Annotated in this window: 54 protein-coding genes (2 of these 54 running past the window's edge); 15 read left to right on the forward strand and 39 right to left on the reverse strand. The window is 69.9% G+C overall.

The annotated features are described in order from the left end of the window. Positions 1 to 2,692 carry the 3' portion of a HEAT repeat domain-containing protein gene (locus WME97_RS09765; protein WP_437551407.1) on the forward strand. 668 nt of this gene lie to the left of the window's left edge, so the window shows 2,692 of its 3,360 coding nt (coding positions 669–3,360); its start codon lies off the left edge, out of view; the stop codon is at positions 2,690 to 2,692. Between the two features lie 21 nt (positions 2,693 to 2,713). On the opposite strand, the gene WME97_RS09770 is transcribed toward WME97_RS09765, so the two are convergent. The 3 genes from WME97_RS09770 to WME97_RS09780 form a co-directional block, all read right to left on the reverse strand. Continuing rightward, entirely contained in the window at positions 2,714 to 3,331 is a 618-nt protein-coding gene (locus WME97_RS09770) for a hypothetical protein (protein WP_437551409.1), read from the reverse strand. 20 nt (positions 3,332 to 3,351) lie between these two features. Further along, the gene (locus tag WME97_RS09775) at positions 3,352 to 3,816 is read right to left on the reverse strand and encodes a hypothetical protein (RefSeq protein WP_437551411.1); all 465 of its coding nucleotides are present in this window, start codon (positions 3,814 to 3,816) and stop codon (positions 3,352 to 3,354) included. A gap of 61 nt (positions 3,817 to 3,877) precedes the next feature. Then, the gene (locus WME97_RS09780; RefSeq protein WP_437551412.1) at positions 3,878 to 4,600 is read right to left on the reverse strand and encodes a hypothetical protein; all 723 of its coding nucleotides are present in this window, start codon (positions 4,598 to 4,600) and stop codon (positions 3,878 to 3,880) included. Between the two features lie 27 nt (positions 4,601 to 4,627). Between WME97_RS09780 and WME97_RS09785 the strand changes: the two genes are divergently transcribed. Then, a complete protein-coding gene (locus WME97_RS09785) occupies positions 4,628 to 4,897 on the forward strand; it encodes a hypothetical protein (protein WP_437551414.1) in 270 nt (89 codons plus the stop codon). Positions 4,898 to 4,956: 59 nt separating this feature from the next. On the opposite strand, the gene WME97_RS09790 is transcribed toward WME97_RS09785, so the two are convergent. The 14 genes from WME97_RS09790 to WME97_RS09855 all read right to left on the reverse strand — a co-directional run bounded on the left by WME97_RS09790 (position 4,957) and on the right by WME97_RS09855 (position 21,888). Next, the gene (locus WME97_RS09790; RefSeq protein ID WP_437551415.1) at positions 4,957 to 5,877 is read right to left on the reverse strand and encodes a sterol desaturase family protein; all 921 of its coding nucleotides are present in this window, start codon (positions 5,875 to 5,877) and stop codon (positions 4,957 to 4,959) included. Positions 5,878 to 5,914: 37 nt separating this feature from the next. After that, positions 5,915 to 7,015: a 2Fe-2S iron-sulfur cluster-binding protein gene (locus tag WME97_RS09795; RefSeq protein WP_437551417.1), complete on the reverse strand. Its 1,101-nt coding sequence runs from the start codon at positions 7,013 to 7,015 to the stop codon at positions 5,915 to 5,917. Between the two features lie 154 nt (positions 7,016 to 7,169). After that, positions 7,170 to 8,090: a LysR family transcriptional regulator gene (locus WME97_RS09800; protein WP_437551419.1), complete on the reverse strand. Its 921-nt coding sequence runs from the start codon at positions 8,088 to 8,090 to the stop codon at positions 7,170 to 7,172. Positions 8,091 to 8,183: 93 nt separating this feature from the next. After that, the gene (locus WME97_RS09805) at positions 8,184 to 11,201 is read right to left on the reverse strand and encodes a carboxypeptidase regulatory-like domain-containing protein (protein ID WP_437551421.1); all 3,018 of its coding nucleotides are present in this window, start codon (positions 11,199 to 11,201) and stop codon (positions 8,184 to 8,186) included. A gap of 464 nt (positions 11,202 to 11,665) precedes the next feature. Then, positions 11,666 to 12,814 carry a hypothetical protein gene (locus WME97_RS09810; protein ID WP_437551423.1) on the reverse strand — a complete coding sequence of 383 codons (1,149 nt, stop codon included), beginning with the start codon at positions 12,812 to 12,814 and terminating at the stop codon, positions 11,666 to 11,668. Beyond that, a complete protein-coding gene (locus WME97_RS09815; protein ID WP_437551424.1) occupies positions 12,814 to 13,812 on the reverse strand; it encodes a hypothetical protein in 999 nt (332 codons plus the stop codon). Before WME97_RS09815 ends, WME97_RS09810 begins: the two co-directional genes overlap by 1 nt. A 139-nt stretch (positions 13,813 to 13,951) precedes the next feature. Further along, positions 13,952 to 15,706 carry a protein kinase domain-containing protein gene (locus WME97_RS09820; protein ID WP_437551426.1) on the reverse strand — a complete coding sequence of 585 codons (1,755 nt, stop codon included), beginning with the start codon at positions 15,704 to 15,706 and terminating at the stop codon, positions 13,952 to 13,954. Positions 15,707 to 15,865: 159 nt separating this feature from the next. Continuing rightward, the gene (locus WME97_RS09825; RefSeq protein ID WP_437551427.1) at positions 15,866 to 16,405 is read right to left on the reverse strand and encodes a 2'-5' RNA ligase family protein; all 540 of its coding nucleotides are present in this window, start codon (positions 16,403 to 16,405) and stop codon (positions 15,866 to 15,868) included. A 2-nt stretch (positions 16,406 to 16,407) separates the two neighbouring features. Next, positions 16,408 to 17,313, reverse strand: coding sequence for an ATP-grasp domain-containing protein (locus WME97_RS09830; protein ID WP_437551429.1), 906 nt, complete (start codon positions 17,311 to 17,313; stop codon positions 16,408 to 16,410). Between the two features lie 259 nt (positions 17,314 to 17,572). Continuing rightward, positions 17,573 to 18,583 (reverse strand): hypothetical protein, encoded by a 1,011-nt coding sequence (locus WME97_RS09835; protein ID WP_437551431.1) that lies wholly within the window; start codon positions 18,581 to 18,583, stop codon positions 17,573 to 17,575. A 123-nt stretch (positions 18,584 to 18,706) separates the two neighbouring features. Then, positions 18,707 to 19,096, reverse strand: coding sequence for a VOC family protein (locus WME97_RS09840; protein ID WP_437551433.1), 390 nt, complete (start codon positions 19,094 to 19,096; stop codon positions 18,707 to 18,709). A gap of 83 nt (positions 19,097 to 19,179) precedes the next feature. After that, positions 19,180 to 20,232 carry an NAD(P)H-dependent flavin oxidoreductase gene (locus WME97_RS09845; RefSeq protein ID WP_437551434.1) on the reverse strand — a complete coding sequence of 351 codons (1,053 nt, stop codon included), beginning with the start codon at positions 20,230 to 20,232 and terminating at the stop codon, positions 19,180 to 19,182. 151 nt (positions 20,233 to 20,383) lie between these two features. Then, positions 20,384 to 21,028 carry a hypothetical protein gene (locus WME97_RS09850; protein WP_437551436.1) on the reverse strand — a complete coding sequence of 215 codons (645 nt, stop codon included), beginning with the start codon at positions 21,026 to 21,028 and terminating at the stop codon, positions 20,384 to 20,386. Between the two features lie 578 nt (positions 21,029 to 21,606). Continuing rightward, positions 21,607 to 21,888 carry a hypothetical protein gene (locus tag WME97_RS09855; RefSeq protein ID WP_437551438.1) on the reverse strand — a complete coding sequence of 94 codons (282 nt, stop codon included), beginning with the start codon at positions 21,886 to 21,888 and terminating at the stop codon, positions 21,607 to 21,609. 498 nt (positions 21,889 to 22,386) lie between these two features. Between WME97_RS09855 and WME97_RS09860 the strand changes: the two genes are divergently transcribed. Continuing rightward, complete coding sequence (locus WME97_RS09860; RefSeq protein WP_437551440.1) at positions 22,387 to 23,064, forward strand: hypothetical protein; 678 nt, start codon at positions 22,387 to 22,389, stop codon at positions 23,062 to 23,064. Between the two features lie 85 nt (positions 23,065 to 23,149). Here WME97_RS09860 and WME97_RS09865 read toward each other — a convergent pair whose 3' ends face one another. From WME97_RS09865 to WME97_RS09885, 5 genes are all read right to left on the reverse strand, one after another. Beyond that, positions 23,150 to 23,812, reverse strand: coding sequence for a hypothetical protein (locus tag WME97_RS09865; protein ID WP_437551442.1), 663 nt, complete (start codon positions 23,810 to 23,812; stop codon positions 23,150 to 23,152). A gap of 535 nt (positions 23,813 to 24,347) precedes the next feature. Next, on the reverse strand, positions 24,348 to 24,602 hold the full coding sequence (locus WME97_RS09870) for a hypothetical protein (RefSeq protein WP_437551444.1): 255 nt from the start codon (positions 24,600 to 24,602) through the stop codon (positions 24,348 to 24,350). A 107-nt stretch (positions 24,603 to 24,709) separates the two neighbouring features. Beyond that, positions 24,710 to 26,221 carry a cytochrome P450 gene (locus WME97_RS09875; RefSeq protein WP_437551446.1) on the reverse strand — a complete coding sequence of 504 codons (1,512 nt, stop codon included), beginning with the start codon at positions 26,219 to 26,221 and terminating at the stop codon, positions 24,710 to 24,712. Positions 26,222 to 26,354: 133 nt separating this feature from the next. Then, positions 26,355 to 27,635, reverse strand: coding sequence for a glycosyltransferase (locus WME97_RS09880; RefSeq protein ID WP_437551448.1), 1,281 nt, complete (start codon positions 27,633 to 27,635; stop codon positions 26,355 to 26,357). A 14-nt stretch (positions 27,636 to 27,649) separates the two neighbouring features. Then, positions 27,650 to 28,444: an OmpA family protein gene (locus WME97_RS09885; RefSeq protein WP_437551450.1), complete on the reverse strand. Its 795-nt coding sequence runs from the start codon at positions 28,442 to 28,444 to the stop codon at positions 27,650 to 27,652. 215 nt (positions 28,445 to 28,659) lie between these two features. On the opposite strand from WME97_RS09885, the gene WME97_RS09890 reads away from it, so the two are divergent. Further along, the gene (locus WME97_RS09890; RefSeq protein ID WP_437551452.1) at positions 28,660 to 30,072 is read left to right on the forward strand and encodes an L-serine ammonia-lyase; all 1,413 of its coding nucleotides are present in this window, start codon (positions 28,660 to 28,662) and stop codon (positions 30,070 to 30,072) included. On the opposite strand, the gene WME97_RS09895 is transcribed toward WME97_RS09890, so the two are convergent. Then, entirely contained in the window at positions 30,053 to 36,019 is a 5,967-nt protein-coding gene (locus WME97_RS09895) for an AAA family ATPase (RefSeq protein WP_437551453.1), read from the reverse strand. The two genes, WME97_RS09890 and WME97_RS09895, sit on opposite strands and share 20 nt — an antisense overlap. Before the next feature lie 389 nt (positions 36,020 to 36,408). Here WME97_RS09895 and WME97_RS09900 point away from each other — a divergent pair, with 389 nt between their 5' ends. Further along, on the forward strand, positions 36,409 to 37,389 hold the full coding sequence (locus WME97_RS09900; RefSeq protein ID WP_437551454.1) for a response regulator: 981 nt from the start codon (positions 36,409 to 36,411) through the stop codon (positions 37,387 to 37,389). Positions 37,390 to 37,485: 96 nt separating this feature from the next. Here WME97_RS09900 and chrA (WME97_RS09905) read toward each other — a convergent pair whose 3' ends face one another. The 5 genes from chrA (WME97_RS09905) to WME97_RS09925 form a co-directional block, all read right to left on the reverse strand. Beyond that, the gene (chrA, locus tag WME97_RS09905) at positions 37,486 to 38,700 is read right to left on the reverse strand and encodes a chromate efflux transporter (protein WP_437551456.1); all 1,215 of its coding nucleotides are present in this window, start codon (positions 38,698 to 38,700) and stop codon (positions 37,486 to 37,488) included. Continuing rightward, on the reverse strand, positions 38,697 to 39,182 hold the full coding sequence (locus WME97_RS09910) for a DoxX family protein (RefSeq protein WP_437551457.1): 486 nt from the start codon (positions 39,180 to 39,182) through the stop codon (positions 38,697 to 38,699). Before WME97_RS09910 ends, chrA (WME97_RS09905) begins: the two co-directional genes overlap by 4 nt. Then, a complete protein-coding gene (locus WME97_RS09915; protein ID WP_437551459.1) occupies positions 39,179 to 39,583 on the reverse strand; it encodes a PadR family transcriptional regulator in 405 nt (134 codons plus the stop codon). The genes WME97_RS09910 and WME97_RS09915 overlap by 4 nt, the downstream gene beginning before the upstream one ends. Positions 39,584 to 40,037: 454 nt before the next feature. Continuing rightward, the gene (locus WME97_RS09920) at positions 40,038 to 40,874 is read right to left on the reverse strand and encodes a class I SAM-dependent methyltransferase (protein WP_437551461.1); all 837 of its coding nucleotides are present in this window, start codon (positions 40,872 to 40,874) and stop codon (positions 40,038 to 40,040) included. Continuing rightward, complete coding sequence (locus WME97_RS09925) at positions 40,871 to 41,566, reverse strand: TetR/AcrR family transcriptional regulator (protein WP_437551463.1); 696 nt, start codon at positions 41,564 to 41,566, stop codon at positions 40,871 to 40,873. The genes WME97_RS09920 and WME97_RS09925 overlap by 4 nt, the downstream gene beginning before the upstream one ends. Before the next feature lie 85 nt (positions 41,567 to 41,651). Here WME97_RS09925 and WME97_RS09930 point away from each other — a divergent pair, with 85 nt between their 5' ends. Genes WME97_RS09930 through WME97_RS09945 form a run of 4 tightly spaced genes read left to right on the forward strand, consistent with a single transcriptional unit; the run spans position 41,652 to position 44,903 of the window. Continuing rightward, on the forward strand, positions 41,652 to 42,344 hold the full coding sequence (locus tag WME97_RS09930; protein ID WP_437551465.1) for an ArsR/SmtB family transcription factor: 693 nt from the start codon (positions 41,652 to 41,654) through the stop codon (positions 42,342 to 42,344). Positions 42,345 to 42,361: 17 nt separating this feature from the next. Next, entirely contained in the window at positions 42,362 to 43,102 is a 741-nt protein-coding gene (locus tag WME97_RS09935) for an MBL fold metallo-hydrolase (RefSeq protein WP_437551467.1), read from the forward strand. Continuing rightward, positions 43,099 to 44,442, forward strand: coding sequence for an MFS transporter (locus WME97_RS09940; protein ID WP_437551469.1), 1,344 nt, complete (start codon positions 43,099 to 43,101; stop codon positions 44,440 to 44,442). Before WME97_RS09935 ends, WME97_RS09940 begins: the two co-directional genes overlap by 4 nt. Beyond that, on the forward strand, positions 44,439 to 44,903 hold the full coding sequence (locus WME97_RS09945; protein WP_437551470.1) for an ester cyclase: 465 nt from the start codon (positions 44,439 to 44,441) through the stop codon (positions 44,901 to 44,903). Before WME97_RS09940 ends, WME97_RS09945 begins: the two co-directional genes overlap by 4 nt. Positions 44,904 to 45,003: 100 nt before the next feature. Here the strand turns inward: WME97_RS09945 and WME97_RS09950 are convergent, their stop codons facing one another. The 6 genes from WME97_RS09950 to WME97_RS09975 are packed head-to-tail and all read right to left on the reverse strand — an operon-like array spanning position 45,004 to position 48,968. Next, on the reverse strand, positions 45,004 to 45,447 hold the full coding sequence (locus tag WME97_RS09950; RefSeq protein ID WP_437551472.1) for a VOC family protein: 444 nt from the start codon (positions 45,445 to 45,447) through the stop codon (positions 45,004 to 45,006). Next, entirely contained in the window at positions 45,444 to 46,247 is an 804-nt protein-coding gene (locus tag WME97_RS09955; protein WP_437551474.1) for a TSUP family transporter, read from the reverse strand. Before WME97_RS09955 ends, WME97_RS09950 begins: the two co-directional genes overlap by 4 nt. A gap of 15 nt (positions 46,248 to 46,262) precedes the next feature. Beyond that, positions 46,263 to 46,799, reverse strand: coding sequence for a hypothetical protein (locus WME97_RS09960; protein WP_437551476.1), 537 nt, complete (start codon positions 46,797 to 46,799; stop codon positions 46,263 to 46,265). 47 nt (positions 46,800 to 46,846) lie between these two features. Further along, positions 46,847 to 48,061, reverse strand: a complete 1,215-nt coding sequence (gene chrA / locus WME97_RS09965; RefSeq protein ID WP_437551478.1) for a chromate efflux transporter — start codon at positions 48,059 to 48,061, stop codon at positions 46,847 to 46,849. Then, on the reverse strand, positions 48,058 to 48,543 hold the full coding sequence (locus WME97_RS09970; RefSeq protein WP_437551480.1) for a DoxX family protein: 486 nt from the start codon (positions 48,541 to 48,543) through the stop codon (positions 48,058 to 48,060). The genes chrA (WME97_RS09965) and WME97_RS09970 overlap by 4 nt, the downstream gene beginning before the upstream one ends. Beyond that, a complete protein-coding gene (locus tag WME97_RS09975; RefSeq protein ID WP_437551482.1) occupies positions 48,540 to 48,968 on the reverse strand; it encodes a PadR family transcriptional regulator in 429 nt (142 codons plus the stop codon). The genes WME97_RS09970 and WME97_RS09975 overlap by 4 nt, the downstream gene beginning before the upstream one ends. A 168-nt stretch (positions 48,969 to 49,136) precedes the next feature. Here WME97_RS09975 and WME97_RS09980 point away from each other — a divergent pair, with 168 nt between their 5' ends. The 3 genes from WME97_RS09980 to WME97_RS09990 all read left to right on the forward strand — a co-directional run bounded on the left by WME97_RS09980 (position 49,137) and on the right by WME97_RS09990 (position 51,583). Further along, positions 49,137 to 49,940, forward strand: coding sequence for an SDR family NAD(P)-dependent oxidoreductase (locus tag WME97_RS09980; protein WP_437551484.1), 804 nt, complete (start codon positions 49,137 to 49,139; stop codon positions 49,938 to 49,940). Positions 49,941 to 49,984: 44 nt separating this feature from the next. After that, a complete protein-coding gene (locus WME97_RS09985) occupies positions 49,985 to 50,827 on the forward strand; it encodes a hypothetical protein (protein WP_437551485.1) in 843 nt (280 codons plus the stop codon). 75 nt (positions 50,828 to 50,902) lie between these two features. After that, a complete protein-coding gene (locus WME97_RS09990; RefSeq protein WP_437551489.1) occupies positions 50,903 to 51,583 on the forward strand; it encodes a hemerythrin domain-containing protein in 681 nt (226 codons plus the stop codon). Positions 51,584 to 51,743: 160 nt separating this feature from the next. Here WME97_RS09990 and WME97_RS09995 read toward each other — a convergent pair whose 3' ends face one another. From WME97_RS09995 to WME97_RS10015, 5 genes are read right to left on the reverse strand one after another with little or no spacing between them, the layout of a single operon-like run. After that, positions 51,744 to 52,238 (reverse strand): arsenate reductase ArsC, encoded by a 495-nt coding sequence (locus WME97_RS09995; protein ID WP_437551491.1) that lies wholly within the window; start codon positions 52,236 to 52,238, stop codon positions 51,744 to 51,746. After that, the gene (locus WME97_RS10000) at positions 52,235 to 52,663 is read right to left on the reverse strand and encodes an arsenate reductase ArsC (protein WP_437551492.1); all 429 of its coding nucleotides are present in this window, start codon (positions 52,661 to 52,663) and stop codon (positions 52,235 to 52,237) included. Before WME97_RS10000 ends, WME97_RS09995 begins: the two co-directional genes overlap by 4 nt. Further along, positions 52,660 to 53,379, reverse strand: coding sequence for an aquaporin (locus WME97_RS10005; protein ID WP_437551494.1), 720 nt, complete (start codon positions 53,377 to 53,379; stop codon positions 52,660 to 52,662). The genes WME97_RS10000 and WME97_RS10005 overlap by 4 nt, the downstream gene beginning before the upstream one ends. Beyond that, positions 53,363 to 53,836 (reverse strand): ArsI/CadI family heavy metal resistance metalloenzyme, encoded by a 474-nt coding sequence (locus WME97_RS10010; RefSeq protein WP_437551496.1) that lies wholly within the window; start codon positions 53,834 to 53,836, stop codon positions 53,363 to 53,365. The genes WME97_RS10005 and WME97_RS10010 overlap by 17 nt, the downstream gene beginning before the upstream one ends. Before the next feature lie 47 nt (positions 53,837 to 53,883). After that, the gene (locus WME97_RS10015; RefSeq protein ID WP_437551498.1) at positions 53,884 to 54,189 is read right to left on the reverse strand and encodes an ArsR/SmtB family transcription factor; all 306 of its coding nucleotides are present in this window, start codon (positions 54,187 to 54,189) and stop codon (positions 53,884 to 53,886) included. A gap of 200 nt (positions 54,190 to 54,389) precedes the next feature. On the opposite strand from WME97_RS10015, the gene WME97_RS10020 reads away from it, so the two are divergent. From WME97_RS10020 to WME97_RS10030, 3 genes are all read left to right on the forward strand, one after another. Continuing rightward, entirely contained in the window at positions 54,390 to 54,722 is a 333-nt protein-coding gene (locus WME97_RS10020; protein ID WP_437551500.1) for a YnfA family protein, read from the forward strand. A gap of 448 nt (positions 54,723 to 55,170) precedes the next feature. Beyond that, complete coding sequence (locus WME97_RS10025) at positions 55,171 to 56,052, forward strand: DUF6597 domain-containing transcriptional factor (protein ID WP_437551502.1); 882 nt, start codon at positions 55,171 to 55,173, stop codon at positions 56,050 to 56,052. Positions 56,053 to 56,287: 235 nt separating this feature from the next. Further along, a protein-coding gene (locus WME97_RS10030) for a DUF6223 family protein (protein WP_437555350.1) crosses the window boundary here: on the forward strand, positions 56,288 to 56,333 show its 5' end (the start). It continues 362 nt past the right edge of the window; only the first 46 of its 408 coding nucleotides appear in the window; the start codon lies at positions 56,288 to 56,290; its stop codon lies off the right edge, out of view.

The raw sequence follows: 56,333 nt of genomic DNA on the forward strand, positions 1-56,333 counted from the left end.
CCTCTTCGAGCGCGGCGAGGAGCCCTCGTTCCTCGCCGGCTCCCTGCAGCTCCTGGCCCGATCGCGCCCGGCCGCCACGTTCGACCTCCTCAAGGCGCGCCACGAGAGCGGACGACCCGCGCGGCCGCCCGGCGCCTTCGCGGTGGTGCGCTTCGACAAGGGCGCGCCCGCCCTCGGCGCCGAGCGCCTCGAGTACCTCATCCGCCACGCCTGGGGCGCGCTGAGCGACGGCAAGCAGGGCCCGCGGTGGTTCCTGCGGCTCGGCCCCGACGACCAGAAGGCCGTCCTCCGGGCCTTCCTGCTCGGAGGGCGCGGGGGCTTCGGCGCCTTCCTGTTCCGCTACGTGAAGGCCGACTCGGCCGAGGAGCAGGCGATCCGGGAGCGGGCCTTCGAGCGCTGGTCCTGCGCGGCGCAGGCCGCCGACGGCACGATCGCGCCCGAGGTGCTCGACGCGCTGCCCCGCGACCTGCGCGAGCGCGAGGCGAGGCGGCACCTCTCGAGCTGCCCGTCGCTCGTCTCGAAGCCGGAGCGGCGGATGAGCTACGCGCGCCTCCTGTCCTTCGCCGAGGCCAAGGAGGTGCTCGCGCCGCTCCTCGGGCACCCGGAGGGCGACGAGCGGGCGAAGGCGCAGGCGCTGCTCCTCGCGAGCGTCCTGCACGACCGGGGCGCGCTCGCGGACGCGCTCGCGAACGTGCGCGCCCGCAAGTTCGAGCAGGATCCGGTGCGGCGGGCGATGATCGGCGCCCTCGCCGCGCTGCCCATCGGCCGGTTCGCGCAGGAGCACCTGGAGGCCGTGGGCGCCGTGGCGCAGGACGCGCTCGACGCCGCGGACCTGTCCCACGCCACGGCCTCGGCCGTGGAGCGGCTCGTGGTCCGCCTGTTCCGCATCGACGGGACGTGGGGGGCGCGCTGGCTCACGAAGATCCTCGCGGTGCGCGGCTCGGTCTCGACGGCGGGCCTCGGGGACGGGCTGACCCGCGCGGAGGCCGAGCGGCTCAGCCCGGCGCTCGCGCAGCTCGCGGGCGCCTGGTGCACCGGCGAGCGGGCAGGGGCGGTGCTCTCGCTAGCGCAGAGCCTCGGCATCCGCCTCGAGGTGGTCACGCCGCTGCTCGAGGCGCTCGAGCGGCTGTCCCGCGAGCTCCCGTTCGTCGGGGTCGCTGCGGGCGCGCTCGGCCTGCTGCGCGCCCACGACAGGCCGCGGTTCGCGCGGCTCGTGCCCGCGCTGCTGCGCGAGGACAGGAGCTTCGTGCTGATCGGCGCCGTCGCCCGGCACGTGAGCCAGAGGCGCCAGGATCTCCTGGACCCCCTGCTGGACCGGACGCAGCCCATGACCGGCAGGTTCGCGACGGGCAAGACGCGCTGGGTGCTCGATTTCGGCGGGGGCCACGGTCGCTGGACGGCGAGGCAGCAGGAGAAGTACGCCGCCGGCCTCCGCGCGCTGCTCGGCGACGAGACCTGCGACGTCCCCACGCTGCGGTTCGCGATCTCCACGCTGGTCCGGCTCGCGTACGTCGACGCGTCGGCGATCACCCCGTTCGCCTCGGATCCGAGGCCGCCGCTGCGCGAGATGGCCATCCGGGGCCTGCCGTGGCTCGACGCCGGCCAGGGCGTCCCCGTCCTGATCGAGTGCCTGGGCGACGATCGCGCGCGCTGGGCGATCTACGCGCTCCGGAAGGCGTTCGCGGAGATGTCCCGGGAGCGGGTCCTCGCCGAGCTCCGGGCGGTGCCGACCACGAAGGTGACCGTGGCCAAGGAGGTCGTGCGCCTGCTCGGCGAGCTGGGCGGCGACGACGCCTACCGGGACCTGCTCCGGCTGGACGCCCCGAAGACGCACCGCGACGTGCGGATCGCGCTGCTCCGGGCGCTCTGGGACCACCTGGACAAGCCCGAGACCTGGGACATCTTCGGCCGCGCCGCCCGGGATCCCGACTGGATCGTGGCCTCGAAGCTCGCGGACATCCCGCTCGGCAGGCTGTCGACCGAGGCCGAGCGGCGCGTGGTGGACCTGCTCGCCGCGATCCTCGGGCGGGCGGAGCCGGAAGCCCGGCTCGACCTGCTGCGGCGCGCCGCGCACCTGCCGCTCCGGGACGAGGCGCGAGCGCTCTTCCGCCGGCTGCTCGAGCACATGGCCGCGCCCGCGCCCGAGGAGGCGGCGGAGGCGCTGTCCGCGGCGCTCGCCAGGATGCAGCACGGGGAGGTCGCGATCGTCGTCCAGCGGCTCGCGGAGCTCTCGCCGAGGCGCCGGCACCTCGTGGCGTTCCTGCCCGCGCTCTCGGCGCGGCTCGGCTCGTACGCTGCGAAGCACCACGTCGCCGTCGGGGAGGGGTTGCTCGCCGCGCTCAAGGCGGACGCCCTCGCCGTGCCCCAGTACCTGGGGCTCGCGGCGCGCCTCCTTCCCTGGAAGGCGCTCGGACAGGCGCTCGTCGAGCTCGGCCGGCGGGACCTCCTGCACCACGACGCGATGGTCGCGGCGATGTCCGCGGTGCACGGCTGCGTCCACCCGTCGCAGCTCGAGCAGGAGCTCCGGGCGAGCCCCGATCCGCGGCTACGCCGGCTCGCGCTGGAGGCGCTCGTGCAGGCGGCGTCGCCGAAGAACGGCTGGACCGCAGAGCGGCGCGAGCTGCTGGAGCGCTACCGGAAGGACCCGTCCCCGGCCGTGGCGGGGCCGGCGTTGTTCGTCATGCCGCCGTGAGGCGGGGAGCGGCGGGCGGCGCTACGGCGAGCTCGAGGCGGCGTCCCCCTCGAATAGGTCCCATCCCTCGGGGGGTTCGGGTATGCCGAGCGCACCGAGCACATCGCGCGCATTTTGCTGGATCGCGGCTGGCACGGTCGTGGCGGGCGTCCAGGCGGCGACGAGATCACGGAGCTTGAGGGCGTAGGGTTCGGCGTTGATCGTGGCTTGATTCCCCTCCGCTCGGGGGGATTGCTTCGTCTCCGCGATCACCTCGAGATAGGCATCGATGCACCGGAGCACTTCTTCACGGCTCGGAAGGCTCTTCGCCCTGGCGATGACCCGGGGCGCAGCGAAGGCAGCCATCGTGTTGGCGAACCCCGCGGTCACCGTGGCGTGCTTGCGTGTGCGGTCCATCATGGCCTGGAGCTGCGCGGGCGCGGGGTCGACACGCGCGGGCGCTCCTGCCGCTCCTCCTTGAACGGTCTCTCCGCCTCGGCTGCCCGTCGCCTCTCCCGCGCCGTTCGCGCTGCGCGATTCGGGCGGCTCAGCCGCGGCCGGCGAGCTGTCGCCAGGGGCTCTGCACCCTCCCGCGAGCACGGAGAGGGCAGCGGAGAGCGCGGCGGCGCCGGCGATGTTCATCGAGTACGCGGTCGGCATGAGGGGCTCCCGGATCTGAATCAACGCTTAAATTGCTTCGGCGGCCACTGGCCTCTGAGGATGGCCGGCACACCCTCCGGCCAGAGAAGCGAGTCCTCGTACTTGATCCCGTCTGCCTCCGGGTCTTCGTGTGCATCCCACCCGCACGCGGGCGGCTTGATTCCTTCATGTTCGATGAGAGCCCGGGAAATGTCCACCATCTCCTGCGCCAAATCAGGCTGCGTCCAGTGCTCGAAGAGCTCGCGCAGTCGCATCGCGAGCGGCAGGCGGCGCTCGTAGTGTACGGGTTGAAACTGCGACGCCGTGTGGTGGCCGCCCTTCTTCACGTAGGAAATGTAGAGGTCCAGCATGCGCAGGATGTGCTCGCGAGGAGGTACGCGGCTGAACGTCCTGTAAATGCGCGGTGAGGCGAAGGCCCATATCCAATAAGTGGCGTTGATGGCGTCGGCCGTGTCCTCGGTGTTCTCTCTATCCTCGCCGCTCATAAGTGTTAGTGTGTCTTTCTCTTCTTTTTTTTTCTTTGAGGTGGTCTTCGTTGTTTCTCGCTTACCAGTAGGTGCAGTGCTTTTTGCCGGGCCCAAAGTGCGAAACCAGGATGAATGCTCCAGCGACATGGTTGCCGTGATTAAGGCAGCCGTAAGCACACACGGACTTGAAGACGAGGTTTCCGAGCCCCCACGGGCACCAGGGGCATGCGCCTTTATCGCAATATGTCACCATGCAGAATGCCTGCTCGCCGTTGCTCAACGGACACTCGGTGGTCTGGGGGCACGAATACGGCTCATCGAAGCACGCGAAGTTAGGGTAGATCCCGTCGTTCGCGGCCAGCGTGACCGCCTCCGGCGTCTCCATCCAGGTGCGCGCCGCGTCCCAACCGGTCAGTGCGTACTGCTCGGTCAGCGATGCGATCGCCTCTTCATCCACGGCCGCTGGATCGAGCACCTGGGATTCGACGAGGCTCGCGACCATCACCGCCGCGTAGGAGGTCGCCATCGTCTTGAGGGCGAGCTCTTGGGGGTCGACGTTCAGCAGGTCCTCGTAGGCCTGCTCCTCCGGGGACGACGTCTCGTCGTCGACGTCATCGGTCTCCGAGCCCTCGCCGGGATCGCCGTGCTCGTCAGGGTGCTCCGCCTCGTTGTTTTCTGCCGCCTCGTCCTCTGCCTCGTTTCGATCGGACGGTCGGAGGTGGATGGTGCATCCTGGCGCCAGTCCGGCAAGCATCCCTCCCATCAACACGACCGCGAGCGCTCGACGCATCCCTCGCTGCATGCTGTCCTCCTTGGCGCCGGCATCCTATTGGGACTCTCGGAGGGCGTCCATGGTCCCGACCCACGTGTCAGGCTTCTCCTGGATCTGCGCCCCTCTTCGTCGCGGCTCGGCGAGCTCGAGCAGGAGCTCCGGGCGAGCCCCGATCCGCGGCTGCGCCGGCTCGCGCTGGAGGCGCTCGTGCAGGCGGCGTCGCCGAAGAACGGCTGGACGGCGGAGCGGCGCGAGCTGCTGGAGCGCTACCGGAAGGACCCGTCCCCCGCCGTGGCGGGGCCGGCGTCGTTCGTCATGCCGCCGTGAGGCGGGGCGCGGCGCGCGGCCGTGAGGCGGGGCGCGCGGGGGCGAGCCCCTGGCAGGGCTCACCTCACGACGACAGCGCGGCCATCGGCGGTGTAAATCACCGCCTCCGCCATGGCGAGGTCGGCCGTCGGTTGCGTCGGTTGCGTCGGTTGCGTCGGTTCGATCAGGCCGCGGCGATCCGCCCTCTCGTGCTTCGTCGAGCGCACGAACGGCCAGAAGAGCTGCTCGGCCCAGGGCTCGACCGGCGCGCCCTCGGGGAGCCCGAAGCCCTCCTGGCGCGCGTGCGGGATCATGAGCGTGCCGTGGATCCAATCGAAGCAAATGAGGGCGGCGCCATAGTTCTTCGTGGCATTGCCGAAGCGGCCGACTCCGTGGTGCACATGGTGCGTGTCGGGCAGAGAGACGATGCGCTCGAGGACCCGCATGGCAGGGCGCGTGAAGCGGCCCTGCTGGAGGTGCACGTCCCAGCGGAGATCGCTGTGCTCCGCGAGCACGATCATCGTCCTGACGGCCAATCCCACGACATAGGCGCCAGGGTGGCCGAGCCAGACGACGAGCGGGGCCATCCACGTGCCCGGTAACAGGACATGCCATAGCCAGTTTTCCCGGTACGTGACCGCGATGTTCATGTTGCGCGGCACGTGGTGCGGCTTGTGGAGCCGCCAGAGCCAGGGCCACTCATGGCTCTTGCGGTGTACCCAGTAGATCCCGTACTCATCGAGGAGCACGTAGATCGGGAACACCACCAAGGAGCTCACGCCGGCGAGCGCGCCCTCGGAGCCGGGCCAGAGCGCCCCGAGCGCCCAGGTCACGGCGACGAAGGACGCGCCGCGGATCACGAGGTAGGCGCCGACGGACACGAGGCTCGCGCCGAGCTCCCGCATGGTGAGCACGCCTGTGCGCCGATACAGGCCGAGCGCGAGCTCGAGGGCGGCAAAGAGCGCGAGGAAGACGAGGACGAACACCGTGCCGTGGAGCATGAGGGCTCTCCTTTCGTTTCGAGTGTCGTGGCCTGGCTCAGGCGACCGCGGCGGCAGCGGCGGCGCGAGCCACCGAGCCGCGGTCCAGGAATCTGTCGTGATGCAAGTGCTTCGGCGGGATCTCGCCGCGCAGCACGTCGAGCACGGCGTCGATCATCCCGGGCGGCCCGCACACGTAGGCCGCGCAATCGGCGTGGCCCGCGGCGACCTCACGGAGGTGGTCGGTGACGTGCCCCTTCCGCCCTGTCCAGCTCGAGCCTTCGGGCTCGTGCGAGAGCACGGGCATGAAGACGAATCGACCTCGCCATCGCTCCTTGATCGAGGCGATGGCGTCGAGCGCATAGAGATCCTGCCGGGCGCGCGCGCCGACGACCAGCGTCACGTCGCGGGCGAGCCCATCCGAGAGCCCCTGCTCCAGGATCGCCTTGATCGGAGAGAGCCCGGTGCCTCCTGCCACGCAGAGGAGCGGCCGATCGGCCTCGTGATAGCGGAAGCTGCCGTGGGGCCCCGAGAAGCAGAGGCGCGCGCCCGTGCGATCGGCCCCGAAGAGCCAATCGGTGAAGGCGCCGCCCGGCACGTGGCGGATATGAAAGAGCGCCCTGCGCGGCGAGGCCCGATCCGGCGCCTCGGCGAACGAGTAACAGCGCGGCTCGCCGAGCCCGGGTGCGCCGGGGACCGTGAGCTGCGCATATTGCCCGGCCACGTAGCGGACGTCCGCGGCGAGGTCGACCTCGAGCGCGACGACGCTGGGCGCGAGCCGCGTCACGCGCGCGACGCTCGCGTCGATCTGCGCGGGCGCTCGATCCGTCGAGCGCCCGCGGCCCATCCCCGGGACCTCGACCGCCACGTCCTCCGACACGGCGAGGCTCTGGCAGGCGAGGACGAAGCCGGCAGAGATCTCCTCGGGCGCGACGTGGCGCGAGATATCGCTCTTGAGGCGGATATGCCCCTTGATGAGGCGGCACTTGCACGTGCCGCACTCGCCCACGCGGCACATGTGTGGAAATGGGATGTTCCCGCGCACGGCTGCGCTGAGCAGCGTTTCCCCGGCCTCGATACGGACCGCGCGATCGCTGCCCAGGAGTTGGAGGGTCGCGGCTCGACCGCTCGTCCGGCCGCCGAATGAGATGGCTTTCACGATGTCATGGCTCCCTGTTGCACGTGGCTTCATGGAGGCGGCCACCGAAAAGCCCAATCAGGAAATGGTATGAGGCAGATTGCCGGCGTGAATATTCCGCCGAATCCACGGCCGCCCGCCTCTCTTCCGGCCGAGCCCGCCCGCGTGGGACGCGTCAGATGCGGCTGCAGAGCTCGATGAGGGACCGCCGGAGCCACTCGTGGGCCGGGTCGCCGTCCTGACAGGCATGCCACATCATGAACAGCGGGATCGGCTGGATGGGGAGCGGACAGCCCACCACCCGCACGGGGAAGTGCTGCTCGAACAGCCGCGCCAGGGGGAGCGGCACCGTGCAGACGAGGTTCGACTGCGAGACGATGAACGGCATCGAGAGATAGCGGGGGACCTGCACCCGCACGCGCCGCGCTCGCCCAACGACGGCCTGAATCTGCTCTGCCAGGTTGGTCTGGCCCTCGCGCGGCTCGATGATCACGTGCTCGAGCGCCATGTACTCGTCGAGCGTCAGCGAGGGGCCCACGGTCGGATGATCCTGGCGCACCAGAGTGACGAACTCGAGGTCGAGCACGCGGGTTCGCCGGAACTCCTCGCCCGGGATGGCGATGTGATCCAGGACGAGCTCGACCTTGCCGAGCCGCATTTCATTTTGCAGCGAGGCTCCGGGCTCGCGACAGAGATCGAGCCGGACGCGGGCGCCGAGCTGCTCGAGCCACTGCAGAAAACGAGGCAAGAGGAGGGCCTCTCCGAGGTCGGTGATCCCCAGCCTGAAGGTGTGGCTCGCCGTGCAATCGAAGGCGCCGGTGTGGGCGAGCGAGGCATGGATCATGTCGAGCGCCCTGCGGATCGGGCCGGCGAGCGCGAGGGCGCGCGGCGTCGGGGCCATCTCCTTGCCGCGGCGCACGATGAGATCGTCGTTGAACAGCAGGCGCAGCCGGTTCAGCGCGCTGCTCACGGCCGGCTGGGTCATGCCGAGGCGCTCGGCCGCCCGCGTCACGTTGCGCTCGGTGAGCACGGCGTCCAGCACGGTGAGCAGGTTCAGGTCCACGGCGCGCAGGCGAGGCAGCGGCGGTGCGTTCATGGGGGGAGGGTAGCGCTGCCCCGACACCCGCCGCCGAGAGCGCGGGCGGCGAGCTCTTCCACGCGCCTGCCGTCACGACGTGGCGGCCGGCGCCTACGGTGGCGAGGGCGCGGCCTCGATGCCGCCCTGCCCGACGCCCGGGGGCGGCGGCATCGCCGCGGCTACCAGGGTCACGCGCGCCCCGCGCGAGAGCCCGAGGGTCACCCGCGTCCCCGCGGGCACGCGGATCAGGGACCCGACCAGATACCCCAGCTTGCCTGTGACATCGTGGCCGTCCACCGCGACGATCACGTCCCCGACCTGCAGGCCCGCCGCCGCGGCCGGACCGTCGCGGCGCACCTCGACCACCTTGTGCGGCCGCATGGCCACATCCATCGGTGACCGGGGCGGCTCGACCGTGAACCCGAGATCGCCGGGAGGCTCGTCGTGTTTCACCCGGCGCTTCGCCATGAGCAGCCGCCCGACGTCGGTCTCCGTGCCCGGCTGCACATCGACCGGGATCATCGCCGCGTCGAACGCCGAGCTCATCGGATCCGCGGGCATGAGCATGAGCACGAGGGGGCCTCCGGGCACGCGGTAAAGGTGAAAATGCCCCGCTCCGTCGGTGACCTCGTGCTGCTGCACCGGCGAGGGCGCCATTCCGCCGGCGCGCGGGTACGCGTGCACGGTCACCCCGGCCATGGGCGCGCCGTCCTCCAGGGACACCACCTGACCCCGGACTGCGACGCGCGCGGCGAGCGTCAGCACCACCCCGCTCCGCTGCTCCCCCTGCGCGAGCGTCACCTCGCCCGTGGCCGTCCCCTCCGGGGCGTCGGCAGAGAGCTCGTACTTGCCCGCCGGCAGATCGCTCATCGTCCAGGCCCCGTCCGTGAATGCGAAGGACTCGTTCCGGAAGAACGGCGCTTCGCGGTCCGTGACGCGGATCGTGAACTGATCGGGCGGCGCGCCGCCGGGGCTGGAGACGGCGCCGGAGACGGTGCATGTCTCCTGGATCATGAGCGTCACGGTGCCGCCGATCTTGACGTGCTCGACGACGGCGCGGCCCCCTCCGCGGCGCTGCGCCTGGACCGTGTACGTGCCCCGGCCCAGGTTCCCGATCACGAACTCCCCGTCGGGATCGGTGAGCACCGGCGCGTAGGGCCCCATGCTCTCCATTGGCGGGGGCGGAGGGGCCGAGGCGCCCGGCTCGCCCGCGCCCTCGGGCTCCCGCTGGACATTGACGAACGCGTCCGCCACCGGCCTGCTGCTCCCGTCGATGACGCGCCCGTGGATCTCGCCGTTCTGGCGCTCCACGACCAGGCTCACGCGCGCGGCCGCCCCTGCCTCCACGGTCACCGCGACCCCGAGATCGCCGCCGTCGGCCTGACCTGGCGCCCTCATGGGCATTCCCCCCTGCGTGGCCCAGATCCGGTACGCGCCCGGCGCGACCCCCTTGAACACGAAGGTCCCGTCCGCGAGGGACGTTCTCGGAGCCGGAGGGCCGCTCCACCCGGGCCGCGGCGCGCTCAGCATGACGTCCGCGCCCGCGACGGGGCGGCGGTCCTCGTCGGTCACCGTGCCCTCGACGCTGCCGCCGCTATCCATCACGAGGGTGATCTCGGGAGCGCGCTCATCGACGAGCTCGACCTCGACCGGTTCGGGCGGAATGTGATCGTTCGAGCGCGCCATGACCCTGTGCTTGCCAGGGAGGAGCCCCCGGAGCACGAAGCGGCCGTCGTCATCGCTCTGCCCGACGGAGCCGGGCGGCATCGCCCCCATGTCGGTCGGGCTCGCGTGGACCATGGCGCGCACGGGCTTGTCCTCGCGGTCCACCACCCGGCCGCGGAGCGACAGCCCGGCGCGGACGGTCCACACGAGGCCCTCGACGTCCGCCTCGCCGACCTCCACGGCGGGGTAGGCCGGCGCCGACGCGTGATCCTGGCAGAACACCATCACCTGGTACGAGCCGGGCAGCACCCCCTCGAAGCGCGCCGAACCGTCGGCCCCGAGGACCGTCGGGAGCCAGCCGCTCCCCTCGTGAAACAGGGTGACCGAGCCGCTCGCGCAGGGCCCGCCCCCGGGCGCGACCTCCACGCGGCCGGCCACGCTGCTGGCGGGGTGCATCTCGATCACCACCTCGCTCGAGGTCTGGCCGATCCCGAGCACCACGCTCGCGCGCGCCTGGCCATAGCCGCCCGCGGCGCGCGCCGTGGGCTTGTACCGCCCGGGCGCCAGGCCCGGGATGCGGAAGCGCCCCTCCGCGTCGCTCGACACGGGTTTCACCTCCCCGGGGCCCCACCGCTGCGCCATCCCGGGACGGACCGTCGCGCCGGCGATCGGCGCGCCCGACCCTGCCTCGACGACCCGCCCCTCGATCGCCGAGCCGGGCGTCATCAAGATCTCGAGCGGCGGCCCCGGCGCCATGCCGTGCTGCGACCCCTCGGCGTACCCGTCGGCTGTGGCGCGGGCCAGGCAGTAGCCCTCCTCGGTCCACGCGGAGAAGGAGCCCTGTGCGTCGGAGCGGGTCACCGCGGCGCCCTGGTGCGACCCCAGGAAGCCATGAATCATGACGAGCGCCCCGGCGATGGGCCCGCCGCTGACGTCCTTGACGTGGCCCCGGACCTCGACGCCGCCGCGGACGAGCGTCAGGTCGACGCCGGTGCGCGCCTCTCCCTGGCGGAGATCGAGCCAGCCGGCGCGGTCCGGGGCAGGGGAGGTGTAGCTCGCCGGGCGGTGGCCCGGCGCCGAGGCGAAGATCGTCCAGCGCGCGGGGGAGAGATCCGCGATCTGGTAGCGGCCGTCCTCTCCTGCGGGCGCGCACGTCGGCTCGCCCAGATCGAACGGCGTCAGTCCGCTCGCTCCGCCGCTCGCGCTGGCGCACACAAGCGCTCCGGCGACGGGCGAGCCGGCCGCACTGGCGACCCGCCCCGCGATGCTCCCGAGCTGCGGGGGCGGCGCGTCCCTCGCGTGGAGGCGCCGCGCTCCCCGCGCCGAAGCGGCGCTCGCCGGAGGCGCGGGGCCGTCCGGCGGCGCCTCTCCGGCGCGGAGCCACAACACGAGGCCCAGGATCCCCGCCGCCGCCAGCCCGAGCACCACAAGGGCAAGCCACCGTCTCGCTTCCGCGCTCTTCATGACCTGATAGCCCCTCCTTCGTGCATGGCCCCTGCCGCCGGAATTACTAATCCATCGCGCGCACGCGCGGCGCGGCCTCGCCCTGGGGAGCAGGATGACGGCGCGTTCCCACGATGGGGCGCGGGGGCTTGCCCTGTCGGCTCATCGAGGGCGTATCGAGCGGCTCGACCCGTCCCCGGAACCCCCATAACCGTCAACCAAGCTGCGCGCCGCGTTCTCCTACATCCGAACGTTTACGTGGTCGTGGTCGTGGTCGTGGTCGTGGTCGTGGTCGTCAACGATAGGCCGTGAACGACCACGACCACGACCACGACCACGTAAACGTTCACGTTGGTGAACGATGGAGGGGAGGAGAGGGGCGGGCTCGTGCCCTGAGTGTGAGAGTGACCCAACGAGCTTGGTTAACGCCTATGCCGCGTAACCGCCGACCCGCCCTCCCGAATGCGGGGGGCCACCGCGGGCCATCACTGGCAGGCGGTCCCGTCGGCCAGCGCCGCGCACTCATCCGGGTTCTCGAACGCGCGGCTCACGTGGAGCAGCCGGCAAGAGACCTTGTCGCCGCCCTCGGCGCTCGCGACGGAATAGCCGGAATCATGGGCCGCTCCCGCCATCGTGCTGCACTCGTCCTGGCACGCCGCGCCCCAGCCATCGTACGCCTCGCCGAGGGCCTCCTTGCAGGCCGCCTCGAACAGCGTGCAGTACGACACGCAGTTGCCCGTCGTGCCCGAGCCCGGCTCCTCGACCCCGCAATGGCCGTCTCCGCCCGGCCCCGCATGCGGGCAGTGGGTGGTCGGCGCCAGCATCGCGCTGTAAGCGTGGTACTTGCGGCAACCCACGGTGTTCTCGGTCCGGTCTTCCGTCGCGCCGGGAGGGAGCGCCGCGCAGACCGAGAGGCATTGCGCTCTCGACTCGTACACGGCCAGATCGCCCGTGCACGAGGTCATGACCACCTGGCAGAAGTCCTCGCAGCTCGGCTCGGTCCCTTCCGGATCGCCGCAGGGCTGCACCGGCGTCAGGCTCGCGTGCGGGCAGTGCTCGTCGGGGTCCACCGTCGCGGAGCTCACGTGCACGAGGCGGCACTGCAGCGTGTCGCCGTCGTGGTTCTCGATGACGTCGAACATGTCCACGTCCTTGAGCCCGGCGCACATGGCGACGCACTCCTCCTCGGTGGCGACCTCGAGCGTGCACGCCGCGGCCCGCAGCGCGCAGTAGCTCTCGCAGTTGCTCCCGCACTCGCCGTCTCCGCCCGGGCCGGCCGCCGGGCAGTGCACCCCGACCTCGCCGGTGGCGCCCGCCAGCTCCGCCTGGCGGGCGCGGCACGCGACCGTGTTGTCCACGGGCTCCAGCGGATCGCCCGCCGGGAGCAGCGCGCACACGCCCTGGCAGGTCTCCAGCGTGGCGTAGACCTGGTGCTCTCCCGTGCAGTTCGCCATCACGTCGGCGCAGTACGACGCGCATTGCTCGCTCACGGGCGCCTGCCCGCCCCCCGTCTCCGAGCTGCCCGGGTCGAAGGTGCGGTCCTCGATGCCGGCGATGGCCTGGCAGCCGAGCCACGCGAGGCTCGAGAGCGGGGCGAGCAGGGCGAGCGACAGGAGCCCTGTCATGCGTCTCATTAAAACGTACCTCCCACGCGCAACCCGACGTTGCGCGCGTCCACGAACGCCCCCACCTGGACGGGCGGGGCCTGCCTCGGCGCGACGACGAACACGAGGACGGCGCCGCCGATCGCCGCCGCCGCCCCGAGCCCGAACGCGACGTTCGACACGGTGGCGGCGCTCTTGGCCTCCTCGGTCAGCGTGACGCCGCGCTCGTCCTCGCACGTGCTGCCGCCCTTGCAGTAGGCCTCCGCGTCGCTGTTCTTCGAGATGGCCTTCACGCCGAAGAACGTCCCGACGCCGAGCCCCACGACGCCCGCGCCGCCCACCACGAAGCCGATCAAGCGCGCCGTGTTGCCCCCGGACGCCGCGGGCGCCGGCGGAGGCGCAGGGGCGCCGAGCGCCGGCGCAGGGCCCGCCGCCTCGGGAGGCCGCGCATCGCCGGGCGCAGGCGGCGGCCCCGCGAGCCGCTTGAGCGCCGGGACATCGACGCTCGCAGGGCCCTTGCTGTCGCCCCCGAGCTTCACGGTCGCCGTCCAGGTCTCGTGGCCCGGGGCGCTCGCCTCGATCGCGATCTCGCCCGGATCCACGGGGATCGCGACGCCGAAGACCGCAGGATCGAGCGCCTTTCCGGCGGAGCGCACCTTGAAGCCCTCGATCGCGAGGTTCTCCGCGGCGACGCCGATGCTCAGCTTCGACAGGCCCGGCTCCAGCCGGGCCGCCCTCGCCTGCGCCTTGCGGGCGCGGTCGGCTTGCCCCGCGGCCTGCGACTCCGACATGGCCTGCCGGAACGTGGCCCAGGCGCTCGCCGTGCGGCCGGTGTTCTCGTAGCACTCGGCCAGGTAGAGGAGCGTGCCGATGCCCGGATCGATGCGCTGGCTCTGCTCCAGCCTGGGGCACGCCTCCGCGCTGCGCCCCTGCTTCATCAGGTCGAGCGCCGCGTCGAAGAGCGCCTCCGCCGTCGCCTTGTCGGCGGCGCTCGGCTCCGCCCGCGCGGGGAGCCCCCCGGAGATCAACGCCGCGCACAGACCCAGGCCGACGCAGTGTGCGATGCTTCGCTGACGACGTTTCGTACGCCTCATACGTCCCGTGTTCTCCTCCAAGCTGGCCACGACGAGCCTCGGGGCCGTCGCCGGATCGACGCGAGCGCCACGCTCAGCGCCGCCCGCCGAAGTCGCTGATCGAATTGCCCCGCGTCGGCTCCGGGCGCGCCCCCGCGTCGGGCTGCGCGCGCTCGACGGGCCGGCCCGTGGCGGTCGCCCGAGGCGCGCCCGGCTGCGCGGCGAGCGGCGCCGCCGGGCCGGAGGACGCCGCCGGCGGCGCCGCGGGCGCGCTGGAGGTGGCCGCCGGCGCGGTCGGGGCCGGCGAACCGCCGGCCACCTCGGGCGCGGCGCCGGTGGCGGCGGGAGCCTCGGGCGCGTCGCCCTTCGCCGTGGCTTCGGAGTCGGGCGCCGCCGTGGCCTCGGCGGTGGGCGCCGCCGTGGCCTCGGCGGTGGGCGCCGCCGCGGCAGCGGGGGGCTGTGCCTGGTCGGTGGAGAGCCCGGAGCCCAGGAAGAACAGGGCGCCGAGCGAGGCCCCTGCCAGCAAGGCGCCGGCGGCGATGGCCAGGACGACGCGCGCCCCCTTGTGGACCGTTCGCACCGGATGGCCCGAGTTGCTCCACGAGTTGACCGTGGGCCCGGTCTCCGCGTTGGGCACGGTCGGCGAGGCCGGCACGAAGGACGGCATGCCCGGCGCGAAGGACGGCGTGCCCGGCGCGAAGGACGGCGAAGACGGCGTGCCCGACGCGAAGGACGGCGAAGACGGCGTGCCCGGCGCGAAGGACGGCGTGCCCGGCGCGAAGGACGGTGAAGACGGCGTGCCCGACGCGAAGGACGGTGAAGACGGCGTGCCCGACGCGAAGGGCGGGCCCCCGTGCGGTATGGACGGGCGCGATCCGGTGCCCTGAGCGCCCCCGCTCGGCACGCCGGTGTGGAGGAGGGACGGCCGCGCGATGTCCGAGGAGCTGCCGAGCATGCGGCGCGCCCGGTCGACGTGCATGTGGCCCGTGGCGGGGCCGAACGGGAGCAGCGCGGCCGCCAGATCGCCGACGTTCGTCCACCGCTGCTCGCGCTCCTTGGCGAGGCAGTGCATCACCACGGCGTCCAGCTCGCGCGGGACGTCGGGGCGCAGCTGGGCGACCGGGGCCGCGTTCTCGTAGAGCAGCGTGTGGAAGAGCTGGGCGACGGACTCGCCGTCGTACGGAGTCCGCCCGGTCAGCATCTCGTACAGGATGACGCCGAGAGACCAGATATCCGCGCGCGTATCCACGTCCCGCGCGGAGCGCACCTGCTCGGGAGACATGTAGAGCGGCGACCCGAGGAGCGACGCCGTCTGGGTCAGCGCGACCTGGTCGCGCGATATGCCGAGCAGCGACTTCGAGATACCGAAATCGAGGACCTTGATGACCCGATCGCCGTCGGGCCGGAGCGAGAGGAACAGGTTGGCCGGCTTGAGATCGCGGTGCACGATCCCCGTGGCGTGCGCCTCGGCCATCGCGTCGAGGGCCTGGAGCATGTACCCGACGGCCTCCATCACGGGCAGCGGACCGCGCGCCCGGATCTCGTGGGCGAGGTCGTTCCCCTCCAGGAACTCCATCACCATGTAGGGCATCCCGCCCTCCAGCGAGCCGACATCCAGGACGCGCGCCACGTGCTCGCTCTTGATCCTGGCCAGCGCGCGCGCCTCGCGCCGGAACCGCTCCGCCGGGTCGCCGCCGTCCGACCGCAGCGAGTGCAGGAACTTCATCGCGACCCGCTGCTCCAGCTCCAGGTGCCACGCGGCGACGATCGTGCCCATCGCACCGGCGCCAACGATCTGCTCCACGCGGTACTTGCCCGCGAGGACGTCGCCCACAGCAACGGGAGCCATCGCCATGGGCCCTAGGCTAGCCGAGATCCACGAGATCACATACTTCGGCGCGCCGCGATCTGCGCGCAGGGCGGAAATCCCTCGTCGACGCTTCCCCTGCGGCGGAACCGTGCGTCTGGGCGCGTGGTGGGCAGGCATGACACCCGCGCCGGCGAGATCTCACCGGCGTTCCAGCGCGACGCCCTCGACGCAGCCCCAGCGCTCGGTCGGCCCCTCCACGGCCCACAGCTCGAGCCGGTCGGCCCACCACACCCCGTGCGCGAGCGCAAGCACCCGAGGATCCGCGGCGAGCTCCTTTCGGCGCGCGGCCGGCAGCTCGCCGTACGCGAGGCTCACGTGCGGGCGAAAGGGGGCCTCGCTCGCGTTCGCGCCGAGCGCCGCCTCGGCCGCGCGGCGCAGCGCCGCGAGCGGCTCGGACGGCGTCACGTCGAGGAACACGCACTGGTGGCGGGTGCTGCCGGTCGCGGGGCCCCGCGCCTCGAGCGCGACGGGGCGGAGCGCGCCGCCGTCGCCGCGCAGCCTGCCGAGCTTCGCGGCCAGCGCGCCAGCGTCGCCGCGCAGCCCGCCGAGCAGGGTGAGGTGAGGCGCGAACGCCGGGCCCCCGGTCTCCCGGGCGAGCGCCTCGACGAGCTCCTCGAGCCGCGCGGCCGGCGCTCCGCCGGGGATGAGCCACAGGGCGAACGCTGTCTCTTGCGCCATGCTCAGCCGAGCGCCGCGCGCAGGCTCCGGTAGAACGCGTCCGCGGCCCCGCCCTCGGGGATGCCCGCCGACCCGCCATCGTTCAGCTCCACCAGCATCCAGCCGCCCCCTTCCTTCTCGGCGACGTCGGCCGCGTAGAAACGACTGCGCACGCGGTCGAGAACGGGCGCGAGGACGTCGGCGCTCGGCGGCTCACCCGGATAGGCACCGTCGGCCCAGTACGGCGCCGAGTAGAACGGCCGGCCGTCGAGCACGAAGAAGCGATGCTCGTTCACCAGCGGAAGCCTGCTCTTCGGGTGCAGCCCGATGCGTCGCAGCTCGACGAACTCCCGGAAGACGAGCCCGCCGACGACGTGGTCGTCCTGGAGGCGGAGGAAGTTGCCCACGACGCGCCGCACGTTGGCCTCGTCGTCCGCCGCCGGGATGAAGCACGCGTCGAACCACTCGTGCTTGCGGGACTTCACGTAGTCCTTGAGGATCACGGCGCCCGAGCCGAACGCCTCTCGCACGTGAACGACGACGGCTTCGAGGTCGAACGTGGAGCCCGGGATCCAGATCGACCGCGCTGTGTGCTCGGCGCCGCCGATCGCCTCGTACCACTCGGGCAGGTGATAGCAGTGCTGGTACGCCGCCGGCTCCGTGATCAAGCGCCGGCCGCGCGCGGCGACGACCTCGCTCATGCATCGATAAGCATCGAGGCCCAGGATCCAGCCGCGGTAGATGACGTCGCCCGGGCCTTCCGGAACCCGGCGGAGCTTCACGTCGCCGCCGAGGAACACCTCGAGGTCGATGAGGCCGACGTCGAAGCCGGCGCTGGCGGCATGCCCGGCTTCCTCCTCGAAGGCGCTGTCCGGCGCGGTCGGGTGCAGCGGGCTGCTCGGAAACAGGACGAGCGGGGCTGGGAGCATCTCGCAGACTCTATCCGACGGCGCGATGGTCGTCACGAGGGTGTAGATCGGGCGATGACCGCGCGATCTTCAGCTCGGAGGTGGCTCCGTCGGCTTGTCGGGCGGAAGAGAGAGCAAGAGAGAGTGCACAGGGAGACGGGGAGACGGGGAGGAGATATATCGAGAGACCAAGGTGGAGAGGCGAGAGGTGGGGACCATCCTTCGCGTCTGCTTGCTCGGGGTCGGCGGCTTTCAGATCGCTCGTCCGTGGCCGTCGAGCTCAGCGCTTGGCTGCTCCCTCGACATCGATCCACGCTCCGCACATGGTGCAGAGCTTCACCGAGGCATCGAGCAAGAACTCACAGCTCGAGCAGTACCTCTTTCCGCCGGGAGGCGGCGGCATGGGCCGGCGGGGTGGCGGCGGATTCCAGTTTGACGCCATGGGCTCCGGCGGTAGCCAGGACGGTCGAGGTCCCTCCCAGCCGTTCAGCGCGATCGGCGCGCCCGCCCCGTCGCCCGGCACGCAACGCAGCGCCGGCCCGCCGAGCTGGTCGCGTCGCGACCAGAAATCGCCGTTGCTCATCCGGGCTTGCAGCTTCGTGCCGTGCACGCTCGAGGGCAAGAGCGGCCGGTGCGCGCCCGCCTCATCGCGGTAACGGACCGGCTGGCCCTCGGGCTTCAGGGCCGAGCCAAAGGCGATGTGGTGATCGACCCAGACCTTCGCCCGTAGCTCGGGCGGGTTGCCGTCGTGCGCGTCGAGCGCGGGCGCGAACAGCCACTCCGGGTACCTGGGCTCGTACCACCACAGGAGCGGCTCGGGCTGGAGGTCGCCGTTCCAGCAACAGACCGCCACCGGCCAGCCGGGGTAGTAGGTCTCGAACGCCTGAAGCATGCGGTCGTTGAGCGCAGGCCGCTTGGGCCCCGGGACTTGCCCGAGGACGGAGAGCACCGCGCGCGGCGACTCGGCGAGCACCACCGCATAGCTGCCCACGTCGAAGACCACGGCCCGCGCGGCCTCGGGCGCGCCTAACGGCGGCGGGCCGTAGCTTGGCGGGATCGGCCGGCGCGTCGCCTCGCGGATGTCCTCGAGGAAGGTGCGGAACGGGCGCGTGTCGACCGCGTTCTGCGGGCCGAGCCGCGTGGCCGGGATCGGCAGGATCATGGCGTTCGGGCCGGAGGTCGACGCCGTGTTCTGGTAGGCGAGGACGTGGACGTAAAGGCCGTTCCACTGCGCATCGCCGGCATAGAGGAGGGTGCTGGAGAGCGTGGCGGGGGAGAAGGTGCAGCACATGGTCGCTGCAGGATACACGAACAGGAGCCGTTCACCCCATGGCCCCGGCGCGGCGCCCGGTCACCTGCCCGCGCGCGGGTCCAGCCGGCGCCCCTGCGCTGGCGGCACGCCGGGAGTGAACTGTCAGGCCGCGGCGAGCGCGCTGACCATGACGTAATACCCATCAGGATCACGGAGCGCGAACTCGCTGGTGCCGGTACTGGGGTTCAGACGGGGCTCCTCTTCCAGTCCAGCGACGAGGGCGCGTGCCCGAAGCAGCGTCTCATCGAAGTCGTCCACACGGAAGAACAAGAGCAGCCCATTGCCAGGCTGAGCGTGATCGGGGCTGATCAGTGGTGGATGCTCGTGGGCTCCCCACTGGTGAAGGCAAAGCAAGACCGTTCCATCGGAGTCCAGTATTTGCCCGAAATCATCATGAGCGGGCTTCGTTTCCGGTTGACCAAACAGCGACTGATACCACTTGAAGCTACGAGCAACATCAGCAACACCGATGATTGTCCACGTGCGTTTCATTGCTTCCTCCTGCGGCCCGGCGTCGGCCGATGCGCCGCGGGCGCCCCAGGCGCCCGTCGGGTCCACCGGCAGGTTGGGCGGCGTCAGCGTGTACCTGGGAGTGCCCCCGCGAGCTGTCGCGTGAGCTCCGCCGCTGGCACTTCCTTGCACCCGCTGGCGTTTTGCCCCGCCCAGAGCGGCGAGAAGTCGCCGCTGCCCTGGCTTTCGGCCTTGGCGCGCAGGGGCGCGATGGCCGACGTCGCCAAGGGAAAGGCTGGCACGGCGCCGCTCATCGGCCCAAGCTCCCTCATCAGGCGGTTCACGATGCCCCGAGCGGGTCGCCCGGTGAACAGGTTGGTGAGCGCCGTGATGCCGGCTGCGCCGCTCGCGAGGGCCGCGCGATGCACCCTGCTCGTGGTGGCCTCCGGGCACAAGAGGTAGGCCGTCCCGACCTGCACGCCGGCCGCACCGAGCGCGATGGCGGCTGCAACACCCCTCGGGTCCGCGATGCCGCCCGCGGCGATGACGGGGATCTTCACGGCGTCCACGATCTGCGGCACCAGCGCGAAAGTGCCGAGCTGGACGCTGAGATCGTCGGACAGGAAGCTGCCGCGATGGCCGCCCGCCTCGATGCCCTGGGCGATGACCGCGTCGACGCCGCGCGCCTCCAGCCAGCGCGCCTCGTCGACCGTCGTCGCAGAGGACAGGATCTTCGCGCCCGAGCGGCGCACCCGCGAGAGCAAAGCCTCCGAGGGCAGGCCGAAGTGAAAGCTCACCACAGCAGGCCTGAGCTCGTCGAGCACATCAGCGGCCTCATCGCTGAAGGGCAACCGGCCGGGGCCGGTCGGGATGGCGCTTGCATCGACGCCGAGCTCGGCGAAGTACGGCGAGAGCCGGGCACGCCAGATCGCTTCTTGCTCGGCGTCGGGCTCGGGCCGCGTGTGACAGAAGAAGTTCACGTTGAACGGCCTCGTGGTCTGCGCTCGGATGGCTGCCAGCTCCTTGCGCAGGGCGTCCGGGCCCAGCACGGCGCCGGGCAGCGAGCCGAGCCCACCAGCGCTGGAGACCGCGACCGCGAGCGCGCTGCCCTGCACGCCGGCCATGGGGGCCTGGATGATTGGAAGATCGATCCCAAGGAGCTCCTGCAGCGTCGTCATGAGAATCTCCAGACCCACGGCCGAGGCAGCGTCCAGCTTTTGTCCTCTTTTCGCCCAACAGAGAGCGTTCGGCCGTGGGACCCGAGCGTAAGCGAAGGGCCCATCGCTGGCAACGCCGGGTTGGGCGGCACATGCTCACCTGCACGATGCGCTACTCGTTCCTCTGCCAGTACGAAGGTCGACATGAGGTATCGGGGATGAGCGTGGCTCGGGAATTCGGGCCTGGATCTCCGAGCGCGCGCTGAACACCATCAGTTCGCTCGCAACGAACCGGGGCATCGCGCTTGCGGTAGGACTGGGAGCTGGCCTCATAATCGAGGTGCCACGTGACGGACCACGTCGATCCATGCGTCCTTGCAAGCCAGTCCGGGGCGCCATCCGCCAGATGCTCGGATTCCAGAAAGTAGAGCCGCTTCCAGCCATGTTTCGATTCAGGCAGAGGCACTACATGGCCAATGCCGTCGAATACGGTGCGAACGCATGCCGGAGGCTCCTGGGACACCACCACGCGCGTTCCCATCTGTGTTGGCGACGCGCTGAATGTCACCCTGTGGTCGTCGCGGCCGTCCGCGTTGATGTCGCCGATCGACTCGACGCTGGGCGCTTCGCTGTCGAACGGAAGAACCCCAAATAGTGCGTCTTTCGCGGAGCATGGCGCCTCCGTGAGATACCGCGCCTGGAAGAAGACGGCACAGCTGCTGACGTCTCTGGGGGCACCCACGTCTGGCCAGCTGAACCCAAGTTGATAAACGCCCGCCGGCAGCTCGATCGTGCGCTCTTCCTCGATTTTCGTCAATTCCGTGCTGTCTTGCCGAAGTGACGGCGTGATACCAGCAGCAGGGCACCCTGGCGCCTTGAGCCATACCAATGCTCGTTCGCGAAGTCGGAACGCGTGGGAGCCGGGGCTGCTCGCGACAGCGGTGATGTGCAGGCTGACAACGTCATGCGCAGCAGCGCTTGGCGGGCTTGGCTGTTTCGATGCAGGTAAGCTGCTATTTGATATCTCTTGGGCGGGGGCCGGCGGTCGAGCTGCAGAGCCGTGGGGCAGCGGCGACGGACCATTTCGGGCACAGCCGGCGTGCAACAGGAGTGTCACGAGTAGCGGTGCTTGTGTCGTCTTCATGCGCAGGTTGGTTAGTTTGTCTAACTATCGGTCGATTGGTCGGCCGAAGCCACAGGACGAGGTCTGTCCAGTGGACCGTTCGGTAAGTCGTTCAACATGGTCGTGGAGCAGAGCCGTCCGATCGCGGCTCGCTGCCGGTGTGCGGGTTCGACTGGCCACCGCGGGTGATGTTGAAAGATCTGTCGAACAGTCCACCAGCTCGTTGCCTTTCGTGCCCTCCCCCCAGCCCCACAGCCCGAGCGGCTCGCGACTCAGAAGGTGCCGACGAGGCCGAAGGTGACGCCGCCGGGCGCGAAGCCGATCTGGGGCTCGAGCCGGAGGCGGGTGGAACGATGGCTCTCCGGTTCGCTTTCCTCGTACGGGAGGACGGCGATATCGACGATGTTGGCCGCGAGCAGGCCGAGGCTGCCGCCGAGGATCGCACCGACGACCGAAGGATCGACCCAATCACCTTCATCGGCCTTGCCGGCGGTCTCCGCTCCGATCTGGCTGCCGACCAACGTGCCCCCGATGTTGATGCCGAGGCTGGCCAAGGCCTTGACGGAATTGTCGTGACTGCCGTGGATAATCGGGCCCCCGCCTCGCCCGCAGGCTGCGAGAGCGGCGCGAGCGGGGCGGCACCAGCAGCCGGCGGCACGACGACCGGCGGCGCCGTGGTCGAGTCCGCCGCCGCAGGCCGAGACGGTGGTGCCGGCGAGATCTGCGGCGTGGAACCGGGAGGCGGTTCCATAGCGCCCGCCTGACCCAGCGCCAACATCACGGCTGCTGCGCAGCAACCCCCTAGTCCATCGCGCACCCAGATCGTCACCTCGCCGCTCCTCTCTCTTCTCTGCTCCTCTTCTTTTACCCGCAAGCGCGCAGCGTTTGTGCTCGGATGAGGGGCGTATTCATGCTCATGAGGCGAGCGAGCCCGGAGGACCTGATGCGCGATAGACGGCTCGCCCGGCGCCGTCCCTGCGGGGCTTGCCACGGCCGAGAGTTCCACGGTTTCAGATCCGCGGCGCGCGCGGCTCGGCTACACTGCGCGGCCCGTGGACTCCGTGATGGACCGCATCGAGGCGATGGTCGCCTGGTTCCGGCAGCGCCGGTGGGCGCACCTCGCCGTGGTGAACCTGCGCATCCTGATCGGCTTCGCGTTCCTGCCGGCGGGGCTGAAGAAGATCCTCGGCGAGCCGTTCACGGATCCGGGCAATCGCGGCCCGTTCCACGAGTTCTTGCACGCGTTCCACGCGACCGGGCACTTCTACACGTTCGTGGGCGTGGTCCAACTGGTGGCCGCGACGCTGCTCATGACGCAGCGGTTCGCGACGGTCGGCGCGTTCCTGGCGCTGCCGGTGACGGGCGCGATCCTGGCGTTCTGCTGGAGCACGGCGGTCGTCCCGACGGCGACGGTCGTCACGCTGATGTTCGCCGGCCTGGTCGGGCTGGCGCTGTGGGACGTCGAGCGGTGGCGCGGCGTCCTCGACGCGCCGGACGCCACGCCGCGGGCCGCGCGTGCCTCGTCACCCGCGCCGATCGACCTGCGGCTGTGGAGCCTGTGCGGGGCGGCCATCCTGGTGGCGTACGTCGCGACGTGTCTGCTCAGCGGCGGCATCTACCGGCCGCGCGGGCCCGCGTTCGATGAGCCGGGGTTCTACGTGCTGATGGCGCTGCCGCTGTTCCCGATCGTGACCGCGCTCATCGATCGTCGCCGGCGCGCGGGGCGCTGACGCCCCGGTACCGGGCCGCCGTGCACCGTCGGGGTGTTCGGTGTGCCGCTGATCGTGCCGCAGTAGAGGTGCCCCTGCAGTGGTGTCATGCGCCGGCGGGACCCTCCAGCGCCACGACGATGTCGCCGAGCGGCGCAGCGAGGTGGAGCCACGCCTCGCTGCCCACGCGCAGCACGGCGAGCACGTCGTCCGCCCGGCCGCGGAACGCGCCCAGCGAGCGGGCCGGGCCGCCCTCGTCGATAGCGAGCACGGCCACCTCGTCGTCAGCGCGCGCCACGACGATGAGCACGCCCGTATCGGTCGCGCCCAGCCAGACAGGGCGGCCGCCGAGCGCGACGCTCCGGGGAGCGCCGCGCTTCGGTACCTCGTGCAGGAGCCCGCGGGGAACGTCGCAGCCCCAGAACGAGCGCAGCCGCAGCGCGGCCGGCAGCGGGCCGCCGAACGCCTCGTAGGCGTCGCAGGCGTCGTAGCCGGGGTCGAGCGGGAGCAGGTCGGCGTCGTTCGGGACGAGGCGGGCGAGCGCCGCGTCGCGCGCCTCCGTGAAGCGAGGCAGCGCATGGCGAAGGCGTAACGCCGGCAGGCCACAGAGCGGTCGCAGGGCTGGGCGAGACTCATCCTCTTCCGTCACAACGCAGCGCCTGCCGCTCGGGTCGAGCAAGAGCACCGCGCGATTGCGGATCGCGATAGGTGTGTCTGGCCTGAAGACGGGGCACACCTCGAGGACCCCGTGATCCTTCTTCAGCTGCACGAGCCTCCAGCCGTCGATGGCGAAAACCCGGTTGCCATCCGTGCAAAGGCGGCGATAGGACGACGACGTTGCGGCAACGAGGGTTGTCCCCGGAGGAGCGAGCGCACCTCCTGACGCCAAGCCTGCGGGCGCTTGGCCGCGTCCTGGCTCGGGGCGCGGTGCGGCTACACCGTGCGCGGCGAGCCAGGCGCGGAGCGCGGCAGGCGCGTCCACGTGCGCGGCGGTATCCCACGCAAGCTGGATCGATAGGTCTGCACCCACGCGCAGCGCAGCGATTGGCCGCCCATGGCGCTCGAGCTCCACCGTGACCGGCCCCAGCGTGTCCTCCTCTAGTAGATCTGCGCCCTCGCCGTGCGGAGGCGTATTCCCGCGGAGGCGAAGCAGCGGGCGAAGCGCGTCGAGCCCAGAACGAGCGACGCGAACGCGGCGGCGATCGTTCGCGACGAGCCACGCCGCCGTCGCGCTGCCGAGGGCGCGGTCCACATCCGCTTGCTGCGGAGGCGGCGAAGGTAGGATGGGCCATACAGGCATAGGGCTATCGCTTCGGCGCTGTGGGCACGTACTTCCCGCCGTGCACCGTCGGATTGTTCGGCGTGCCGCTCATCGTGCCGTAGTAGAGATGACCCTGCTTGTCGGTAGCGTACTCCTTGCCTTCAATGACGAAGTCGGATCCATCACCCCGCTTCGCTGTCGGAGACCAGAAGTTGTGCCACGGCCGCGGCTTGATCGACGCCGCTTTTCGCCTGCCTAAGAACGCGCTCCCCATGCGCCGCTCGGTCCGTTTTGTCATGCTGGCCCTCGGGCCTCCCTCCCTGAGGTTGTCTGCCTGCAGCAAGCCTGCGGAGGCGGTGCAGGCGACGGCGCCGGACGCCGCGGCCGACCTGGCCGCGCCGCCGGTCATCTGCCCGCGCGCGGCTCCAGCCGGAGCCACACGCCGCCGGACGTGCGCAGCGTGGTCGCGACGTGCAGCCGTGTCGTCCGCCCTGGCACCGCGCTGACCCGGTAGCGCTGGAGGAGCCGGGCGAGGATGAGCTGCCCTTCCATGAGCGCGAACTCCTTGCCGATGCACTGCCGCTGTCCGATCCCGAACGGGATGAACGCGAGCGGGTGCCGGGCGCGCGTGCGCTCGGGCGTGAACCGGCCCGGGTCGAACCGCATCGGGGCTTCCCAGTGGTCCGGGTGCCGGTGGAGGACATAACTCATGATGCCCACCAGGGTGCCTGCGGGGATGTGGAAGCCGTCGATCTCGTCGTCCTCGACCGCGGTGCGAGGTATCCAGTACGCTGGCGGGTAGATCCGGAGGGCCTCCTGCACGACCGCGAGCGCGAGCGGCAGCCTGGGGACGTCCGCGAAGCCGGGCCGCCGGTCGCCGAGCGCCGCGTCGACCTCCGCCGCGAGCGCCTGCAGGAGGTCGGGGTTCTCGACGAGGAAGTGGAGCGCCCACGCGAGGGTGACCGAGGTCGTCTCGTACCCGGCGAGGAACATCGACACCGCCTCGTCCCGCAGCTGCTGGTTGGACATCTGCTCGCCGGTCTCGGCGTCCACCGTGGCGAGGAGGATCGAGAGCAGATCGCCGCCCCGCCCCGGCTGCGCGCGGCGCTGCGCGATGAAGCGAAACACGTTCTCATCGATCGTCTTCACCGACCGCTCGAAGCGGCGCCGCCCCGGGGCCGGCATCCAGCTCGGCAGCGCCCGGAGCGCGGCACCGAAGAGCATGTAGTCGATCGCGTACTTCATCGAGCCGCCGACGGCGTCCGCCTCCTCTTTGGTGATCCCCGAGCCGAACATCGTGTTGAGGATGACCTTCATCGTGATGTGCGGGAGCTCCCGCTCGGCGTTGACAGGGCGCCCCGCGGCGGCGGCCACGCCGAAGCCGGCCATGCCGTCGTCGATCGCCTGCACCATGAGGTCGCACATCGCGGCGAGCCGGTCCCTGTGGAACTCCGGCTGGATCATCCGCCGCTGCCGCAGCCAGAGGTCACCCTCGCTCGTGGGCAGCCCATTGCCGATGAGCGCGCGGATGCTCTCCCATAGAGCCCCTCCCTTGGAGTAGTTGCGCGCGTTGTCGCGCAGGACGTGCTGCGCGTGCCTCGGGTGGTTCAGCGCGACGATCCGCGCGAGCCCGAGATCGATCGTGTACAGATCGCCGAGCTGCTCTCTCGCCGAGACGAGGTAATCGAGCCGATCCTTCAGCAAATGCGGGAGCACGCCGACGAGCGGAAAGCCGCGCGCCGACGGCGGCGCGCTCGCGCGGGGGGCGGCGCCGGCGGTGGCGCGGGCGGGTGTGCTGGAGAGAAGATCCGGCTGCATCATGGCCTCGCCAAGGGAAGGGGCGTATCCGATCGAGCGGCGGTATCCGAGCCGCTCGGCGGACAGGGCGCCCGCTGCGCTGATCGGACGAGAGTACATGAGCGCGGACCCCGGCGACGAGGACTTTGGAAAAGCTTCTTCGTAGCGCGCCCTCACCGCCCACAGTGTGGACGCGCGAGGCCCAAGCGACGGCGCGAGCGCCCGAGGGGCGATGTCCTCGGACGTTGTATTCCTACGCTGTCACGCGACGGCGCGCCGCGAGGTGCCGCTCGATGTGGCCTATCGCCGCCGCCACGCCGTCCTCGCCGCGGATCTTGCGTCCGAGCTCCTCGGCACGCTCTTTCATGCCGGCGTCGGTCGCGGCGGTCCGGATCGCGGCCGCGAGCGCGTCGGCGGTGAGGCGCGGCCGCGGGATGGCGCGCGGGCCGACGCCGAGCTCCTCGACGCGGCGCCCCCAGAAGAGCTGGTCCCCGAGGTGCGGGACGACCACCGCAGGCCGCCCGGCGCGCAGGCACGCGGCCACGGTGCCTGCGCCCCCGTGGATCACCGCCGCGGCGACCCGCGGATACAGCCAGTCGTGCGGCGCGGCGTCGATCTGGAGGATGCTGTCGGGCAGCGCGATGTCGCCGAGCCCGGCCCAGCCGGAGAGCAGGATGGCGCGCTGGCCGCTCCGCGCGACCGCGTCGACGAGGAGCCTCGTCGTGGCGCCGGGATCGTGGGACGTCATGCTGCCGAAGCCGAGGGCGACCGGCGGCTCGCCCGCCGCGAGGAACCGCTCGAGGGCCTCGGGCGGCCTGTACTCTTCGCCCTCGTCGAGGAACCAGTAGCCCGCCGTGTGGTAGCTGGGCGGCCAGTCCGGCGGGTGCGGGACGACGTGGGCGCTGTAGCCGTGGACGACCAGCATGCGGCGCAGCGCGGCCATGTACGCCCGCCGATCCTGCGGCGGCAGGCCGAGCCTCTGCCGCACGCGGGCCGTCACGCCGCCGTACCAGCGCCACACCGTCGGCTCGATCAGGAGCCTGCCGAACAGGAGGTTGAGCACGCTGTCGCGGCGCGGGAAGGGCGCGGCGACCGCGGTCGGCCCATGGCGCGTCGCCAGGATGGAGGGCTGGAACGGGATGCTGACCTGCACTGCGCCGGAGGCCTCGGCGATGGAGGCCGCGTACGTGTCCGAGGTGAAGCTGCTCAGGATGAGCTCGGCGCCCTCGCACGCGCGCAGGGCATCGTCGGTCATCTCCGCGCCGAAGCGATCGATGAGCCGCTGCAGGATCCGCGACTGGGCCATCGGATCCGTGCCGCGCGACACCCACTCTTTGCCGAGGTCGCTCTCCATGATGTCGACCATGTCGAGGCTCCCCGGGATCGCCGTGAGCCCGTGCGCCTCGATCCAGCGCTGGAAGCTCTTGCCGGCGAGGACGCGGACCGCGTGGCCGCGGGCCGCGAGCGCCTTGCCGAGCGCGATCGCGGGCTGGACGTCGCCCCGGGTGCCCAGCGCGAGGACGGTGGTCTTCATGGGGCCGCCTCGCCTCAGAGCGCCTTCCAGGACGCGTCGCCCGACGGCAGCCGCGGCGGCTCGACCGACAGGATGTAGTCGACCCGGCGGTTGCGCGGCTCGTCCACCTGGTCCGCGGTCTTCACGAGCGGCGCCGACTCGCCGAGCCCCTCGAAGGCGATGGGGAGCTTCACGCCGCGGCCCTTGAACCAGGCGGCGATCGCGCGGGCGCGCTTCCGCGACAGGGTGAGGTTGTGCTCCACGCTGCCGACCGTGTCCGTGTGGCCGACGATGAACAGCGTGATCTTGCCGAGCTCGCTGGTCTTCGCCACGACCTCGGAGATCTTCTGGAGGCTCGCCTCCAGCTTGGGCACCTCGGGGGCGCGGATGACGTCGGAGTTGGTCTCGAACTGCACCTCTTCGTGGGGGATGCTCACGTTCCAGGGGATGATCGCGATCCCCGCCCAGTACCCCTCGGTGTCGTAGCCGTACACCTCGATGCGCGCGACGGGCTCGTCGCTCGAGGGCGACCAGGTCACGGCGAGCGGTGAGCCGGCGGCGGCCCCGCCGAACGGCTTCTCCTCTTCGGCCAGGACCGCGCCCGACTGCCCGAGGACCTTGATGCGCACCTTGCTGGCGGCGCGCGACAGCTTCACCTCGATCTGGCGGCCCTTGACGTCCACCTTGGACCTGTCGATCGTCACCTCGAGCGCGGGCGGCCTCGCCTGGGCGCTTCGTGGCGGTGAGGGCGCGGGTGAGGGGCCGTCGGCGCGCGCGGCGGCGGGGGCGAGCAGGGAGGCGGCGAGGAGCACGGCCGGGGCATGGCGCATGGGGATCCCCATCTCAGGAGGGTGAGGGAAATGCGGGAAGACGTCCCCGAGCATACCAAAAGGCGCGCGTGGTGGAGCGGCGGGGTGACGTGCCGTGTGTTCGTGGCGCGAGCCGCCCTGCGCGCCGGCCTGCACCGGTGTAGGGTGTACCGTCGAGCGTCGAGCGCGCTCCGGCAAAGGCGCCGGAGATCCAGCTGAACGGCGTCCCACGTCACATGGCAGTCACCATTTTCGACCTCTTCAAGATCGGTATCGGGCCCAGCAGCTCACACACGGTCGGGCCGATGCGCGCGGCGCGCATGTTCGCGGTGGATCTCGACGAGGCGGGCCTGCTCGCCCGCACCGCGGCGGTGTCGGTGGAGCTGTTCGGGTCGCTCGGCGCCACGGGCCGCGGCCACGGCAGCGACAAGGCCGTGATCCTCGGGCTCATGGGCGAGACGCCGGACGGGGTGGACGTCGAGCGGGCGGGCGCGATCGTCGAGGGCGTGCGGCAGAGCGGCCGGCTGTCGCTGCTCTCCCGCCACGAGATCGGCTTCCAGGTGAAAGGACACCTGGCCTTCCTGCACCGGAGCCTGCCGTTTCATCCGAACGGCATGCGCTTCACGGCGCTGGACGAGGGCGGCGCGCCGCTGCGCGCGCGCGTGTATTACTCGGTGGGCGGCGGCTTCGTGGTGAACGAGGCGGCGGCGAAGGGGGAGAACCCGATCGAAGCGGACACGACGCCGCTGCCGTATCCGTTTCACAGCGCCGCGGATCTGCTCGCGGCGTGCGCGGCGAGCGGCCTGTCGATAAGCCAGGTCATGCTGGAGAACGAGAAGGTCTTTCGCCCGGAGGCGGAGACCCGGGCGGGGCTCCTGCGCATCTGGGGGGTGATGCAGGAGTGCGTGCGGCGTGGCTTCCGGGCGGAGGGCGTGTTGCCCGGCGGCCTCAAGGTGGTGCGCCGCGCGCCGGCGCTTTACCGCAAGCTCATCGAGAGCCCCGAGGCGGGGCTCCGGGATCCGCTGACGGCGATGGACTGGGTGAGCCTCTACGCGCTCGCGGTGAGCGAGGAGAACGCCGCCGGGGGCCGCGTGGTCACGGCGCCGACGAACGGCGCTGCGGGGATCATCCCGGCGGTCCTGCACTATTACCGGCGCTTCGTGCCGACGTCGACGGACGAGGGGGTCATCCGCTTTTTGCTGACGGCGGGCGCGATAGGCATTCTCTACAAGGAGAACGCGTCGATCAGCGGCGCGGAGGTGGGGTGTCAGGGCGAGGTGGGCTCCGCGTGCTCGATGGCCGCCGGCGCGCTGGCCGAGGGGCTGGGCGGCACGCCGGCGCAGGCCGAGAACGCGGCCGAGATCGCGATGGAGCACAACCTCGGATTGACGTGTGATCCGGTGGGCGGGCTCGTCCAGGTGCCGTGCATCGAGCGCAACGCGATGGCCGCGATCAAGGCGATCAGCGCGGCGCGCATGGCGATGCACGGCGATGGGGCGCACTTCGTGAGCCTCGACAAGGTGATCAAGACGATGCGCGACACCGGGGCAGACATGGAGTCGAAGTACAAGGAGACGGCGCGCGGGGGGCTCGCGGTGAACGTGCTCGAGGTGCCGGTGGAGGTGGGGGTCAATTTGCCGGAGTGTTAGCGCTCTTCCTGGGCAGCGCCGTGCCTGCGGCATACCCGTCGACGAACTCTTGCAGCTTTCGCATCTGGTACGTCCGCACGAGCGCCCTGAGCTGCTCGAGCCACGGGCCGAGCCGCGGGTCGGTTTCCTCCATCCGCACCGCTTCCGTCACCACGTTGCGGACGCGCCCCGACGCCACCAGCCGCGATAGGAGGGCGAGCTCCTCGGCCGAAGGCGGCACCAGCGGACCCTTCTCCCTCGCCGCCGTGACAGGGGCCTTCTCCTCGGCGTGAATCCATTCCACGCCGAGGAAGCGGTGGATCTTGTCGAAGAGCTCGCCCGCTTGCACGGGCTTGTGCAAGGAGTCGTTCCAGCCGGCGCCGACGCCCTCCTGCTGTTCGGCTCCGGACACGTTCGCGGACGAGATCAGGATGACGACCTCGCCGAGCTCGGGCATCTTCCGCAGGCGGCGCGTGGCCTCATGGCCGTCGATGCCCGGCATGACCAGGTCCATCAAGACGAGCGCCGGCCTCCGCTCCATGGCCAGCCGGAGCGCCGCCTCACCGTCTTCGGCCTCCACGACCTCGAAGCCGATCGGGACCAGCAAATCGCTCATCAAGGCACGGTTATGCGGGTTGTCGTCCACGACGAGGATCGTGCGGCGCTCTCCGCGATACCCGGTGATCGTATGCCATCCGAGGGTCTTGTCGGCGCTCGCGGCGGCTGGCCCCTCCGCGAGCGCGAGCGTCACCGTGAAGGCGCTGCCTCGGCCGAGCTCGCTCTCGACCTCGATCGTGCCGCCCATCTGGTCGACGATCCTCTTCGTGATGGCGAGGCCGAGCCCTGTGCCGGCGCTCTTCGCCTTGTGATCTCCGACCTGCTCGAAGGGATCGAAGATGCGCGAGACGTGCTCCGCGGCAATCCCGGGGCCCGTGTCCTCGACCCGGAACCGCAGCGTGCTCGCTTCACCGGGGCCGCGCTTCAGCTCGTCGACGACGAGGGTGATGCTCCCTCGCTCGGTGAACTTGATGGCGTTGCTCAGGAGGTTCAACAGCACCTGCGTCAGGCGCTTCTCGTCGCCGTAGAACGAGGACGTCGTTCCGCCGCGTATCTCATGGGTGAAGGCGATGCCCTTCTGGTCCGCGCGCACGCGGCACAGATCCACCACCGTGCGCACAAGCGCCTGGAAATCGAACTTCTTCGCGACGAGATCCATCTTGCCGGCCTCGATCTTCGCGAGGTCCAGCACGTCTTCCAGCAATGAGAGGAGATGCTCGCCCGATTTCTTGATGACTTGCACCCCATCACGGCTCTTCAGGGAGAGCTCGGGCGCGCGAGCGAGGACCTGGGCATAACCGAGGATGCCGTTGAGCGGCGTGCGCAGCTCGTGGCTCATGCTCGAGAGGAAATCGCTCTTCGCCCGGTTCGCCCGATCGGCCGCCTCCTTGGCGATCTGGAGCTCGGCCGTGCGCTCCTTGATCCTGGCCTCCAGGTCCCGGTACAGGACGGCGTTCTCGACGGCAATGGCCGCCTGCGAGGCCAGCACCGACAGGAACTCCACGCGCGCGGGAGGGAACGCCGACGGCACGTCGCGGTGCTCGAGGTACAGCACGCCCACGAGATGGCCCCTGTGGGTCAAGGGCAGGGCCAGCAGCGAGAGCACCACGCGCGACGCGAGGTAGGGGTCGACGGCGAAGCGCGCCTCGCTCGTCGCATCGCCTGTCACCACCGGCTCGCCCGTGCGGGCCGCATACTGCACCATGGTCGCCGGCACGTCGTGGCTTTGCCCGAGGGGCTCCGACAGCCCCGTCTCGATGCGAGCCCCCTCCACCGACAGCCGCGCCACGACGGAGAGCGCTTCCCCTTCGCAGAGGACGAGGGCGCCGCGCTGCGCCCCCGCGTTCGCCAGCAAAAGCTCCATCAGCCGGCCCACGACGCGCTCCGGGTCGCGCTCGCTCGAGAGCGCCTGCGCCGCGCGCACCGCGGTGTTCACGTCGAGGCTCGCGCCCGTGGAGGCGCCCGTGGTCGCCGCCGCCGTCATCGCGCGCTCGACAGGCGCCCCCTGCATGGCCGCCCTGAGCAGGGCAGGGTATTTCGCGTTCAGATGGGCGACCACGTTGACCGCGCCCCAGCGCGCATGGGCGTCGCGGGCCTCGCGCAGGTACATGGCACCGATGTGCCTCTTGCCCGTTTGCAGCCGGAACTCGGCGGCGAGCTGGATCGAAAGAGCCTCGATGTGCAGGAAGCGGTGCTCGCGCGCGAGCTCGATGGCCTCGTCGTACCTGGCGATGGCCTCCTCGGTCTCGCCGCGGACGCGGGCGTCTTCGGCCTCGACGAGGCGCAGCTTGTGGAGGAAGTTCGGCGCGCAACCTTCCGCGAAGTACCGCAGCCGCTCGAGGCCGTGGTCGATGTGCTCCCGCAGCCTCGCCTGCTCCTCGGCGCCGGCGGCGTCATGCCAGCGCTTCGCCGCCGAGAGGGCGAGGAAGAACGGGATATCCGTGACCGGCGGCATGCCGAGGATGTCGGCTCGAGACTGGTCTGCCTCCCGCGCCCGCGATAACGCTCGCTCCCACCTGCCGGTGACACAGAACAGATAGACTTCCAGGGTACGAGCGAGCCCTCCCGTGAACCCGTCCCCGTCGGCCAGGAGGGAGTGCGAGCCTCGCGAGAGCGGCTCGTCGTTCAGGAGCTTCGGGGCGCCGTCAGGGGTCATCAGCACGTCACAATAGGACGCGATCGCCTCGAAGTGGTGCCTCCCCACGGCGTCGCCCGCGCGCTGCACGAGATCCCAGCGAGCCTTGACCTGCGCGTCGACCTGGCCGAGCGGCAGGCCACGCCAGACGCGGTGATAGAACAGGTCGGCGAGGAGGCCCCAGCTCGTGCCCTGGAAAGAACCGAGCTTCAGTCCGGCCGCCATGCCTTGCTCATAGAGGGCGGCCGTCTCGTCGACAGGTCTGGAATAGACCATGTAGATACCATGAAGCACCAGGCACTCGGGGAGCATCGGGGACCCCACCCGCTCCGCGGCGCGCACCCCGGGCTCGACCCACCGCAGGACCCGGCGATACATGCCCGTGGCCACCGACCACACGTTGGCGAAGCTGCAGAGCATCAGGGTGGCAGCTGGCGTGAGGGCCCCCCGTCGCACCGCCTCGGAGACAAGGCGAACGATGATGAGCGTGTAGAGCATCGGCCGGCCTCCGTAGATGGAGCAGAGCTGCGTCTGCGTCATCAGGGCGTCGATGAGCCGGTGCTCCGGGGACTGCTCGGGCGGCATTCGATCGAACGCGCCGAGGTCCTGCTCCAACCATCGATCCAGCGCGGCGGACTCCTCGAGCAGCGCCGGCTGGCACGCCTCGTCCGTCTCGGGGAAGGCGAAGCCCCGCTCCGCGAGCGCCGCGATACCAAGCCCGATTCCCCGCGCGTACTGGCCCGTCGCCAGGCAGCAGCGGACGCGGATCTCCTGCGCCGACAGCCAGGGCACCGCCCCGAGAGGCCTCGCGAGCAAGTCGAGCGCACGTGCTTCGACGTCCTCGAAATCTCGCAGCAGATAGGCCGCCTCCAGCCGCTCCAGCGCTATCTCCACCGACAGCGCCAGCTCGTCGCCGGCGGCGCGCTCGCCGAGGAGCGCCTGCGCGTTCTCCAGCAGGCTGGCCATCAGGCGGTGGGAGCTCGCGGCCTTCGCGACGCGAGCGGCCTCCAGGTTCATCCGCGCGACGTCATTGAGCTCCTCGACGGACGTGAGCCGCGCCGAACCCTGGTTCATGTGCCGCGCGAGCTCCAGGAGCTGCTGCGCCGTGCCCCCTTCCGCGCGATACCGCGCCCAGAGCCGCCGGCCGATCTCGAGGTGCGCGAGGACGCGCTGCTCCGGCGAGATCCGCTCGTAGCTCGCCTGCTGCACGCGGTCGTGCAAGAACCGGTACGAGGCGTCCAGCGCTCCGTCTCCCACCCCTCCGAGCGCCTGCGCGGGGCGATACGCCCCGTCGACCGGGACGACCAGCTCCTCCTGCAGCGCCGGCCATAACGCTCCCGTCACCCGGGCGGGCTCCCACCCGCTCAATCGCTCCAGATCATGGAGATGGAACGTGTGCCCCGCGCACGCCGCGAGCCCCATGAGCTGCTGTGTCGCGTCCGGCATTTCTCGCACTTTGTCCGTCAGCAACGACACCACGTTGTCGGTGATCTGCGCTCGCTCCAGGTCCGCCTGATTCCACTGCCATTCCCCGCTCTCCGCGTCCCGCGAGAGGAGCTTCTGCCGGTGCAGGGAGAACAGCAGTTGCTCCAGGAAGAACGGGTTTCCACGCGTCTTTTGCCACTGCACACGCGCGAGCGGCTCCACGCGCTTCGGCTCGCTCTCGAGCGTGCGCGAGAGCCACTTTTGCACCTGCTCTTCCGACAGGGGGCCCACCGTCAGCCTCGATACCTTGGCCTCGCTCGCCTCCACGGCCTCCACGAGCTTCCACAGCGGATGCTCGGGCGGCGTCTCGTTGTCACGGTACGCTGCGATCACCAGCAGCGACCTCCGCTCCACGTCCGTCAGCAGCGTCTGCAGGATGATCAGCGTGGCGCTGTCCGCCCACTGCATGTCGTCCAGGAACATGACGAGCGGCGGGTTCGGTGTCGTGACGGTTCGAACGAAGTTCAACCACGTCAGCTTCTGCCGGTTGAGCACCTGCTCGCCCTCCGCCGGCGGCACCGGCGGCAGCTTGCCCATGACGAGGTCGAGCTCCGGCACCACGTCCGCGATCAGCCGCGCGTTGTCCCCGACCTCGCTCCGGATCCGATCCCGCCAGGTCTCCAGGACCGCCTTCGGGCTCGAGATCCATTGACGCATCAGCCCCCCGAATGCCTGCGCCATCGCGGCGTAGGGCGTCGACCGCGCGAGCTGGTCGTGCTTGCCTGCGATCAAGAGGCCGCGCCCCGCCTTCGCGATGTCGTGGTAGACCGTGCGCACCAGCGCCGTCTTGCCGATGCCCGACGGTCCGCCGACGAGCAAGAGCTCCGCCGCGCCTCGCTCGGCGCGGGCAAACGATTCGCCCACCCGCTCGACGTCGTGCTCCCGCCCCACGAGCACCTGCGGCAACCGCAGCTTCCGTGAGAAGTCCTTCTTTCCAAGCGAGAAGGGCGCCGCCGTACCGCGCTGGTGGAGCGCGCGGAGCGCCTCCTCCATATCCTCGGCCGCGCCTCTGGCCGTCTGGTACCGCCGCTCGGGATCCTTCGCCAGGAGCTTCGATATGATCGCCGACACGCCGCTCGGCACCTCCGGCGCGATCGTGTCGAGCGGAGGCGGGCTTTTGGCCAGATGCGCGTGCACCAGCGAGAGCGGATCGCGGTCCGTGAAGGGCCGCCGCCCCGAGAGCACCTCGAAGAGCGTCACGCCCAGCGAATAGAGATCCGTGCGGGTATCGAGCGCGCGCGCCGTGCGCCCCGTCTGCTCTGGCGAGATATACGCCAGGGTACCCTCCAGCGCTTCGGGAATGCTCGCCTCGGTCGCTTCCTGGGACAGCAGCGAGGCGATGCCGAAGTCGAGCAGGGTGACCTGCTCGTACGTGTCATCCACGAGCAGGTTCTGCGGTTTGACGTCCTTGTGCATCACACCGGCGGCATGCACGCCCTCGAGCACCTGAGCAAGGCGTTGCCCGAACCGCAGCCCGGCCGCCACCGGCAGGCGACCGTGCTTGGCGAGCACCTGATCGAGCGAGCTCGCTCCAGGGTTCTCGAGCACCAGCGCCGCCGTGCCGTTCCGCTGCTCGAACGCATGCACGCGCGCCACGCCTGGCACGGCCGCGAGCTGCTGAAGCACTTGATGCTCGTGGACCAGCCGCCCCATGACGCGAGGGTTGGGCACCTCGGCGAGCGGAAATTTGATCGCCACCTGCGCGCCCGAGGGGAGATGCACCGCGCGACAGACGCGCGTCTCGCTCCCCTCGTAGGCGATATCCCCCAGGGCATACTCCGTCAGTTCCATGCCTGAGCCCCTCCCCTGCATCTGCACCGCGGCCCGATAGCCGAGTGTGCGCTAAACTAGCCTGGGCACGGCAACACAAGTCAATGCAAATTTGAAAGACGCTTCGCGACTGCCACATTCGCGCACCCCGCACGCGTGCGCGGGCACACCCGCGTGCGCCGTTTCCAGATCGTGTTCATCGTTGCGCAAAGCCGTACACGTTGGCACTCGTACAGTCCGATCTGTCCTGGTGTTCTCGACGTGAAGCACGTTACAGATGCGTCGTATGAGTACTTCGCAGGGAGTGTCGGACAGCACTCCCAGGGCGACGCTGCATGCGTGACCCTTTACAGTCGTCACGCTCCCTGATAGCGTCCACGCTGCGTTTTTCAGGCGCTGGGGGGACGATTTTGACGCAATTCAATGGTTTCGTGGTCGCGGTCGACGACAACCCCGCCAACCTCGACACGCTCCTCGACGTGCTGTCGGGCGAGCAGCTGGACCTCGCCGTCGCCACGGATGGCAACATGGCGATCAGCTTGATCGAGCGCGAGCAGCCGGATCTCGTTCTCCTCGATGTCATGTTGCCAGATATCGACGGTTTCGGGGTGTGCAGGCGCCTGAAGGCCAACCCGCAGACCGCCGACACTCAGATCGTGTTCATGACCGCCTTGAACAATCGGGAGCACCGGTTGCAAGGGTTGAAGGCGGGCGCCGTGGATTACATAAGCAAGCCCTTCGATACGGAGGAGCTCCTTGCGCGGATACGCCCGCACATCGCCGTCCGGCGCATGACGCGAGCGTTGCAGGAGAAGAATGCCAGCCTGGAGTCGGAGGTCAGGCAGCGCGTCGCCGTCGAGGCCGCGCGCGAGGCGCTCCTCGTCGAGCTCATGACCCGTACGGACGAGTTGCGCGAGGCCAAGGAGGGGCTCGAGCGCGAGCTCGTCGAGAAGGGGCACGCGAACGCGGAGAGGACCGCGCTGCACGAGCAGGTCATCGCCGCGCAGCGCGGCCGGCTCCTCGAGCTCTCCACGCCCCTCATTCCGATCACGGATCGCATCCTGGTCATGCCGCTCATCGGTACGATGGACAGTGACCGGGCTCAGCAGGCCAACCATGCGATGCTCCACGGCGCGAGCAGCCGAGGCGCCGAGTTCGTCATCATCGATATCACGGGCCTCAAACATGTGGACGAGAGCGTCGCCACCATGCTCGTCGCCGCGGCCAGCGGCCTGCGGCTCCTGGGGACGCGCACGGTGATCACCGGGATAGGTTCGGAGGTGGCCCGAACGCTCGTGCAGCTCGACGCGCCGCTGCAAGGCATCGTCACGAAGGGCACGCTCCAGGACGGCATCGCCGTCGCGATGCACGCCTCCCGTCATCGAGGATAGGACCTCTGCTCTGCCGGAGGCTTGCCCGTCACACTGCTCGTGCCGTGAGCGGACCGCTCGGCTTGTCGCTGGTGCCGCGCGTGCCGAACGCCGACCTCACCCCGCGAGGCCTGCGCGGTGGATGGCCCAGCCCAGGGCGCCGCCGCCGACGACGAGCCACGTCGAATTGACCTTGAAGCGAAAGAGCATGAGCGCGCTCGCGGCCGCTAGCAGCACGGTGGGCAGATCGATGAGCGAAGCGCGACCGAGCTGCACCGTCACGACGAGCATGAGGGCGAGAGAAGCGACGTTCACGCCATCGAGAACTGCCCCCGCGACCGGCGAGCGGCGCAGCCGCGGCACCAAGGGGCCGCTCACGGCGACGAAGAAGAACGCGGGCAAGAAGATGCCGATGGTCGCGACGAGCGCGCCCGCAGGGCCGGCCAGCACGTACCCCACGAACGTCGCGGTCGTGAACACGGGCCCCGGCGTGACTTGCCCGACCGCGATCGCGTCCATGAGCTGCGCCTCTGTCATCCAGCCGAGCCGCTCGACGAGATCCGCGCGCAGGAACGCGAGCAAGACATAGCCGCTGCCGAAGAGGACCGCGCCGGTCTTGAAGAACACCCAGAAGATCCCTGGCAGCGTGACCGACCCTGCGACGGCAAACCCGGGAAGCCAAGGCGCCAGCGCGACCGCTCTGTTGCCGGTATCTTCGTCCGTTGGCGCCGGAGGGCGGGCGGAAGGCTTGCCAAGGCTTCTGCCGGGGCGAGCGAGCACCGCGCTCGCGGCGCCCGCGCCGAACAGCACGGCGAGCTCGTTCACGCCGAGCCACGCGAGGACGGCAGCCAGCACGCCGAGGAGCCTGAGCGACGTGGTGCGTGCGGCCTTCGGCGCGAGCGTGCCAATCGCCTGCACCACGACCGCGATCATCACGGGCTTGATGCCGTAGAGCAGCCACGTCGCTGCCGGTAACGTTCCGAAGCGCACGTAGGCCCAGCCGAGGGCGCCCGTGATGAGCATCGCGGGCACGATGAAGCAGATGCCGGCCACCGCGAGGCCCGGTCCCCGCGCTCGTTCGTAGCCGATGTGGATCGCCATCTCCGTCGAGTTGGGGCCGGGGATGAGGTTCGTCGCGCCGAGCAGGTCGAGGAAGCGCTCCTCCGAGAGCCACTTGCGCCGGCGCACGACCTCGTCCTGCATCATCGCGATGTGCGCGGCAGGCCCCCCGAACGCCGTCACGCCGAGGCGCAGGAACAGCCACGCGAGCTCGCGCAGATCAGCCCCCGTCCAGCGCCGGACCGACGTGGGAGAGGTGGCTGATTCATTCACGGCGCGCTCCGGCGCCGCGCCAGGCGCGCGTCGACGGACAGGCGCCCCGCGCCGACGATGACGAGAAAGAGCGCGCCCAGCAGCATCGCCCAGTCCGTCCTCGCCTCGTGGGCCATGCTCCAGAAGCCGTATTGCGGCATCTTGCGCACGTGGAAGCCGAGGATGTCGCGGCCGAGCAGGATCGGAAGCTTGGTCGAGACCAGCGCCACGACCATGTCGATGACGAGCGGAGCGGCGGCGAGCCGGGTCAGGAGCCCCGCGAGCACGAGCGCCCCGCAGACGATCTCGACCACCCCCACGAAAGGTCCCATGACTTCCGGCCAGGGGATGCCGATCTTGACGAACCTTCCGGCGCCGAGCTCCGCTGGATACATGAACTTCTGGATCCCTTCGGACAGGAACACGGCTCCGACCGAGAGGCGGACGAGGAGCGTCGCCGCAGGCGCCTCGGTATCGAGCATCTTGCGCAGGTGTTGCATCATTTCGTTCCAGCCCTCGTTGATGGAGTGCGCTTGCGGGGGCGCACGGCGGCGCCACGGTTCTCGCCTGAAGCTGCCGCGCGGCCGCGGGGCTCCTCGCCCAGTACGACCTCGCGGTAGAGCTCCGCCACGTCGCGTTTGAGCGCACCGAGCAGCCGGCGGCCGGCGGCCGTCGCGCGGTAGCTTCGCCGGCCACGCGCCTGCGTCTCCTGGCTGGCCTCCAGCCAGCCGTGGCGCTCCATGCGGGCGAGCGCCGGGTAGAGCGTTCCGGGGCTCAACCGATGGCCGTGCTCTGCGAGCTCCTCCAGGAGCCACAGGCCCCAAACTTCGCGCGCCGCGGCGTGGTGAAGGATGTGGATCTTCCAGAGGCCCACCCGGATCTCACGATCCGCCGTCGAGATCATAGTTCGAAGCGCGTAGACGATCTTCGTAATGTCGTCAAGCTCGGCCTGCTGCCTTACGGACGCGGCCTCTAGCCTTCCGGTTCGGTCCTACAATCGAACCCGGCGCCTCCGCATCGGCCAGCTCGGCGCTGCCTGGTATCGTGATCCATGGCTCGAACCGCCCGCATCGCAGGTCACGGGATGGAGCCGGCTACTGCGCTCGTGACCGGCACGAGAAGCTCGACGAAGACTTCCTCTCCCCGCACTTCGCGCGCTCGTCGGCGGGAAGGCGTATGCCGAGCTCGGCGAGCAGTTCGAGGACAAGGAGCACCGCATGCTCGGCGAGGGGGGCTTCGAGAAGGCGGTCGCTGAGGTCGCCGAGCTCGAGGCGGCGCTCGGGATGGCCGACCTCGCGAGCTTCACGCCGACATAGAAGGAAGGTGAGACGTCTGCTGTGGCACCTGCACCTGTTCGTCTACGGCCGTTCTGCCACAATCCAGACGACGTCATCCGATTGTTTGGATACCTCACTACTCAGCCCGACCGTCGCGAGGCGAGCGATCACGTCCTCGGGCACGTAAAAGTGGTAGCTCGGGTCGCGGAAGCGCGCGGGCACGCTCGGCCCTTCCGGCCGAAAGGCGAGCACGAGCCTTCCACCCGGACGGAGCGCAGCGGCGAGCTGCCCGAAGACGCGGTCCGGGTCGTTCCAGAAGTAGATACAGTGAACGGAGTAGATGCGATCGAACGCCTCCGCCTCGAGCGTGAGATCGTCTGCATCGGCCTTCCGTACCTCGACCCGGCCTTCGCGTATCCCGGTTCGATTGCATCGTCGCGATGTGGCGATCATGAGATTCGAGACATCGAGACCGACCACGCTGCCACGGCTCGCGCGTCGCGCGGCTTCGCGCAGCGTCACGCCGGGTCCGCAGCCGAGCTCGAGCACCCGGCTCTCGGGCTCGATCGAGAGGAGGTCGAGCGTCGCTGCGTTCACCGCCGCGGTCTCCCGGGTCCAATTCCATCCGAGGAAGCGGCCGAAGAGACCGCGTGGATGGGCCGCCTGGCGGTTCACCCAGCGGGAAAGCCGGATGCGGAGCGGCGGCTTCGAGCACGTCGCGCCCTGCATCTCCGACAACGCCGTTCGCAGGCCAGCGACGTAGGTGAAGACGGCGCCGAGTATCGTCGTTGCGAAGCCGAGCGTGAGCTCGTTCACGCCCGCGATGCAGCTTCGAGGGATCACGAAGCCGTACCCGATGACGACCGTTGGGATCACGAAACCAGCAAGCGGAAGGTACAGGCGGGCGCGGTTCATCATGATGACTCCTTCGCGAGCCCATGGAACACGAGCTCAATGATCGTGGCCTCGACCTCTTCCTCGACGAGAGGCTGCGGGGAAGGGTCCCAGTGGCGGTGGACAGCCCAGAAGGCGATGGTCTCGAGCACGAAGCGCGCGGCGATCGAGACGCTCGTCACGGGCCTTAACGCGCCGTCGGCGATGCGGCGCTCGAGGTAGTGCGCGAGCGCGGCATGCTGCGCCCATCGCCCCTCGTCGAACCATGCGGCGGCGAGCTCAGGGTGATCAAGCGCGCAGCGATCGACGAGCTTCAGGCTCCTCCGATTGCGCGCCATGCGACGATAGAGGTCACGCGCGATGTCTGCGAACTCCGCCGCCGCGTCTCCCGAGCACGGCCGGCCGAGCGCCTGGAGCAGGACGAGCTCGCTCGACTCGCTCACAAGCCGTTCGCGGATGTAGGCCACGGTCGCGCCCTGACCAGGGGTCCTCCATGGCAGCGAGGCTGGGCCGGGCGCCAGAGGACCGTCGGCGAAGCGGAGCGCCAAGTCGAAGAGCGCCTCCTTCGACTCGACATAGCCGTAGACAGTCCCCTTGGCGACGCCGAGAGCGCTCGCCACGTCCGCCATCTGCGTCATCCGGTACCCCCGGGCGACGAACGTGTCCGTCGCAACGTCGACGAGCTGGCGGAACCGGTCCGATGGAATCGTCCTCACCACCCCCTCAACATAACCGACCGACCGGGTCAGTCAATGGCCTTGCTGCTTGACTATTCAATTTATTGCTTGAATACTTGAGTACGTGACGACCCTCCATAGGCGGTTCAAGGACGCGATCTACGAGCAGCTCGCCCGGCTCGGGAAAGCCATCTCGGCACCGAAGCGGCTGGAGTTGCTCGACCTCCTCTGTCAGGGCCCGCGCACGGTGGAGTCGCTCGCCGAGCAGGCGGGCATCTCGGTCGCGAACGCCTCGCAACACCTGCAGGTCCTTCGTGCGGCGCGGCTCGTCGACGCCGAGAAGAAGGGTCTGTACGTCGAGTACCGGCTCGCCGACGGCGAGATCGGCCTGTTCGTCTTCGCGATGCGCAGGCTCGCCGAGACGCGACTCCCCGAGATCGACCAGGTCACCCGCGAGTACTTCGAGCAGCGTGGCGCGATGGAGGCGGTCGACGACGAGGAGCTGCTTCGCCGCGTCAAGAGCGGCGAGGTGACCGTCCTCGACGTGCGCCCCCTCGAGGAGTACCGCGCCGGTCACATCCCCGGCGCGATCTCGATCCCCGTCGGTGAGCTGGAAGCACGCCTCAAGGAGCTGCCGGGCGATCGCGAGGTCGTCGCCTACTGCCGCGGGCGGTACTGCGTGATGGCCCTCGAAGCGGTCGAGCTGCTCCGCAAGCAGGGCTTCAAGGCTCACCGCATGGAGCAGGGAGTCGTCGACTGGCAGGCCCGCGGCTGGAGCATCGAGGCGCGCCAGAGCGCCTCATCAGGTGGCGCGTAACGCGAAGGAGCACGTCCATGATCTTCAAGCCCTATTACTACTTCGACACCGGCTGCGCGGCGTACCTCTTCGGTTGCGGGGGACTCGGCAAGTGCGCGGTCGTCGACGCGCACGAGGAGGACGTCGACAACTACATCGCCTTCGCCACGTCGAAGGGCATGCGCATCACGCACGTCATCGACACGCACGTGCACGCCGACCACCGCTCCGGAGGGCCCGCGCTCGCGAGGAAAGCCGACGCGGCGTACTGCCTGTATGAGTCGGCGAACGTCGCGCACCCGTTCGAGCCCCTCACGGACGGCCAGGAGATCGAGCTCGGCAACACGCGCGTGAAGGTCCTCCACACGCCCGGGCACACGCCGGAGAGCGTCTGCCTCGTCGTCACGGATCTCCGACGCGGCGAGGACCCGTGGTTCGTGCTCACCGGCGACACGCTGTTCGTCGGCGCCGTTGGCCGTCCTGACCTCCCGGGGCGTGTGCGCGAGAACGCGGGCGAGCTTCACGACAGCATCCACGAGAAGCTGCTCACGCTGCCCGGCGACCTCGAGGTGTACCCGGGGCACTTCGCCGGGTCAGCGTGCGGTGCCGGTATGAGCGGCAAGCCGTCGAGCACCATCGCCTTCGAGAAGCGGTGGAACCCGCTGCTCTCGAAGTCGCGCGAGGCCTTCGTCGACGCGCTCTCGGACGTCCCCCCGAAGCCAGCGGCGATGGAACAGATACTCCGCATCAACCAGGGCCGAGAGGCGCCCGCGCGATGAGCCAGGTGCGGCTCGGCATCCGCGAAAACCTCGGGCAATTTTCGCTGCTCGTCCTCGTCAACGCCTTCGTCGGCGCGATGGTCGGGATGGAGCGCACCATCCTCCCGCCGATCGCCGAGCAGGACTTCCACCTCGCCGGGAAGACGGCGGTGCTGTCGTTCATCGTCGTGTTCGGCGTGACGAAGGCGCTCACGAACTACCTCGCGGGGCGGCTCTCGGATCGCTTCGGACGCAAGCACGTGCTCGTGGGGGGCTGGCTCGTGGCGGCGCCGGTGCCGTTCCTGCTCATGTGGGCGCCGAGCTGGGCCTGGGTGCTCTTCGCGAACGCGCTGCTGGGCGTCAGCCAGGGCCTCACATGGTCGACGACGGTCATCATGAAGATCGACCTCGCCGGTCCGCAGAAGCGCGGGCTCGCGATGGGCCTCAACGAGTTCGCCGGGTACTTCGCCGTCGCCGGCAGCGCGCTCGCTACCGGAGTCGTCGCGGCGCATCACGGTCTGCGCCCCGAGCCGTTCTACCTGGGCGTGGCGTTCGTCGCGCTCGGGCTCCTGCTCTCGGTGCTCGTCGTGCGCGAGACGAAGCACCACGTGGCCGCCGAGGCGAAGCTCCACGGCGCGCCACCGCCGGAGGGCATGCCCACGCAGCGCGAGGTATTCTGGCGGGCATCCCTCCTCGACAGGAACTTGTCGAGCGTCAGCCAGGCTGGCCTCGTCAACAACCTCAACGATGGCATGGCGTGGGGGCTCTTCCCGCTCTTCTTCGCGGCGGCCCGGATGAACCTCGGACAGATCGGCACGCTTGCGGCGGTCTATCCAGCGACCTGGGGCATTTCCCAGATCTTCACGGGCGCGTGGTCCGATCGCGTGGGCCGCAAGTGGCTCATCGCAGGCGGCATGTGGGTCCAGGCCGCGGGCATCGCGGCCGTGGTCATGTCGACCGGCTTCGCGGGCTTCGCGGTCGGTGCGGCCCTTCTGGGCGTGGGCACGGCGATGGTGTACCCGACGCTGCTCGCCACGATCGGCGACGTGGCGCACCCCTCCTGGCGCGCCTCTTCCGTGGGCGTGTACCGGCTCTGGCGCGACCTCGGCTACGCGTTCGGCGCGCTCGTCGCCGGCATCACGGCCGACGCGCTCGGCCTCCCGGCTGCCATGTGGCTCGTCGCCGCGCTCACGTTCGCTTCCGGCCTGGTCGTGGCGGTCCGCATGAGCGAGACGCTGCGCCGTACCGCGGCTCCGGCACAACTCGAGCCGACCCGCGTGGCGCCCGCCGGGCTTCGCACCGCCTCGAACAGCGGTCGCGGCGCTATGGGCGTGTCGCTCGAGACGCGAGGTGAGCGATGAGCAAGGATCTCGCGGAGAAAGCAAGGCGCGCGCTCGAGCGCGTCTGTTCGGGCTCAGGTCTAGAGCCCGCGTCTCGGTACTACAGCCCGTCGTTCGTCGACCACGTCAACGATCTTGAGTTCCGCGGACACGCTGGTGTCGAGCGGTCGGTGACCCTGTATCGTAGCCTTCTGACGGACATGTCCATCAGCGTCGAAGACCAGGTCGTCGAGGGAGATCGGGTGACGTCCCGTTTTGTGATCAGCGGCACAAGCCATGGCCGCCCCGTCCGTTTCAGCGGCATCACCATCAGTCGCTTCGAGAATGGACTCATCGTTGAGGACTGGTCCGTGACTGACATGCTCGGGCTGCTTCGGCAGCTGGGCTTCGCGCGTTCGCTGCTGATAGGCGCCAAGAGCTTGCGCAGCTTGATCGCTGCGAGCCGGTCGGGGCACGCGACGAAAACGACACCACGATCGTGATCTCAGAACCGACCGCAGCACGGGGACATGCTCGCGGAGGTTCGCGTGGCCTGAACAGGAGGCGAGCCGGTTCGAGGCTTATCCCCGGACTGCCTCGTCCCTACGAGGCAGCAGCCCACCCCTCGCGCGAGACGAGCTCGGCCACGCGGGCGCGGACCTCGTTGCGTATCTCCCGCACGCGCTCCACCGGCTTGCCCCTGGGATCTTCAAGGGGCCAGTCTTCACGGCGAAGCCCTGGAACCACGGGGCACACCTCTCCGCATCCCATGGTGACGAGCAGCGTCGCTTGGCTCGCCAGCTCGTCCGTGAGCCGCTGCGGCGCCACGGACGAGAGGTCGATCCCCTCCTCCGCCATCGCGGTGAGCACTTCGCCATGCAAGGAAGGCGACGCGAGGTCGAGCTTCGCGTAGTCGGGACGACGCTTTGTGGCGCGTACGCCGAATGCCTTTTCGTAGAACGCAACCGAGGCGTCGATGTTGGAGACGTTGAACAAATACGAGGCTTGATGACATTCATCGTGTACTTTCCTCCCCATCAGGTTCACCGAGTCATGTCGAGTAGGACCAGCGCAGAGCACCCAACTGCGAAGGTCGCCTCGACCTTTGCAAGCGGCCTTCGTGGAATACGATCTGCAAGTCGCTCGCTCAGGGCGTCTCCGACGAGGACCCCCGAGGTGATGACGAGGATCAGCGACAAATGCACGCTCAGGCTTGTGTCGCTCCAGAGAATCGTCGCGGGGAGTCGGATGATGTCGACGGTCAGCGCAACAGCGGACGCCGTAGCGACGTAGGCCCATCTCGGGGCATCAACCATCTCGAGAGCAGCAAACTGGAGCGCGCCATGCGGACCCGCGATCGCGGCCATCAAACCGCAACCAGCGCCAGCGAGCCAAGCGCCGCGCGAACCGACGCGGGCCGGTCGAGGAGCAAAGAACCACGGCGCCGTCGCTAGCACGAACGCCACCCCAAGCACCGCGGCCGTAGCGCGCCCTACGAGCGCATGTACCGCAATGCCAACGAGCGCGCCCGCTCCTCCTGCCGCGCACAGCGGAAGGGCAAGCACTGGCTCGACGTCGAAGCGCAGCCGCCACAGCCGTGTTGCGGACGCGATGGCATGCGGGACCGCCACTGCCGCAAGCGCGCCGGCGATCCCTATCCTCATGGTAATGACGGGAAGCAGAATCGTGGCCACGCCGAATCCAGTGATCCCAGCCGCTCCGTTCGCCAGGATGGCGATCGCGAACACTCCCACCAGGAATGGATCGCCGCGGGCAGTTGGGTCGCATGCGAGCATCACCGCAGACATGCAGCAGACCCAGAGAATGAAGGCGTGACGTTGCTGCATGGCTGCGCTAAGCCCTTACGGGTCCAGCCGAGGGACGGTCGCGCCCGGCTCCGACGGGATCTCGATGAACGGGTAACCCGCCATCTTGTGGCAACTGTTGCAGGTCTCGGACGTGCGGCGGAAGGCCGCGGCGAACGCGGGCTCGTCGGCCGCCATCAAGGCCGCCCTAAGCTCGGGTGGGTGCGTGTTGCTGAAGGCCTCGGCCATCGAGGGCACGTTGACGTCCTTGGCTCGCCCCGGGTTCTTCGCCCGATGGAGCTGCTTGAAGACCTTCTCCATCTGCTCGAGCTGGAGTTCGGCGAAGTCCCACCGGCGCGCTTTGGCGGCGCGGCCGATGAGCTCGAAGCGCCTCCCCACGTCGGGCATGAGCACCCCCCAGCGCGGGGGGTCGGCGCCTTGCGCGCCCGGCTTCTCCTGCGGCGCACTCGCGCTTGGCGCATCGGCGAGGGCCGGTCGGTCCTGCTGTGCGCTTCCCCCCTTGCACCCCTGGACCCACGTCACCGCGAGCACCACGAGCAGACCAGCGAACCGCGAACTTGCACCCAGTTTCATACAGCCTCCTGTTACGGTCCACGTCTTCACGCGGTCCGCCGCCAACCTCACCCTGCGAGTCCTGCGCGGTGGATGGCCCAGCCGAGCACCCCGCCTCCGACGACGAGCCATGTCGCGTTGACCTTGAAGCGAAAGGGCAAGAGCGCGCTCGCAGCCGCGAGCAGCACGGTGGGCAGATCGGTGAGCGAAGCGCGACCGAGCTGCACCGTCACGACCAGCATGAGGGCGAGCGACGCGACGTTCACTCCATCGAGAATTGCCCCCGCCACCGGAGAGCGACGCAGCCGCGGCACCAAGGGGCCGCTCACGGCGACAAAGAAGAATGCCGGCAAGAAGATGCCGATCGTCGCGACGAGCGCGCCCGCAGGGCCGGCCAGCACGTACCCCACGAAGGTCGCGGTCGTGAACACGGGGCCGGGGGTGACCTGCCCCACGGCGATCGCGTCGACGAGCTGCGCCTCGGTCATCCAGCCGAGCCGTTCCACGAGATCGGCACGCAGAAACGCGAGCAAGACGTAGCCGCTGCCGAACAGGACGGCGCCTGTCTTGAGGAACACCCAGAAGATCCCAGGCAGCGTGACCGCCCCTGCGGCGGCAAACCCGGGGAGCCAAGGCGCCAGTACGGCCGCTCTGTCGCCGGCACGCTGATCGCTCGGCGACGGAGGCTGGGCGGAGGGCTTGCCGGGGCCCCCACCGAGGCGAGCGAGCCCCACGCTCGCAGCGCCCGCGCCGAACAGCACGGCGAGCTCGTTCACGCCGAGCCACGCGAGGACGGCGGCCGTCGCGCCGAGGAGCCGGAGGGACGTGGTGCGGGCAGCCTTCGGCGCGAGCGCGCCGATCGCCTGCACCACGACGGCGATCATCACGGGCTTGATGCCGTAGAGCAGCCACGTCGCTGCCGGCACCGTTCCGAAGCGCACGTACGCCCAGCCGAGGGCGCCCGTGATGACCATCGCGGGCACGATGAAGCAGATGCCGGCCACCGCGAGGCCCGGTCCCCGCGCTCGTTCGTAGCCGATGTGGATCGCCATCTCCGTCGAGTTGGGGCCAGGGATGAGGTTCGTCGCGCCGAGCAGGTCGAGGAAGCGCTCCTCCGAGAGCCACTCGCGCCGGCGCACGACCTCGTCCTGCATCATCGCGATGTGAGCGGCAGGCCCCCCGAACGCCGTCACGCCGAGGCGCAGAAACAGCCACGCGAGCTCGCGCAGATCGGCCCCCGTCCAGCGCCGGACCGACGTGGGAGAGGTGGTTGATTCATTCACGGCGCGCTCCGACGCCGCGCCAAGCGCATGTCGATGGACCAGCGCCCCGCGCCGACGACGACGAGAAAGAGCGCGCCCAGCAGCATCGCCCAGTCCGTCCTCGCCTCGTGGGCCATGCTCCAGAAGCCGTAGTGCGGCAGCTTGCGCACGTGGAAGCCGAGGATGTCTCGGCCGAGCAGGATCGGGAGCTTGGTCGAGACGAGCGCCACGACCATGTTGATGACGAGCGGAGCGGCGGCGACCCGGGTAAGGAGCCCCGCGAGCACGAGCGCGCCGCAGACGATCTCGACCACCCCTACGAAAGGTCCCGTGGCTTCCGGCCAGGGGATGCCGATCTTGACGAACCGTCCGGCGCCGAGCTCCGCTGGATAGATGAACTTCTGGAGCCCTTCGGACAAGAAGACGGTTCCGACCGAGAGGCGGACGAGGAGCGTCGCCGCCGGCCCCTCGGTTTCGAGCATCTTGCGCAGGTGCTTTATCATTTCTTCCCAGTCCTTGTTGATGGTGTGCGCTTCCGGCTGCGAGGGGGGCGGCGCGCGGCGGCGCCATGGTTCTCGCGTGAAGCTGCCGCGCGATCGCGGGGCTCCCTGCCCAGGACGACCTCGCGGTAGAGCTCCGTCACATCGCGCTTGAGCGCAGCGAGCAGCCGGCGGCCGGCGGCCGTCGCGCGGTAGCTTCGCCGCCCCCGCGCCTGCGTCTCTTGGCAGGCCTCGAGCCAGCCGTGACGCTCCATGCGGGCGAGCGCCGGGTAGAGCGTTCCGGGGCTCAGCCGATGGCCGTGCTCTGCGAGCTCCTCCAGGAGCCACAGGCCCCAGACTTCATGCGCCGCGGCGTGGTGAAGGATGTGGATCTTCCAGAGCCCTACCCGGATCTCGCGATCCGCCGTCGAGAACATATGTCGAAGCACGTAGACGATCTTCGTAAACTCGTCAAGCTCGGCTGAGCGTCGTACGGACGCGACCTCTGGCCTTCGGGCTCGGTCCTTCCGTCGAATCCGGCGCCTCCGCATCGGCCGGCTCGGTGCTGCTTGGTATCGTAACCCCTGGCTCGTACCACCCGCATTGCAGGCCACGGGATGCAGCCGGCTACTGCGCTCGTGACGGGCGCCTCCAGGGGAATGGGTCGTGGGGTCGCAGAGCGACTCGACGCGCGTGGCACGGCGGTGGCGTTGCTCGCGAACACGCCGGACCTGCTCGATGACGTCCGGCGTCGCATCGAGGCGGGGGGCGGGCGCGCGACCGTGCGGGTCGTGGATGTGCGCCAGACGGCGCGGCTCGTCGAAGCGGTTCAGTCGATTGAACACGAGCTCGGAGGGCTCGACCTCGTCGTGGCAAACGCGGGTATCGGGACGCCGGTCGACGTCCGATCGATGTGCTGGAACGCGATCGCCCCCATCATCGAGACCAACGTGCTCGGTACGTTCGCGACACTGACCGCCGCGCTGCCGAGCATGCTCCGGCGCGGTCACGGTCACCTGGTCGCCGTCTCGTCCCTCGCCGGCTCCCGCGGCCTGCCCACGGTCACTCACTACTGCGCGAGCAAGGCGGCGATCTCCCGCTTCGTCGAGGGCCTGCGGATAGATCTGGCAGGCACGGGGATAACTATCACCGACATCCAGCCTGGATTCGTGGACAGCGCCGGCACCGGGCGGCGCTCGTATCCCACGCCGTGGATGCTGGACCTGGAAACCGCCGTGGACTGCATCATGTGCGCAATCGCTACCAAGGCTCCTCTGGCGAGGTTCCCGGCACTCTTGGCGGGCCTCATGGGGGTCGGCCGCATCGTTCCGAGGAGCATCTTCGAGCGTGTGATGGCCGTCGTCGTACGCCGGAGCGCTGCATCTACGGACAGCATTGGCGATGGCGGGGGTACGCGATGACGAGCTCGGGGACGTGGCGCCGAACGACCCTCGGCCGAACCGGTATGGTGGTCGGTCGCCTGGGGCTCGCGTCGAACGGTATCGATCGATACGGCGTCGAGTGGGCCGTCGACCGAGGCGTCAACTACCTCTACTGGGGCTCTCTGCGCTGGCCGGGCTTCGGGCAGGCCGTCCGGCACCTCGCGCAGTCGCGACGGGAGGAGCTCGTCATCGTCGTCCAGACCTACGCGCGCGTGGCGGCGCTCGTCGGCGTTTCGATCGAGCGCGCGCTCCGGCAGCTGGGGATTGACTATTGCGATCTCGTGCTGCTCGGATGGTGGAATGAGCCGCCGCCCCCGGGGATCGTGGACGCGGCCCGGCGTGTGTGCGAGGCAGGCAAGGCGCGGCAACTCATCGTTTCGTGCCACCAGCGCCAGACGTTCCGCGAGTACATCGAGGATCCTACGTACGGCGCCATCATGGTGCGTTACAACGCGGCGCACCCTGGTGCTGAGTCGGAAGTGTTTCCCTATCTCGGCCCCCACCCTCCGGCCAACGACCAACCACCCGGCCGGCCAGGCGTGGTCACGTACACGGCGACGCGTTGGGGAGCGCTGCTCGACCCGGCGTTCACGCCGCCAGGGGAGCGGACGCCGTGCGGCACCGACTGCTACCGCTTCGCGCTCACGCACCCCGACGTGGATGTCACGCTGTGCGGCGCCAAGACGCACGACGAGCTACGGCTCGCGCTCGATGCACTGGAGCGCGGCCCCATGTCGAAGGAAGAGCTCGCCTGGATGAAGCGGGTTGGCACTGTGGTGCGGACGACATCGACGCAACGGTCCGGCAACCCGGTCGTCCATCTGCTCGATCGCGTCACGCGCGTGCAGGGGCTGAAGCACGGGTAGCGCGCTGGTGCGCGCTGCGGAAGGGAGGCATCGCTCATGAACGAAAACGGATTGTCTCGACGGACGCTGGTTCTCGTGACCAGCAGTGTCGGCATGAGCGCCGTCCTCGGTGCCTGCGCGCGTCCGCGCGACGCGGCGGTCCGCGAACCGAAGCAGGACGGCGGCTCTGGGGAAGGCGGCGAAGTCACCCCCGGTGAGGATCTGATGCGAGAGCACGGGATCCTGCGCCGGATCATGTTCCTGTACGACGAAGCCATCCGGCGCCTGGATGGGCGCGAAGAGGTCCCCATCAACGTGCTCCTCTCGGCTGCGGGCGTCGTGCGCCGGGTGATCGAGGACTATCACGAGAAGCTCGAAGAAGACTTCCTCTTCCCCCGCTTCGAGCGCGCCGGCAAGCTCACCGATCTCGTCGCGGTGCTCCGGCGCCAGCACCAGGCGGGGCGGATCGTGACCGGCGACGTGCTCACGCTCGCGAGGGGACCGCTTGGCGAGCAAGCCGGCCGCCTCAAGCTCGCCGACAGGCTGCGCGCGTTCAATCGGATGTACCGGCCGCACGCGGCGCGCGAGGACACGGTGCTCTTCCCCGCGCTTCGCGCGCTCGTCGGCGGCAAGGCGTACGCCGAGCTCGGCGAGCAATTCGAGGACAAGGAGCACCGCGTGCTCGGCGAGGGGGGCTTCGAGAAAGCGGTCGCTGAGGTCGCCGAGCTGGAGGCGGCGCTCGGGATTGCCGACCTCGCGAGCTTCACTCCAACCTAGGCGGGGAGCGCGACGGATTACCCGGGCCGCGGCGCGAAACGTCTTGGTCCCCTCGTCAGAGTAAGAGAGACGCCGCGGCGGGGGCTGCTACGCCTCGACGCGGCGGCCGCGCTATCAGCGCCCGAGGGCCATGCCGTCGCCGCCCCTCTTCACCACCGCGCTAGCGACCACCGATCCGGTGCGACAGCAGCCACAGCCGGATTCGATGTTGCAGCTCATCGCGCGCGCGTTCGAAAGCCCTCTTCACTTCAGCTTCGGTCCCCGTCGCTTCTGCTGGATCCTTCACGCCCCAGTGAATCAGCTCGCGATGGGTTGGCAGCGTCGGGCAGCTCTCCTTGGCGCGATCGCAGACGGTGATCACGAAGTCGAACCGCTGAGCCATGAACTCATCGAGGGACTTGCTCCGCTGCGTCGAGATGTCGATCCCGATGTCGGCCATCACGCGGACCGCGAGGGGGTGTACCGGCCGCGGAATGGCCCCAGCGCTGTAGCTCTCGACGCGTCTACGGCCACTGAACGGCAAGGCCTCGGTCACCTGGCCGTGGCGGTCGACGGGTCCACCTCCACCGGCCCAACGCGCCAAGCCTTCAGCCATCTGGCTCCTGCACGAGTTGCCGGTGCGGAGGAACAGGACGCGAACCGGCTCGACGCTCATCCTCGGCCCCCTTCGGACGTAGGAGCAGCAGCCCACCCCTCGCGAGAGACGAGCTCGGCCACGCGGGCGCGGACCTCGTTGCGTATCTCCCGCACGCGCTCCACCGGCTTGCCCCTGGGATCTTCAAGGGGCCAGTCTTCACGGCGAAGCCCTGGAACCACGGGGCACACCTCTCCGCACCCCATGGTGACGAGCAGCGTCGCCTGGCTCGCCAGCTCGTCGGTGAGCCGCTGCGGCGTCACGGCCGAGAGATCGATCCCCGCCTCCGCCATCGCGGTGAGCACTTCGGGGTGGACGCGCGGGCCGGGCTGGGTGCCGGCCGAGATGGCGCGCGCCTTGAAGGGGTCGGATAGGGCGTTGAACCACGCTGCGGCCATCTGGGAGCGGCCCGCGTTGTGAACGCAGGCAAAGAGCACGGTCTTCATGGAACATCCTCCGGAAGCGCTCGATCGACCACGCGATCGGCGACCTTGGGCAGGGCGGGAACGAACCAGCGAAACGCCAGCGTCGCCGCTGCCGCCCCTGCAAGTTGTGCGACGATGAACCCCGGCGCGTCGGCCGGGCGGATGCCGGCGAACGTGTCGCTCGCGGCCCTGGCGAGCGTCACGGCCGGGTTGGCGAACGACGTGGACGAGGTGAACCAGTAGGCGGCCGTGATGTACGCACCGACGGCGAAAGGAACCGCCTCGGCCCGCCTCCGGACGCCGCCCCAGATGACGGCGAGCAACCCGAACGTCGCAACGAACTCGCTCACCATCTGAGCGAACCCCGAGCGCTCGTGTTGCGACGCCGAGAAGAGGGCCTCGCCGAACATGACGTGAGCCACGGCGACGCCCGCGAAGGCGCCGGCGACCTGGGCCAGGATGTACGCGGGCACCTCGCGCCAGGAGAGCCCGCCCTGGCTTGCGTCGGCGAGCGTGACGGCGGGGTTGAAATGCGCGCCGGAGATGGACCCGAAGGTGAGGATGAGCGCAACCAGCGCGGCCCCCGTCGCGATCGTGTTTGCGAGCAGGGCGATCGCCACGTTCCCGCCGGCGAGGCGCTCGGCCATGATCCCGGACCCGACCACGGTCGCGAGCAGCAGGCCCGTCCCGAGCGCCTCGGCGACGGCCCTGCGGGTGAGATCAGCGCGCGGCGGCATCGTCGAGCTTGGACGGCGCGCAGCACGACGGCGCGCAGCACGCGGCTTCGCTCTTCGAGGGCATCGCGGGCTGGCTCCCCATCACGGCCGCGTCGCCCTTGACCACGAACACCTCCCACGAGTTGCCATCGGGGTCCTCGATCCAGACCTTGTCCTGCACCGCGTAGCAGCACGCCGTGTCCTCCTCCGCGAAGGTCCTGAGCTCCGCGGCCTCGAAGCGGCTCTTGGCCTCGAGCACGTCCTCCGTGCTCGCCACCTGGACGCCGAAGTGGCTCGCGTTGACGCCGGTACGCGGCGCCTCCTGCATCGTGAGGTTCAACGACGGCGACGCGAGGTCGAACTTCGCGTATCCGGGGCGGCGCTTGGTGGCGCGCACGCCAAAGGCCCTCTCGTAGAATGCGACCGACGCGTCGATGTTGGAGACGTTGAGCGAGATATGAGGCTTGAGGACATTCATCGCATACCTTACTTCCAAAAATATCGAAATAGTGGGGCAAAAAAATTTCAGCAGCACGTCTTGCCGCGCTTGCAGCAGTCCTCCCAGAGGTACTCCGTCAGGGCACGGAGCGCCTCGTAGTCGGCGCTGTAGTAGTGAAACGTCCCTTCTCCGCGCGTTCTCAGGACGCCAGCGTCGACGAGCCGCTTGAGGTGATGGCTCAGCGTCGAGGCGGCCAGCCCGACATGCGCCTGGATGTCGCCGGCGGAGGCGCCCTCCATGCCCGCCTGCACCACGAAGCGCAGGACGGCCAGCCGCACCGGATGACCGAGCGCAGCGAGCTGTTCGGCGTGACGGTCGAGCTTCGACGGCACGCCCTACTTCTAATGTTTTCGAAGCACTGGCGCAAGCCTTTTTTCGAGAAAATGCGAAGCAGCCCCCCGAGCCTCGTGTGACGGGCCTCCACAGCGTGGAGAACGCGGGCGTCATGCACAATTTTTCTTGATTTCGGTGAGGACTCATGGTGACCCGATCTCATGAGGTCGGGAGATCTGGCACAGAAAGGCATCATGGCGTGACGCTCCTGCGAGCCGGCGGGCTGTTCTTCATGACCGCGATCGCCGAGATCGTTGGCTGCTACTTGCCCTACCTCTGGCTCCAGCGGGGGAAGTCCGCGCTCCTGCTCCTGCCGGCGGCGGCAAGCCTCGTCGCATTCGCCTGGCTGCTCACCCTTCATCCGACCGGAGCCGGCCGGACCTACGCGGCGTACGGCGGCATCTACGTGACGGTCGCGCTGCTCTGGCTCTGGTTGGTCGAAGGGCAACGGCCGACCCGCTGGGACCTCCTCGGCGGCGCCGTGACCATCGCGGGCATGGCCATCATCGTTCTCGGCGCGAGGAGTCGATAGCACGCGCGTCCGGCGGACGACAGCCGCACGCTCCTTCGATCGAGCACACACCCGTCTCGGCGCAGGATTCCTGGCCTTTCTCCGAGCGGCGACGGAGGGCGACCACCGCCAGCACCGCGCCGACGCCCGCCAGGCCGAAGGCGATCGGCTCTCCGAGGGCGACAAGGGCGCCGAGCCCGCCAGCGATGCTCAGCCCCAGCTAAGGAATCGTGCGGCAAGCGACGCAGGCGGCCGCGCCGAGGCCCAGTGTAATGGCTGGCAGCGGCCAGCGCCTCCGCGGAACGGTGGACATCTCAAGCTCCTTTCCCCCTCTAGGCCGCTCGGCGGGCGATCGGGACAGCGTGCGCGCACTGACGGGTAAATTGTTGGAATCACCATGCATTTCGAGTGAGACCTGGCGCCGTGCAACGATGTGGCCGGCGGCGTGATCGTCGGCCATAGTGTCCACGTGTTGTATGTCCGCCACGTGCCGGGTCCGCCGCTCTCGGCGCACGTCGCCGAGCTCTGGTACCTTTCGGCTGCTCCGCCTCACGCGACCGAGCGCATCCTGCCCTCCGGTACCCTCCAGCTGGTCGTCAACCTCGACCAGGACGAGGTTCGCGTCTACGACGGCCCCACCATTCGCCGCTACTCCGGTGCCGTCGTCTCGGGCGCGTACCAGTCCGCCTTCGGCGTCGACACACGCGAGCACGCGTCGATGGTCGGGGTCCAGTTCCGCCCCGGCGGCGCGTGGCCGTTCCTCGGCGCGCCGCTCGGCGCGCTGACCGACACGCACGCCGACCTCGCGGACCTCTGGGGGCTGCGAGCGGCGGAGCTCCGTGAACGCCTGTGCTCGGCGCCGGAGCCGCGCGCCCGCTTCGCGCTGCTCGAGCGCGCGCTGCTCGACCGCCTTTCGAACGCGCGCCCCGGTCATCCCCTGGTTCCGCACGCGATCGCGGCGCTCGATGGAGGCGAAAGGCGCGTCGCCGACGTGGCGGTCACGCTCGGCATCAGCCACCGCCGGCTCGTCGACGTGTTCACCGCCGAGACCGGCCTCGCCCCGAAGGCCTTCGCCCGGATCACACGCTTTCGGCGGGCGCTCTTGCAGGCCGAGAGGGAGCGCGAGCCAGACTGGGCCCGGCTCGCTGCCGTGTCAGGGTTCTGCGACCAGTCGCACCTGATCCGCGAGTTCGTGGCGCTCTCCGGCAATTCGCCGACCGCGCTCGTCGCCCACTCCTCCCGCGAACGCGTCAAGCTGCACCACATCGCCATCGCGGCGCCAGCCGCGCCGGACGGGGCGCGCCGAACGGACCGGCAACACGCGCGATCTCGAAGTGTCTCGACCCGATGACCGCGAGGATCAGCGCGGTGCCGGGACGCACCGCAGCGCGATCGGTGGCGAGCCCGGCCGCTTCCAATTCGTCCAAGACCGGGTTGCCCGCCGTGGGTAGACGTGGGTCATGACGCAATGCTCGGTCCAAGTTGACACAGAGGTCGGCGATCCTGGCAAGAAGTGCAACGTAGTTCCGCAGGCGGACGCGCGGCTGCGCGAGGCCATCAGGGTGATCGGGGAAAGGAAGAGCTTCATGACACGCACCCGATCGCTGATCCGAGTCGCCGCCGCTGCCGCCG

Source organism: Sorangium sp. So ce367, assembly GCF_051520455.1.
GTDB classification, from domain to species: Bacteria; Myxococcota_A; Polyangia; order Polyangiales; family Polyangiaceae; genus Sorangium; species Sorangium cellulosum_B.

Excerpts from the sequence above, each read along its gene's own strand:
- WME97_RS09960 (WP_437551476.1), bottom strand. The coding sequence starts at position 46,799 with ATGAAACTGGGTGCAAGTTCGCGGTTCGCTGGTCTGCTCGTGGTGCTC.
- WME97_RS09840 (WP_437551433.1), bottom strand. The coding sequence starts at position 19,096 with ATGAAACGCACGTGGACAATCATCGGTGTTGCTGATGTTGCTCGTAGC.
- WME97_RS10005 (WP_437551494.1), bottom strand. The coding sequence starts at position 53,379 with ATGCCGCCGCGCGCTGATCTCACCCGCAGGGCCGTCGCCGAGGCGCTC.
- WME97_RS09980 (WP_437551484.1), top strand. The coding sequence starts at position 49,137 with ATGCAGCCGGCTACTGCGCTCGTGACGGGCGCCTCCAGGGGAATGGGT.
- WME97_RS09820 (WP_437551426.1), bottom strand. The coding sequence starts at position 15,706 with ATGGCTCCCGTTGCTGTGGGCGACGTCCTCGCGGGCAAGTACCGCGTG.
- WME97_RS09985 (WP_437551485.1), top strand. The coding sequence starts at position 49,985 with ATGGTGGTCGGTCGCCTGGGGCTCGCGTCGAACGGTATCGATCGATAC.
- WME97_RS09870 (WP_437551444.1), bottom strand. The coding sequence starts at position 24,602 with ATGACAAAACGGACCGAGCGGCGCATGGGGAGCGCGTTCTTAGGCAGG.
- WME97_RS09940 (WP_437551469.1), top strand. The coding sequence starts at position 43,099 with ATGAGCCAGGTGCGGCTCGGCATCCGCGAAAACCTCGGGCAATTTTCG.
- WME97_RS09880 (WP_437551448.1), bottom strand. The coding sequence starts at position 27,635 with ATGAAGACCACCGTCCTCGCGCTGGGCACCCGGGGCGACGTCCAGCCC.
- WME97_RS09895 (WP_437551453.1), bottom strand. The coding sequence starts at position 36,019 with ATGGAACTGACGGAGTATGCCCTGGGGGATATCGCCTACGAGGGGAGC.
- WME97_RS09935 (WP_437551467.1), top strand. The coding sequence starts at position 42,362 with ATGATCTTCAAGCCCTATTACTACTTCGACACCGGCTGCGCGGCGTAC.
- WME97_RS09790 (WP_437551415.1), bottom strand. The coding sequence starts at position 5,877 with ATGCTCCACGGCACGGTGTTCGTCCTCGTCTTCCTCGCGCTCTTTGCC.
- WME97_RS09915 (WP_437551459.1), bottom strand. The coding sequence starts at position 39,583 with ATGATCTCGACGGCGGATCGTGAGATCCGGGTGGGCCTCTGGAAGATC.
- WME97_RS09770 (WP_437551409.1), bottom strand. The coding sequence starts at position 3,331 with ATGCCGACCGCGTACTCGATGAACATCGCCGGCGCCGCCGCGCTCTCC.
- WME97_RS09775 (WP_437551411.1), bottom strand. The coding sequence starts at position 3,816 with ATGAGCGGCGAGGATAGAGAGAACACCGAGGACACGGCCGACGCCATC.
- WME97_RS10000 (WP_437551492.1), bottom strand. The coding sequence starts at position 52,663 with ATGAAGACCGTGCTCTTTGCCTGCGTTCACAACGCGGGCCGCTCCCAG.
- WME97_RS09920 (WP_437551461.1), bottom strand. The coding sequence starts at position 40,874 with ATGATGAACCGCGCCCGCCTGTACCTTCCGCTTGCTGGTTTCGTGATC.
- WME97_RS09955 (WP_437551474.1), bottom strand. The coding sequence starts at position 46,247 with ATGCAGCAACGTCACGCCTTCATTCTCTGGGTCTGCTGCATGTCTGCG.
- WME97_RS09890 (WP_437551452.1), top strand. The coding sequence starts at position 28,660 with ATGGCAGTCACCATTTTCGACCTCTTCAAGATCGGTATCGGGCCCAGC.
- WME97_RS09825 (WP_437551427.1), bottom strand. The coding sequence starts at position 16,405 with ATGGCGCAAGAGACAGCGTTCGCCCTGTGGCTCATCCCCGGCGGAGCG.
- WME97_RS09780 (WP_437551412.1), bottom strand. The coding sequence starts at position 4,600 with ATGCAGCGAGGGATGCGTCGAGCGCTCGCGGTCGTGTTGATGGGAGGG.
- WME97_RS10010 (WP_437551496.1), bottom strand. The coding sequence starts at position 53,836 with ATGAATGTCCTCAAGCCTCATATCTCGCTCAACGTCTCCAACATCGAC.
- WME97_RS09835 (WP_437551431.1), bottom strand. The coding sequence starts at position 18,583 with ATGTGCTGCACCTTCTCCCCCGCCACGCTCTCCAGCACCCTCCTCTAT.
- WME97_RS09945 (WP_437551470.1), top strand. The coding sequence starts at position 44,439 with ATGAGCAAGGATCTCGCGGAGAAAGCAAGGCGCGCGCTCGAGCGCGTC.
- WME97_RS09810 (WP_437551423.1), bottom strand. The coding sequence starts at position 12,814 with ATGAGACGCATGACAGGGCTCCTGTCGCTCGCCCTGCTCGCCCCGCTC.
- WME97_RS09845 (WP_437551434.1), bottom strand. The coding sequence starts at position 20,232 with ATGACGACGCTGCAGGAGCTCCTTGGGATCGATCTTCCAATCATCCAG.
- WME97_RS09800 (WP_437551419.1), bottom strand. The coding sequence starts at position 8,090 with ATGAACGCACCGCCGCTGCCTCGCCTGCGCGCCGTGGACCTGAACCTG.
- WME97_RS09805 (WP_437551421.1), bottom strand. The coding sequence starts at position 11,201 with ATGAAGAGCGCGGAAGCGAGACGGTGGCTTGCCCTTGTGGTGCTCGGG.
- WME97_RS09830 (WP_437551429.1), bottom strand. The coding sequence starts at position 17,313 with ATGCTCCCAGCCCCGCTCGTCCTGTTTCCGAGCAGCCCGCTGCACCCG.
- WME97_RS09995 (WP_437551491.1), bottom strand. The coding sequence starts at position 52,238 with ATGAGCGTCGAGCCGGTTCGCGTCCTGTTCCTCCGCACCGGCAACTCG.
- WME97_RS09875 (WP_437551446.1), bottom strand. The coding sequence starts at position 26,221 with ATGTACTCTCGTCCGATCAGCGCAGCGGGCGCCCTGTCCGCCGAGCGG.
- WME97_RS09910 (WP_437551457.1), bottom strand. The coding sequence starts at position 39,182 with ATGATGCAACACCTGCGCAAGATGCTCGATACCGAGGCGCCTGCGGCG.
- WME97_RS09970 (WP_437551480.1), bottom strand. The coding sequence starts at position 48,543 with ATGATAAAGCACCTGCGCAAGATGCTCGAAACCGAGGGGCCGGCGGCG.
- WME97_RS09885 (WP_437551450.1), bottom strand. The coding sequence starts at position 28,444 with ATGCGCCATGCCCCGGCCGTGCTCCTCGCCGCCTCCCTGCTCGCCCCC.